Genomic DNA, 55896 nt, shown 5'->3' on the forward strand with positions numbered 1-55896 from the left:
CCGCGCGCAGGGCATCGACCACCAGCGAGGTGCGCATGTGGTCGGCGATGGACCAGCCCACCAGGCGGCGCGAGTACAGGCCGGTCACCGTGGCCAGACACAGCAACCGGCCGTCCTTCCACGGGCAGGTAGGCGATGTCACCGACACAGCGGGTGCTGGTCTCCTCCAACTTGGCCGCTCAAGGACAGATCCCCGTCTTCTGCCGTATTGCATGCGGGATCCCGGTGTCAGGCTACGCACCGGCGCATCGAGATCACTGGAGAAGAGTTCCGCCCCGGCGACGAGCTGGCAGCCCTGTCGTGTGGCGGCCTTCGGGACATGTTGCGCACAAGGAGAAATCAAGTCCAGAACATGCACGAAGTGCTTCCCGCGCACGAGAGCTCGGACGCTTCGTCTGGCCGACAAGCAAACCGGCAGCAAGACAGTCATGGGCGCAGTTCCCTTTCCAGGAAGATGTTCTTCTGGTAGCTTGCCCGGGCTTGTCTTCCTGTCTTTCCTGGCCAGGCCAGTGACGTCCCCCTGACGGAGAGTCTTCGTGTCCGATCCTGGACCTGTTGATCTGTCGCTGATCACCCGCGGACCGGTCCCGCCGGACGTGGCACCGCGCGAACCGGAAGACCCCCAGCGGGTGGGGCCCTACCGGATCCTGGGACGGCTGGGCTCGGGCGGCATGGGCGTGGTCTTCGCCGCCACGAACGGCGACGGCACGTGTGTGGCGGTCAAACTCATCCACGCCGAACACGCCACCGACACCGACTTTCGCGCCCGCTTCACCCGCGAGGTGGAGTTGATGCGCCGCGTGGCAGGAGTGTGCGCGGTCGCGGTACTGGACGCCGACACCGGTGCGCGCCGCCCCTGGCTGGCCACCCCCTACGTGGCCGGACCCACCCTGCGCGACCACATCCGCGCCCACGGCCCCCTCACCGGCGGTATGCTCACCGGTTTCGCCGCCGGCGTGGCCGAGGCCCTGGCCGCCATCCACCGCGCCGGAATCGTGCACCGCGACCTCAAACCCGCCAACGTCCTCCTCTCCCCCCAGGGGCCGCAGGTGCTGGACTTCGGTATCGCGCGGGCCGCCGACGAAAGCGGCCTGACCCGCACCGGCGGACTCGTCGGCTCCCCTGGCTGGATCAGCCCCGAACAGTACCGGGGCCAGGCCGCGGGCCCACCCGCCGACGTCTTCGCCTGGGGCGCCCTGGTCGCCTACGCCGCCACCGGACGCCCCCCGTTCGGCACCGGCGCCGTCGACGTGCTGGCCTTCCGCGTCCTACAAGCTCCACCCGACCTCGCCGGAATCGGCGAACCACTGCACGGCCTGCTCCTGGCCGCCATGAACAAAACCCCCGAACACCGCCCCAGCGCCGAACAGTTACTGGCCGCGCTCACCACACCCTGGCAGAACCAGCACACCCCACCCCACCCCGAGGACGGCACCCAGGTCCTGACCCGCCTACTACACCACGAGTGGACCACCCCCGCACCGGCCCGTTCTCGGCCTGTCCCACACCAGCACCCCGCCTCCCGGCCACGCCGGGAACCCCTCCTGACCCCCGGCGTCATCGCCACCGGACTCGCCCTGCTCCTTTTCGCACTCGCCGCGGGAACCGGCGCCGGACTACTGATGCGAGAACACGACACCGACCAGGCACAGGAACCCGGCACACGTCCCACAGCAGAGACGGTCACGGCCACAGGGGAACCGACGCGGGCGGCCGAGGACACCTCGGTCGAACCGCTCGCGGAGGAGGAGGCTTCCGCGCCGCCCACCACGGACCCGGCGGGATTCACCGTCCTGGTGCCGCGGGACTGGACCCGCGAGGTCGAGCAGAACAGCGTCTTCTACCGGTCACCCGACGGCGACAGCTACCTTCAGGTGGACTTCACCCCGCACACCACCGACGACGAGTACCGGCACGTGATCGAACTGGAGGAGAACGCGCTGCGAGCCGGCAATCTGACCGGTTACGAGCGGGTCCGGGTCGAGGACGTCACGTTCGGGACCGACTATCTGTCCGCGGCCGAGTGGGAGTTCACCTGGGTACGTGGCGGCCAGCAGCGTCGCTTCCTGAGCCGCAACATCGCGGTGACGCACGGCAGGCACGTCACGGTCGCCTGGGCCGCCCCGACCGCCGTCTGGGCCGACCAGACACGGGAGCGCGAGGCCGCGCTGGCCTCCTTCACCCCCCTGGCCTCCTTCGACCCGCCGTGACGCGGAAGCGGCCCGGGCGGCGGGCTCACCGCGGAAGAAACCGAGGTTCACCCCGGCGGCGGTGGCCGCTGTTGGCCCCTCCTCGAACCGTCTGACGAAACCGGCCGCTTCCGGCGCGAGGTTGTGCCGCTCGATGATCGATGGCTTCTCCACCGTTCCGCGGTCGCCGTGCTCTTCGCCGGGGACATCGGGTACACGTGGCCGTTGCCGTCTCAGCGGGGATGCCGAGTCCCGGAGTTTGCCGCTCGGCGGCCGCGTACTACAGGATCGGCGGGAATGCGTTCACCGTCGTCTCCGGGGGTCTCCGGGCGACCGGGAAGACAAGGACCCGTCTTGACCGAAGAACACGCGGAGGGCCTGGTCACGCTGCGGGAGTGGGCCGAGCGGTGCGGCTACAGCTACAACTACGTGCTCAACATCATGCCCCGCCACTATCCCGACTTCCCCGAACCGCGGGTGCGCCGGAAGGGGGATGTCGGCAGGGGCGGAGGTTCGGGCAACAACCTGTACGACCCGGCCGAGTTGGAGAAGTTCCGGCCCCGCCGCCCCGACCCGGTGGAACTGCCCGATGAGGACCTGGTCAAGCGGGTGACCCTGAACGGCTTCGCCGCGCTGCTCGGCGTCCCCAGCAGCAGCCTCACCCAGATCAAGGACGACCGCCCGGACACGCTGCCGCCCACCGTCGACGGCCAGCGCCAGTGGTACCGGGGAGCGCGCTACCACGTGCGCGACCTGCTGCTGATGTGGAACAGCCGCCCGGGTCGCGGGCGTGGCTCGGACAAGCGCCGCTCGCCCCTTCCCTGGCAGCGGGCGGACGCCGACTCCGACCGCTGAGGGTCCGGCCCGACAAGTGCCGTGTCCGGTGACGCCCGCCGTACGGGACCAAAACCGTCGGCATTCACCGGGCGGCGAGCCTCGCCTCCTCGGTCAACCGCGTGAACTCGGCGCGGACCCGAGCGACCTGCTCGGTGTCTGTGGGATCGAGGGCCTCGCGACGGCGGACACACTCCCGACGGTCCCGGCGAGCCTGTTCGACCACCCGAGGATCAGGGGTGTCCTTGGTGTTCTCGTGGGCGATCAGGGCGCTGTAGGCGCCCATCGCGGCGCTGATCGCCTCCAGCGCGGCCTCGTACTTTCCGGCCTCGACGCCGGACCATGATCGCCGTTCTCGAGGCGAAGTGCTGTCCATTCCTACCTGCCTTCCAGAAGTGGTGAAGAGGGACAGAAACCGCGCCGCGGAACAACACTTGGCCGACCCGCTGTCTTTTTGTGGGCTCGATGCGGGCCCCGGTGGGTCTCCCCTTTTCCAGGGTCGCGAACCACCGTTCCAGGGACGTTTCGCACCGAACCAGCAGAATGCGTCGGCTCCCTCTCACCGAGGTGTGAGTGTTCGGTTCTGCGGTGGGCACGGGGGTCTTTACGGAGACCCCGGGGAGGGGTGAGGCATTCCGTACCGGCCGTCCGGGGCGGGCCCCACGCCCTGGCGCCGAGTCCGGACACGGCCCGCCCACCCGCATCCTTGGAGACGGTCCCGCGCCACAGGGCACCATCCCCCTGGGGTGGCCGGTGTTCCTTCGGCTGATCCACTCGCAGGGCGCGGAAGAGGCGACGGCGTCGGAGGCGGTCACCCCGGTGGCGCTCCACCGTTCGCACAGGCTGCCTTGGCCGATTCCGCAGGAATGGCACTCCCGGCAGAACAGCGGCGGGGCGACCGCCACGCGCTCACCCACGGCGGGCTCGGTCACCGCGGCACCGACCGCGGCGTCGGCGCGGGCCAGGCCGACCACCCTGTGGCCCGCCTGGCGCGGTTCGAGGGGCGGCGGAGCCGGGTTCAGCCGGACGCGCCGGGCGCGAGGGCGCGCACGCGATCCCCCGCGGCCGGTGGCGTGCCGCTGCCGCTCACCGGAGTCCGGGTCACCAGGGCAACTCCCCCTCGTCGTCGAAGAAGCCGCCGGTCGGGCCGTCGTCGGGCAGGGTCGCGAGCCGGACCGCGATCGCCGCGCCCTGCTCGGGGGTGCGCATGCCGCGGAAACCGGTGAGGTCGGTGGCGCAGTAGCCGGGGCAGGCGGCGTTGATCAGGATGTTGGTGTCGCGCAACTCCCTGGCGTACTGGACGGTGACGGCGTTGAGGAACGTCTTCGACGGCGAGTAGGCGGCGGCGATCGGGCCTGCCTGGGCGCCGGCGGTGGTCTGCAGGGTGAGTGAGCCGACGCTGCTGGACATGTTCACGATCCGCGGCGACGGCGAGCGGCGCAGCAGCGGCAGCATCGCGTTGGTGACGCGGATGACGCCGATCACGTTGGTCTCCATGACCGCGCGCACCGTGGCGAGGTCGACCGTGGTGGGCATCTGCGGCATGCCGCCGGGGATCCCGGCGTTGTTGACGAGCACGTCGAGGCGTCCGGCGCGCTCCTGGACCAGGTCGGCGGCGGCGGTGACGCTGGCGTCCTCGGCCACGTCGAGCGGAACGCCGAACGCGTCGGCGCCGGCCGCCCGCAGCTTCGCCACGGCGGCCTCGCGGCGCTCCTCGTTTCGGGCGCCGACCCCGACTCTCCAGCCGAGGGCGCCCAACCCGGCCGCGATCTCGTATCCGATCCCCTTGTTCGCGCCGGTCACCAGCGCGGTTGTCTGTTCGCTCATGCAGTCGATCCTGCCCGCGCCCGGCATGAGCGGGCCAACACCGATCGGGTGGGCGGCGATACCCCGCGGGTATCGATTCCGGTTGGGGGGCGGGTAGCCTTGCGCCGTGGAGACACGGGAATTGCGGTACTTCGTCGCCGTCGCCGAGGAACTGCACTTCGGGAGGGCCGCGCAGCGACTCGGGATCGCCCAGCCCCCGCTGTCGCGGGCGATCCGCCAACTCGAACGGCGCCTCGGTACGGCGCTGCTGGACCGCACCAGCCGCACGGTCGCCCTGACCGGGGCCGGGACGGTGCTCCTGGCCGAGGCACGCGCGGCGCTGGAAGCGGTCGAGGCCGCCGAGCGCCGCACCCGCCGCGCCGCCCTCGCCACGACCGGCCGCGCCGGCGTGGTTCTCGCCGCGAAGGCCGGCGCGCCCAGCGAACTGCTGGCGCGACTGCTCGACGCCTACGCCGCCGAACCCGACGCGGTCACCGTCGACCTGCTGCTGTGCGGGATCGGCGAGCAGGAACGGGCGCTGCGCGACGGCCGGGCCGACGTGGCCCTGCTGCACCCGCCGTTCGACACCACGGCCGGTTTCGACACCGAGGAACTCCGCACGGAGGGACAGGTCGTGGTCCTGCCGGCCGGGCATCCCCTCGCCGGTCGGCCCCATGTGCGGACAGCCGAGGTCGCCGGGCTGCCCGACCTGCCGATGCCGCGCTGGCCCGGCCACGACGGCACCTACCCGGACGGCCCCGGCCCTCGGATCCGGGAGCATGCGCAACTGCTCCAACTGGTCGCGCTCGGCCGCGCCTGCTGGATCGCGCCGGAGTCGTGCGCGGCCCGGCTGCGCGGCGACCTCGCCGCCGTGCCGGTGCTGGACGCGCCGACGGTCACGACGGTCATCGCCTGGCCGCCCCACAGCCGGTCCAGGGCCGTCGCCGGGCTCGTCCGGGCCGCGACCAGCCTCTACGCGCCCGCGGAACGACCATAGGCGCCTCTTCGTGAGGCGTCCGCCGGAAAACAGCGGGGCGGGAGCGTCGTACGGGTCGAGGGCGCCCTCCCCGCTGACGGCCGGGCGTGGGGACGTGCGCGGCGGCCGGCGACCGCCCCTCGGACCCGGCGCGGGCACACCCACCGCCCCGGGCGGCGCGCTCGCGGTCACCTTGGTGAGCGCGCCGAATCGGGAAGTCCGCCGGAAAATGTTGTGGTGGGATGTCGAGAACCCGCGCGCGGCCGCGTCCCCGGAGTGAACACGGCCACGAGGGGCCGTACCGCACCGAGGAGGACATGATGGCCAAGTACCTGCTGCTCAAGCACTACCGGGGTGCTCCGAAGCCGGTCAACGACGTTCCGATGGACCAGTGGACGCCGCAGGAGGTCGAGGCCCACATGAAGTACATGCGGGACTTCGCCGCCCGGCTCGAGGCCTCCGGCGAGTTCGTCGACGGCCAGGCGCTGTCCCCGGAGGGCACGTTCGTCCGCTACGACGGCGAGGGGCGACCGCCGGTCACCGACGGCCCGTTCGCGGAGACCAAGGACCTGATCGCCGGCTGGATGGTAATCGACGTCGAGACCCACGAGCGGGCGCTCGAACTGGCCGGTGAGCTGTCCGCGGCCCCGGGCGCGGGCGGCGAGCCGATCCACGAGTGGCTGGAGGTGCGCCCGTTCCTGTCCGCGCCCCCGACCATCGCGGAGTGATCACGGTGGACGAGGCTCTGCTGCGGGCCCTCACCCCCGCCGTGATCGGCGTCCTCGTCCGCCGCGGGGCCGACTTCGCGTCGGCCGAGGACGCCGTGCAGGACGCTCTGGTCGAGGCCGTGCGCGCGTGGCCGGACAGCCCACCGCACGACCCCAAGGGGTGGCTGGTCACCGTGGCCTGGCGCAAGTTCCTCGACGCCACCCGCGCCGACGCCTCACGGCGGCGGCGCGAGGTGCGCGTCGAGAGCGAGCCCGTGCCCGGCCCGGGCGAGACGGCGGACGACACGCTGCGGCTGTACTTCCTGTGCGCGCACCCGTCCCTGACACCGGCCTCGGCCGTCGCGCTCACGCTGCGCGCGGTCGGCGGTCTGACCACGCGGCAGATCGCGCGGGCCTACCTCGTGCCGGAGGCGACCATGGCCCAGCGCATCAGCCGGGCCAAGCGGACCGTCTCGGGCGTCCGGTTCGACCGGCCCGGTGACGTCGCCACCGTGCTGCGCGTGCTCTACCTGGTCTTCAACGAGGGCTACTCCGGTGACGTCGACCTCGCCGGCGAGGCGATCCGGCTCACCCGCCAACTGGCGGCCGGGATCGACCACGAGGAGGTCGCGGGCCTGCTCGCGCTCATGCTGCTCCACCACGCGCGGCGCCCGGCACGCACCGGCCCCGACGGCAGGCTCGTGCCCCTCGCCGAGCAGGACCGCGGCCTGTGGGACACCCGCATGATCGCCGAGGGCGTCGCCGTGCTGCAGGCGGCCCTCGCCCGCGACCGCCTGGGCGAGTTCCAGGCCCAGGCCGCCATCGCCGCGCTGCACGCCGACGCCCCGACGGCCGAGGAGACCGACTGGACGCAGATCGTGGAGTGGTACGACGAACTGGTGCGGCTCACCCACAGCCCGGTGGCCCGCCTCAACCGGGCCGTCGCGGTCGGCGAGGCCGACGGTCCGCGGGCGGGCCTGGCCGCCCTGGCGGAACTCGACCCCTCGCTGCCCCGCCACACCGCCGCGGCGGCCTACCTGCGCGAGCGCGACGGTGACCTGGTCACCGCGGCGCGGCTCTACGCCGAGGCCGCCCGGTCGGCGCCCAGTCTTTCCGAACGCGACCACCTCACGCGGCAGGCCGCGCGGCTCAACGCGCGGCTGCGCGGCTGAGCCGCGCGTTCCTGGGGCGGGCTCACCGGCCCGGTCGCCGCCAGCCCGTGGGGACCCGCCACGGACGCCGGGGTGGAATGCCTCGCCTTTCCCGGATTCTCCGCGAAGACCCCGCGCCCACCGCAGAACCCAACACTCAAGCTTCGCTCGAGGGCGTCTGGAAAGGGTCAGGACGGGGCAGAATGGAGGAGGACCCTCCGTCTGGGGAGGCTGTCATGGCCGATCGACCCGCCTATCCCACTGATCTGTCGGATGCCGAGTGGGAGCTGATCGCCCCGCTCATCCCCGAGCCCAAGCCCGGCGGGCGCCCCGCGCTGCATGAGCGGCGCGAGATCATCAATGCTCTGGCCTACTGGGTGCGGGCCGGGTGCGCCTGGCGGCTGCTGCCCCACGATCTCCCACCCTGGCAGACCGTCTACCACTACTGGCGACAGTGGCGCATCGAGGGCCGCTGGGAGCAGATCCTCCTCCGCCTGCGGCAACGGGAGCGCAAACGAGTAGGCCGCCACCTCCAGCCCACCGCGGGCATCATCGACTCCCAAAGCCTGCGGGCCACCGACGGCGGAGGGCTGCACGGCTACGACGGTGCCAATGAAGGTCCGCGGCATCAAACGCCACCTGCTGGTCGACACCTTGGGCACCGTGTTGACCGCGTGCGTGAGCCCGGCCAGCGTGGGCGACCGCGAGGGCGCCAGAGTGCTCCTGGCCCGAGCAGCGCTGCTGCTACCGCGGTTGGCTCTGGTCTGGGCCGGCCAGGGCTCCACCGGTGAGCGGCTGGCCGCCTGGGCGCGCAGGATCGCCGGGGTGCGGGTGGAGGTCGTGCGCCGGGCCGACGGCGGGTTCGGCCGCACGTGGGCGCCCCAGGGCCTTCCCCCGCCGCCGGTGCCGCGGTTCGCGGTGGTGCCTCGCCGGTGGGTGGTGGAAAGGACGTTCGCCTGGCTGGGCAAGTACCGGCGCACCGCCAAGGATGACGAGTACCGGGAAGCGACCTCGGAGCACGTCATCTACCTCGCGATGAGCCTGACCCTGTCGCACCACCTGGCGAGAGCCCCGTCCCGACCCTTTCCAGACGCCCTCTCAGGTGCCGGCTTCTTGGGGACTCTCGTCGAGCCGTGCCAGCAGATCGGCGACGATCTGGTCAGGGGAGTCCCGGAGGGCCTCCAACGTCACCGACCGGGTCCGCCCTCTCGGAACGTCAGCGAGGATCGCGGAGTTGAACGCGTCGTACGCCTGCTCATGCGTCAACTCGCGGCCATCACGGCGGAACACGAAGCGGTTGCGGGCGAGTGGTTCCGCCACCTCCCTCCGGGGGCGGTCGATGCGGACGTAGCGGATGACCGGTCCGAAGAGCTGTTCGAGCTGACCGATCCTGAAAGCGTTGAAGGGTGACTTGGTGAGGAACCGCGACCTGCCGAAGGTCCGAGTGTGGGCGTTGGCCGCGTGCCTGAGCAGATGCTCGCCGCCTACCGCGGCAGGCAGGATGTCGTAGGTGTGGCCCGAGAGGTGGCGGTAGGTGGGTAGAGCCCTGGTGTAGACGTCCTCAGCCTCGTACGGCATCACCAGACCCGGGATGATCCGGGTGGACTTGTTGTCCACGATCAGGACGCCGTCCGGCATCGACTCGAACAACCGCCTCTGCGGGACACCGAGGTTTCGTACAGGCCACGCCCAGCACGTGACCGTGAGGGATGAACGAAAACCAGCAGGCACCCGGGCAGAAACAACCCCCGCCTCACACAGGACGCAGAACCACTGCTCCTCCCCGATCCGGTTCCGTTGTTCCTCACATCCCAAAGCCGTGAGGGCGAGGGCCAGGCTCAGATTCCTTGGTAGGAAAGTTGAACTGTCCGACTTTCGGAGCCATCCTGGAAGCGTGTCACCGGGACGGGAAACCCGGACCACCACCCCAGGGAGCAATCGTGAACGAGACGAAAGCGAGACGTCGGCGTGCAGTGATGCGTCGCAAGAACCAGGTCACCCTGCCCCGCGAGGTCGCCGAGGCCCTCCACATCCGTGAGGGCGACGAGGTGGAGTTCCACATCAGCGAGGACGGCCAGGTCATCCTCAGGGGCATGACCACGGTCCCCGCCGACCAGGCGTGGTTTTGGGACCGCGACTGGCAGCAGGGCGAGCGCGAGGCCAGCGAGCAGATCGCCGCAGGACAGACCGAGGAGTTCGACGACGCGGAGTCGATGTTCGCGGCTTTGGACGACGAGGAGCACTGAGAGCACTGGCCACCTTCGCCACCACCCCACGGTTCAGAGCCGACTTCAAGAAGCTGACCCGCCACCAGGCGGAGCGCTTCCGCGCAGTCGTCACCACCGAGTTCGCGCCCGATGTGGAGAAAGGACAGTTCCGGCCCGGTCTACGGGTCAAAGGCGTGCAGGGGGCCCCCGGAGTCTATGAGATGACGTGGGCCCCCGACGGGCGCGCCACCTGGCAGTACGGCGAGGAGCGCGTCCCGGGCAAGCCACACGTGATCTGGCGCAGGGTCGGCACACACGCCATCTTCAACCCCGGCCCGCCCTGACCACGAAGTCCATCGCACTCCCGCCGGTTCTCCGGTGCCCCACAGTCGCCGGAGAACCGGTCTCAGAAACATGGCTTCGACCAGGGCGGGAGTCAGTTCGGCGACCCACCGACTCCGGTCCAGCCAGTCGAGGCGAGGGCGGGCGAACGGTGCCAGACACGTACCGTCCGGAGCTGAGAAGGGCTCCTCCAGCCGGGCCTCGTGCAACTGGCGCACGAACGCCACCGCGTGAAGGCTCCCAAGAAGTGCCGCGACAGCGGGAAGATCCGTGGCCTGGCAGTGCTCTCCGTCGACGTGCGCGAACGCCAGTTCACCGGGTGACGCGTCGAGCAGCGCGGGAACCGGCGCTCCCATGGACCGGAGCCAACAGTGATGGAATATCGCTGACCGTGCCCTCTCCGGACTCCGATTACTCCTTGATGAAGGCGTCACGCATCCGGGACCCCCACCAGGTAGGAGACGGTGGACGACGCCACGACGGGGATGGCGCATCCTCGGCGCCGCAGCTCCTCGGCCAAAGAGCGGTGGTCGGAACCGGCGGCGTTGGAGAACGCGTACTTCGGGGTCGTCATCAGGTAACCGGCCAGGTGTTCCAGGCTCTCGAACCGGAACAGGTGCTCTGCGTGCAGAACCTGTTGGATCTGGAGAACGGGAGCCGCCAACGGGAGGATGTTCGCGCTGTGCGCCGCCGCGTACAGACTGGATCGGGTGGAGGTTTCGGCGGTCAGACCGAGACCGGCGAGCAGTTCGTCGAGCTCGCCGTAGCTGTCCGCCGCCTTCGTGACCGCGATGAACACGCCCCTGCCGTGCAGGTAACGGCTAATCTCACGGATCACTGTGGTCGGGTCGGATGCGTGGTAGAGGCAGAACGCCGCGATCGCCGCATCGAAGGTGGTGTCCTTGAACGGAAGCCGATGGAAGTCAGCGGAGACCACAGCTCGCCGCCCACCACGCGGGAGTGAGATGTGACTGTTCACGTACATGCCGTTGAGGTCCAGTTCGGCGAGGTCGGTGTGCAGTCGCCGGGTATGTTCCCAGGAGACCGGCTTCAGAGCGGTTTCCAAGGCGTTGCCCACCCCTCGTAGCCGGTGAAGGATGAGCTCACGAGCACCCAGTTCATGGAGTCTGCGGGCGAGTCCTGGAACAGTCGCGATATTCTCCGCCGTCAGCGTGCACGTCGCTCCGAAGGGGAGCCGGTTCTCGTTTGCCCAGTCGAGTGTGTCGAAGACCGCCGCGAAGGAGCCGGAACGCCGTATTGCGTCATGCGTCTCGGCGGTGCCGCCGTCCAGAGAGACTCTCAGTAGGTCCAGGTAGGAGAGACACGCGGTGAGGACCTGACGGCGTTTGTAGGCGTTGGTGCAGATCTGTGTGGAGAATCCGAGGCCTTTGGCGGCGGCCAGCAGTTCGGGGAGACGCGGGTACAGCAGAGGTTCTCCGCCGAGGAAGCACACCTGCTGGCAGGAGAACCGGGCGGAGAAGTATTCCAGCGCTCGGACCGCCTGGGGAAGCTGGACCATCTCGGAGCGGTCCAGGTCGCTGCCGTGGTAGCAGCGGCCGCAGCGGAAGTTGCAGCGAAACAGCAGTTCCAGATAGAGCTTGTCGACGCGCTGGATTCCAGGCAGGGGGTCCGCCGCTACGCGTGCGGGCATCACAGATCTCCTCCGCTGTCGGTGTTCTCTGGGTCGAGGACGGATTCGATGGCCGGCAACTGGCGGGAGAGCCGGAAGGGCTCCAGACGGTCCAGACAGTCGGCGATCAGTCGGGCGTGGGGCGCCGTGCCGGCGATCCGGGCGATGTGTTCGATCAACTGGGTCGCTTCGGCGCCGTCGGCCACGATGAGTTCCGAGGGAAGCACCTGGTCGACGCCGTGCATGTCCACTGCTCCGATCGGGAGGCATCCGGCCAGCACCGCTTCGAAGAGCCGCTGAGTGAACTGCCCGCAGGTCGTGTACCGGTCGGGTGCGAGCAGCATGGTGGTCAGAGCCCTCTGGTGAAGCGTCTCGACTTCGGCGAACGGTCGTCGCCCGAGAAAGGTGACGTGCGGCCAGGAGTCGGTTCGGGGCCACTTGCCAGCGACCAAGTGGCGGTGGTGTTTCGCCGCCGGGGCGAAGAAACGGCCGAATGCCTCATCTCGGTCGTACTGGTTGCCCGCGTAGACCAGTGGCAGGTCCCGGTGGATCTTCGCGAGGAGTTCGGGGTCGGCGGCGTCCAGGAGCGCATCGTGGACGGGAAAGAGCAGTGTTCGCGCCCCACCACGAGGGAACAGCGCGGCCTCGCACACGGTGATAGCGGGATCCGAGCGGATCGGATCGTCCTCCGCCAGCCGCAGGTCCTTGTCCCACAGCAGTGTCGGTAGGCCAAGTCCACGCACATAGGTGCGGATGAGGTCCGTCTGGCGGTGAAGGTCGCAAGTGTGGCCAGGGCTGGCGCACGGCGTCGTGTTGCGTCCGGCGATCGGCCAGCGCCACTCGAGTACGAGGGCGTCGACCGATGGTAGGCCTCCGTCCCAGGTGTACCTGTCGGTGAAGTCCTCACCGGCCTCGGAGAGGTCCCGGTTGGTCTGGAGGAAGACGATGTGGTGGCCGCGGTTCACCAGGCCGTCGACGAGTACACGGCGGTGACTGCGCCCGCCGTCAGGGGTGTCCGTGACGCCGTGTCCGAGGAAGCCCCAGAAGCTGTAGCCGATCCTCATGACTTCTCCACCCACCACTGTTCCAGCAGCAGTGCGTCCAGGCCGGAGGCCTCCAAGCAGTCCAGGGCCATTTCCGGTGTTCCACAGATGGGCTTGCCCTTGACGTTCAGGCTGGTGTTGATCAGCACGGGCACGCCGGTCAGCTCCGCGAAGGCGGTCAGAACCTCGGCCAACAGCGGGTTGCGCTGGTGGGTCACTGTTTGGACTCGTGCGGTGCCGTTGGTGTGTACGACGGCCGGGATCGTGTCCCGAGCCAACGGGGTGACACCGCTGGCGATGGACATGAAGGGAGAGGGCTGACCGAGGGTGAAGTAGTCCGCGGCCTTGTCTTCCAGAACGGCGGGGGCGAACGGGCGGAACGGCTCCCGGAACTTCACTGTTGAGTTGAGGCGGTCAACCACGTCGGGCCGTAGAGGCGAGGCCAGGATCGATCGGTTTCCCAACGCACGCGGCCCCGACTCCAACTTTCCCTGGAACACGCCCACGATCCGACCAGCCGCCAGTTGTCGTGCGAGGTGACGGGCTGGGTCGGTGACCAAACGGGCGGACAGTCCTTCGCGGAGCTGGCCCGACAGGTCGACTTCGGGCTAGGCCGGGCCGAGATAGCAGCGGCGTGCTGTACCGCTGGCCAGGGTGCCCGTCGTGTCGGCGTAGTGGGCGAGCGCGGCTCCGGCCGCAGTGCCCGCGTCTCCCGGTGCGAGTGGAACGGAGACCTCCTCGAACACAGAGTCCCGGACGATTGCTCCGATCGACAGGCAGTTCATCGCCACGCCACCGCCCACGCACAGGAGCGACTCTCCGGTCAGGTCCCGGGCTCTGCGTGCGAGATGGACCATCACCTGTTCGGTTCGCTCCTGGAGGGCTGCGGCGAGATCGGCGTGAGTGCTCGATGGTGTGCTGCCGTCTGTCCGGGGAGGGCAGGTGGCCGCGATGAACGCCGGAGACAGCCTGGGGTAGCGGCTGGAGACAACCCGCAGCGGGAAGAGCGTCGGATCGAGGGTGAACCCGTTCTCGGTCAGATGGATGGCCCGACGGAAGAGGGTGCGGAAGCGGACGGGGTCTCCCAACGCGGCCAGGGCCATCACCGTGCCCTCTTCGTCTCCGCGGCGCCACCCCAGATGCTCGGTGACCGCACCATAGGCGTAGCCGAGGGAGGCCGGATCGCTGATCCGCGCCACCGGCTCATACCGGATGCCGTCACCTTCCAACTGGGCACGGGCGATCGAGGTGGTCGTGGTCTCGCCGAGTGAGTCGACGACCAGCACTGCGGCGCTCTCGTACCCTGACGCGGCGAACGCGTAGATCCCGTGGGCTCGGTGGTGCTCCACACCCACAACGTGGGCTTCCGGGAAAGCGCCCGCGAGGGTGGCGAGGCGTTCGGTGGCTCGACGGTAGACCTTCCTGAAGCTGTTCGCCCGGGGCAGGGCCCTACGCCGCGTCGCTCCTCGGAAGAGATGGGGGAAGCTGGAAAGCACCCCGTGGCGGTACAGGTCCAGATTGAAGTTGTACGCCACCGACGTGACCTCGCTGGCGGTTACGCCTGCGTGGTCCAAGAGCCAGCCGATGGCGTTCCGGGGGAAGGCACGAGTGTGCTTCTCCCCGTTGAGGCGTTCCTCCTCACGAGGCCGACGAGCTTGCCGCCGCTGAGCAGTGCGGCGGCGGAGTCATGAGTGCCCGAGCAAAGGCCGAGTACCACGGGTGGGCGTGTCGACACCGTTCCTCCTCTCCTCGCTCCGACGCGTGAGATGTCCGTACCAAGCAGTGAGGGCGTTCCCGAGAACTCCCGTGACGGCGTGTGCCTGTTCCCGGGCCTCGCTGCGGTTCCCCGCCTTCCAGAGCCGGTAGCTGTGCATGGTCTGGGCGAACTGCTCCCATGCCTCCGACCGTGTTGGGTCGCCCGCCCTCACCTGAGTCAGGGTCGTGTCGAGCTCCTCCCAATCCGCTGCGAGCGGTGCGCTCTGGGGTGCGGAGCGGGATCGACAGGCAACCGGGCGGCGGCGTCCCAGTGCTTGGCGTACAGGTGGAGGGAGTCGACCTGGTGGTGGTACTCGCCCAGCTCGGCACCGACCCAGTGGGCCATGAGCTCGTGCAGGACCGAGAACGTGAAGATGTCGTAGCAGAACCCCAGCCACAGATCCTGGCTGCGCATGGTGGTGTGCATCCGCAGCCGGCCGTCGCGGAGAAGGAAGCGGAACCCCAGCGTGCAGGGCACGTCCTTGTTCAGCACCGAGTCTCGGCCGGGGTCGTAGAGCTGGATGACGGCGCGCCGGGTGTCGGGATCCTCCAGGAGGAGGCGGCGGACTCGATCCAGTTGGTCGACCGCGCCCCTCCACCTGCGTAGCCGAGGGCCGTAGGCGCCTCGGAGTACACCGTCGTCCGCAAACTCCGTCAGCCGACGGTTGTAGTCGAAGATCCAGGCATCGTCGCTTCCGGAGAGGATCCAGACGGCCTCCGCCACGGCGAAGGCCGGATTCGGGATCCTGACAGGCGGGAGTGACACCAGTCGACGGCGGGGATCACGCAGGTGAAGGTGTGCTCCGAGGACCTCCCTGGTGGCTGATCCTCGAGGGGAGACGAGGCTCCCCTCGGACATGACCGTGCGCACTGCCGATGTGAACAGCTCGGTTGCCGAGTCACCCTCGATCGAGATCACCGAATACCTCCTGGGACGGCCACGCGTGCTGCGGACCGGACAGTTCGAGCAGCAGCCGCTCGGTACCACTCCCAGTGAGCGGTGATCCCTTCAACCGGATCAACCCGTGGCCGGTAGCCCAGCAGCGTGGAGGCTGCACCAAGATCCGCCTCAGAGGCAGAGACATCACCCGGACGGTCGGCCTCGTACCGAACGGGGACCGGATTCCCGACCACGGACTCAGCCACGGTCAGTACGTCGGAGACGCTGATGCTGTGGGGGCCGGCCACATTGACCACACAGGAGTCCGTCAGCGGACGGGTTCCCGCCAGGACCGTCGCCTCGACGGCGTCGTCCACGTAGGTGAAGTGCCGCCGCTGCGAGCCGTCCCCGAACACCATCAACGGGCACCTCGTGTACGCGGCCTCGAGCACGCGGGCCATCAGCATCGTCGGTCGCTGGCGCGGACCGTACACGGTGAAGTAGCGCAGGATGCAGACGTCGAAACCGGCTGCTGGGCGCTCCGCGTACGCCAGAGCCAGGCGCTCGGCGGCGAGTTTGGAGACCCCGTACGGCGACACCGGGTGGGGAAGGTCGTCGGTCAGCGACGGACGGCCCGTCGCTGATCCGTAGACGCTGGAGGACGATGCGATGACGACGCGCTGGACTCCTGCCGTTCGACATGCCTCCAACAGCCGTTGTGTTCCGAGGACGTTCGCGTGGACGTAGTCGGAGAAGCGGTTTCCCCAGGATTCCCGGACCCCGCTCATACCCGCGAGGTGGAACACCGTGTCCATCCCTCGCAGAATGGGGGCCAGGTCGTCGGTGGACAGGTCGCACCGCTCGAACACGAGACCGGTGCCCGGCATCGGAACCTCCTGACCACGCATCGCGGTCGGATCGTGTGCCGGGGGAACCCGGTCGAGCCCTACAACCCGCATGCCCTCGTGCACGAGGCGTTCCGCGAGGTGGAACCCGAGAAAGCCACTGATCCCCGTAACGGCGACACTTCTCGGTTGTTCGATGCCGATCATTGGCACCACCCCGTCAGCGTCATCACCTGGATCACCGTCGTGATCCCTCCTTCGTGGAAGTTCGTCGATGTCCTTGTGGCTGCGGGTCACGGAAACGACCTGGAGGAGCATGGAGAACGCTCTTCACCGAGTACACGCCGCAGCGGTTGTCTTCTCCAATCTGGTGGCGCGCTGGGACATGAGTCGAGATGCTGATGCGGACACCAGTCGCTGTCCGCTTGAGCGCTCACGGGAGGTGCCTCGATGCCGCAACCCCTGAAAACACTGCGACCAGGCCACTCAGTAAGAGACTGGTTCGGTGCGGAACTGCGCCACTGGCGGTTGGAACGTGGGCTGACACAGGCAGACCTCGGCCGACAGGTATGGACCAGTGGAAGCCTGATCGGCAAGATCGAGACCGCTGAGCGCGAATGTCCAGAGGACCTGGCCCGAAAGCTCGACGAGGTCCTCGGCACCGGAGGAGTCCTCGGCCGCGCGCAGGAACTCCTCAAGCATCGGCAGCCGCCGAAGCTGGCTCCGGCCCTGCGCCGCGAGGCCGCACCGTCGGGAACCGGCCTGGACGGTCCCTGTGGGCGTGGGACGGGGACGCGTCACCCGGCGCACGCGCCGCTCTCACAGCCCTTCCAGGTTCCTTCTTCGGTGGCGCCACGATTGAGATGGCAGTCCACGCTGCTTCACGCGACTCGGATCGCATCCTCGTCGAGACGCCGGAAGACCGGTTGGACCCGGTCCACCGGTACCGGCTGGTGATCGGTCTCAGCGAAGGTGGCCATCGGCAGATGGTCGCCTGGACGCGCGAAGGGCCCGGAGAACGCAGAGGGAGGGACGGCAAGGACTGGACGGCGTCCGGTTACGTGTCCCCGACGCCTACCTACTCGACGACCTCACGCTCGGAGTGCTGTGGGCGGTCAGCTCCCTGGACAGGGCACTCCTCTACGACGATGCCCTGATCACAGGGCTGAGGCGAGAACTCGACGCGTTCGCGCCCTTCCACCGGTCCTCTGCTGGCCGGGACATGGTCGCCGAACTGACTCCGGTCTCCCAACTGTGGATGGGTTCGGACTTCTGCGCCCGCTACATCCTCCGGCAGTCCGATCACCTCAACTCGACACCAGCCTTCTGGACCCGAGAACGCAGTGGAGAGGAGGCCAGTACCTGGCTGCTCTTCGCTCACAAGTACGACTACCTCCGAGCCCTCTCGAACCGGTTCCCGGCAGGCGCCACACGATCGTTCTGTGTTCCTGAAGCTGTGGTCGGCGACGCACCCCGAGCAGAGCGAATCCTATTCCTGCTTGCCGCAGCTCTCATGGAGTCCTTCGGTATCCGAGTTCAGGTGTCGGACGACCCTGTCTACGACACAGTGGAAGGGTTCGTTCTCGACCCAGGACAGCGGGCGATCGTCGCTAACTGGCTCGGCGCGGACGGCATCTGGAATGTGGACACTACTGACAGCGCGCCAACCGTACGCGAGTACACGGACGTCATCGAGTACGCGCATTCGCACTCAGTGATCAGTTCGCATACGCCAGGAAACCGATTGCAGGCCCTCGCTGACTACCTGAGTGTGGAATGGTCCTGGCTGGTGAGCCGGTGCGCGCAGGTCGGTGCCTACGGGTTCGGTGGGCTGGCCTCTCCATCCAGTCGCCTGTTGTCCACAGCGGGCGTCGACCGGGCTTGTCGATTCCTCGGTCAGGCCGGTTCCTCCGGACGTTAGGCTGCCCCCACAGAACCTGCGGTGAAGGGAGAACCGTGCCCACCAAGGAGTCTCGCCCCCGTGTGGCGGTGTTCGGACTGGGCGGCACCATCGCCATGACCTCAGACGGCGGGGGCGGTGTCGTCCCGGCTCTGTCTGCGGCGCAGCTCGTCGATGCCGTTCCCGGGCTGGCCGAGACCGGGGTCGACATCGAGGTCGAGGACTTCCGGCGTCTGCCCGGAGCCTCCCTGGGCTTCGCCGACCTGACCGAGCTGGCCGCGGAGATCGACAAGCGCCTGGCCTCGGGAACGGTGGATGGTGTCGTGGTCACCCAGGGCACCGACACCATCGAGGAGACCAGCTACCTGCTCGATGTGTTCCACACCGCGTCGCAGCCGGTGGTGGTGACCGGTGCGATGCGCAACCCGACCCTGGCCGGGGCGGATGGGCCCGCCAACCTGCTTGCCGCCGTTCAGACCGCTGCCCACCCCACCGCCCCGGACCAGGGCGTCCTGGTGGTGCTCGCCGACGAGATCCACGCCGCCAGCCGGGTGCGCAAGACCCACGCCACCAGCGGCTCCACCTTCTGCTCCCCCAACGGCGGCCCGCTCGGCTACATCGTCGAAGGCACCCCGCGCCTACTCAACCAGCTCACCAGCCGCCGCCCCACGCTCGACCTCACCAACCTGAGCACGGAGCCGCGAGTGGCCCTGGTGACCGTGTCCCTGGGCGACGACGGGCTGCTGCTCGACGGGCTGGCCGACCGGGTCGACGGCGCCGTCATCGCCGCGTTCGGCGTCGGACACGTCCCCCAGCGGATCGTGCCCGCACTCGAGGAGCTCGCCAGCCGGGTGCCGGTGGTGCTCGCCTCGCGCACCGGCGCCGGGTCCGGGCTCGCGACCACCTACGGTTTCCCCGGCTCCGAGAAGGACCTGCTTGAGCGCGGGCTGATCCGCGCCGGGTTCCTGGACCCGCTTAAAGCCCGGATCCTGCTCTGGGCACTGTTGGCCACCGGCTACGACCGCGCCGCCACCCTGGAGGCCTTCGCCACGGCGGGCGTCTACGCCGACTCCTAACCCTTCCACCCACCCCTCAGAGAAGAAGCGGAACCCGACGTGCGCAGCCACGAACTGACCCAGGGTCGGACCTTCGGCCTCGTCTTCGACCACGGGGAGGACTTCTTTACTTCCCTCACCGAGTTCTGCCGGTCCAACGACGTCCGCCAGGGCTACATTCCGGTCTTCATCGCCGGGTTCGCCCACGTCGACATCGTCGGCACCTGCGAGAAGCTCGCCGACCCGGCCGCGCCGGTCTGGTCCAAGGTCCAGCTGAGCAATGTCGAGGCCCTGGGCGGGGGCACTATCGCCTACGACGAGGCCACCGGCACCATTTCCCCGCACGTCCACGTCTCTGTCGGGCTGAAGGAGCACAGCGCGACGGGGCACACCAGCCACCTGCTCGGCGCCCAGGTCCAGTTCCTCACCGAGATGCTGCTCGTCGAGGTCGCATCACCGAAGATCCAGCGAGTCCCAAACCCCGACCTCTACGGTGTTCCGCTCCTCCATTTCGGAAGCGACAGCTGAAGCCCTGCGATGTAGGTGCAACGTAGACGGTCCCAAAGGAAATGGGTGTGGCGAGAGTCACATTCGCTATCGCTCTCTATCGAAGCAGGTAAGAGCGCACAGAGCGGTTCGTTGGTGTTCCTTCTGCGTGATTCTCACCCTGAACGTCGTGGGGTTCGGTCACGATGAACCGGTGAGATACGTGGTTTCAGTGGGCATGAAGATCTCGGAGGGCACCTCCGAGTTGGACCCTCTCCAGCGAGAGGGGCAGGCGCGCTGCTGCAGAACGTGCTTGGTTCCGTCGAGGGCGTCGAAGGCTCTGACGGAATGGGCATCCCCCTGGAAGACTTCGTCGTGGCCGTCCACCCTGGAGGCGCGATCCTCAAGGTATTCGTTGACGCTCCAGCGTTGGAGTTTGCGGAGGCAGCGGTCCATGAGCTCTGCCTGGAGCTGCTGGAACGCTCGGAGCTGCTTTCCGAGTGGACGATCGACCAGTGCGAAGTTCAGCTTCACCCGGAGCTCGCCCAAGAGAGCCTCGCCGCTGCGGACGGCCCCGATGTGCCTCCTGCCGATGTCGAGGGCGTGTTCTGGATCCTGGATGGGCTGCCGGGGCGCTTCGCGTATCAGTACGACACCTCGTTCGTTCGCCGTTTCCTCGTGGTATCTATCGCGATGACCGCACGATTCACTAGTAAAGGATCCCCCCTGCTGAGAGGGCGTCTGAAAAGGGTCAGGACGGGGCAGAATGGAGGAGGACCCTCCGCCTGGGGAGGCTGTCATGGCCGATCGACCCGCCTATCCCACTGATCTGTCGGATGCCGAGTGGGAGCTGACCGCCCCGCTCATCCCCGAGCCCAAGCGACGGCGGGTTCCGCCCCACCTGGGCACCCAAGGACCGCCCTGCGCCCCCGGTGCCGCGGTTCGCGGTGGTGCCCCGCCGCCGGGTGGTGGAGCGGACCTTCGCCTGGCCGGGCGAGTACCGGCGCACTGCCGAGGACCACGAGTACCTGGCCGCGCACTCCGAAAGCGTCCTCCACCTCGCGATGAGCCTCACCCTGCCCCACCGGATGGCGCGGGCACCGCCCTGCCCCTTTCCAAACACCCTCTGAGGGAGCGAAATTCACACGTGAACTACGGTGACCCGCTGGTTCTTGGGACGGTCAGGTTCCTCGACAAGTTGGTTCATGTCGCCGGGGTCGCTGGTCAGCAGCACCACGGGACGTGCTTGCTGCAGCGCGGTTACCGCGACCACGGCGTCGATCGCGTATCGGTGACCAGACAGTCCGGTTCTCCCGAGCAGTTCCCCCGAAGTCCGCGCGATCTCCGGCGTGACGGGAAGGACCGAGGTCCGTGACAGCACACGGTGGACGGCGGCATCGCGGCGAGGGTCGCCACGAAGCACCTCGGTCAAGGTGATCGCGCTGATCACCACCCGGGCGCCGCGCTTACGGGCGGTCTCCAGATGAGCCCGCACGTTCATCGCCAGTTGCGAGCTTGGACAGTCCTTCGCCGTCAAGAACGAGAGTCCCCCTCTCGACTAGTCGGCGTCCGGCCACGCCGCCTCCGCCTCCGCCAGGGCCTCCTCAGAAACCGGACCGTACTCGTCTTCGAGTAGGTCTGAGAGGTCGGCCAGCAGGTCCAACTCCAACTGGCGGGCGACAGCCTCAGTCACGTAGCTGCTGAGTCCGCCGGGTCTGACGCGTTCCCGGATCGCGGCGCTCAGGTCCTCGGGCATCGAGATGCTGACTTTACGGGTCCGACTGGTGGATCTGGGTGCGTTTGCCCGTTTCTGTCGAGTCATCAGAACCTCCTTGACCTGCCTCTCAAAGGCCCCAGAAGTCTTACCTGCGTCATGCAGGGCAAGAAGGACCGCAGCAAGGCCCGAAACTTGCGAGGACTCAGGGAGGTCATGACCGCCGTGTTCCTCTGATTCCGCAAGGACCTTGGATGTGTCACGGGATCTGACGGCTTTTGGTTTCATACGTCCGATATTTCACAACGGTGATGCCACCAATGGCAGTACCGTTGTGCCCGGTGTAGGAGGAGGGAAAACGGAGGAGTGCTCCGTCCCGGGGCGAAGCAGCTTGTTTTCGAGCCCCCGAAGCCACGGTCCCCGGAACGACCGGCAGCCACCTCCACAGGTCCCGCTCCACCGCATCGGGCCAGCAGACTCAGCCTGGCCTTGGGAGCGTGCTCCGGGTCTCTGAAAACCCGGCGCGGACGTCCGCCCACTGCCGCAGGACACCCCAGGACAACGGCGGGATCCTCTCCGAGGACCTCATGGCGCATACACGGCCTCGACGGTCAGACTGGCCGCATGAAAACTCTCTACCTCGCGCTCTCCGGCGCGTCCACCACCCCAGAGGAGACCGCCCCCGATCTGGTCCGCCTACTCCGGGACAAGGGGTGGCGGATCACCGTCCTCTGCACGCCGACAGGCACCCGCTTCCACGACCTCAACGCGCTGGAGGCCCTGACGGGGGAACCGGTACGTGTGGATTTCCGCCGCCCCGGCACCGGTAGGAGTCTGCCGGTGCCGGGGGCGGTCCTCGCGTGTCCCTGGTCGTTCAACAGTACGAACAAGACGGCTCTCGGTATCACGGACACGTTCGCCGTCGCGCTCGTCTGCGAGATGATCGGGCGCGGCGTGCCCACGTTCCTCGTTCCCAAGGCCGGTGACGGCCTTGCAGGCCACCCCGCATGGGACCGAGGCCTCCATCTTCTGAGAGAGGTCCCCCATGTCACCCTCATCCGCGACCCCGTCCGCAGTCTTCCGCAGTGGCGTCAGATCGCCGACACCCTTGCGGAGGCTGCCGTGCCGTAGGGTCTGCCCACGGGAGCGGCCACACAGATCCTCCGCGCTCTGGGGGGAGTCCTCACGGGGCCCTGAATTGCCTGACTGGAACGGTACTGCACCGCGTTGTCTTCGCTGCTGGCACCCGGCCGGTGCGCCGTTCTCCAGGAAGCGGACGGTGCTTCCGGTCCGTGCTCGGTCGGTGTGGGGGATGCCCGCGGGGTCGACAGCGGGCAGCAGGGGCTGTCTCTTTGCGGTCAGCCGTGAAGCGGAAACCGGGCCTGTGGCGGCCGATCCGCAAAGATCACGCGCGTCTCAGAGGGTGTTTGGAAAGGGGCAGGGCGGTGCCCGCGCCATCCGGTGGGGCAGGGTGAGGCTCATCGCGAGGTGGAGGACGCTTTCGGAGTGCGCGGTCAGGTACTCGTGGTCCTTGGCAGTGCGCCGGTACTTGCCCGGCCAGGCGAAGGTCTGCTCCACCACCCGGCGGCGGGGCACCACCGCGAACCGCGGTACCGGGGGCGCAGGGCGGTCCTTGGGTGCCCAGGTGGGGCGGAACCCGCCGTCGGCTCGGCGCACGATCTGGACTTGCACCCCGGGCGGTCGGGGGGCGCCCAGGCTGCCGGCCGCTCACCGGTGCAGCCCTGGCCGGCCCAGGCCAGGGCCAGTCCGGGCAGCTGTCGCGCTGCCCGGGCGAGCAGCACTTCGGTGCCGTCGCGGATCACCCAGACTCGCGGGGCTCACGCACGCGGCCAGGACGGTACCGCGGGTGTCGGCCAGCAGGTGGCGCTTGATCCCGCGGATCTTCTTGGCGCCGTCACAGCCGTGCGGGCCGCCGCGGTCGGTGGCCCGCGGGCTCCGGGAGTCGATGATGCCCGCGCTGGGCCGGGGGTGGCGTTTGACCCTTTTGACGTTCGCGTTGACGCAGCGGGAGGAGGATCCGTTCCCACCGGCCCTCGATGCGCCGCTGCCGCCAGTAGTGGTAGACCGTCTGCCAGGGCGGGAGGTGGTGGGGCGGCAGCCGCCACGCGCACTCGGACCGCGCCCCGTAGGCCAGCGCGTTGACGATCTCGTGCCGCTCGTGCAGCGCGGGGCGCCCACCGGGCTTGGGCGCGGGGATGAGCGGGGCGGTCAGCTCCCACTCGGCATCCGGCAGGTCCGTGGAGCAGGTGGGTCGACCGGCCATGACCGCCTCCCCGGCGTGGAGGACTCTCCTCCCAGCCTGCACCTGTTCGACCCTTTCCACACACCCTCTCAGGTGGCAGGGTCTGCGCGGGAAGGTTGACGGTCCCCTGCCCTTGACTTCCTCCCCGGCGGGGGCTGCGGTGCGCGCTGGCGCGCGATCCGCGTGGACGTCTTGTGCGGGAAGTCCTGCCGGGTGTGGCGGCCCCCGCGGCACACTCCCGCGCCCTCTTCCGGGCCGTGCGCCGCTGGTAGCGGGCCAGGCGGCAGGCCCTGCGGTCCAGGTGCCGGGTGAAGACCACGTACCAGCGCCCGTCCGGTTCCCGGGACACGACGACGGTGATCGGGTTGAGGCCAGCGAGACCGGCGTCGGGCCGCGACCACGACCCGAAGCGGACTCGTCCACTCGGTCGGCCACAGGTGCCCGTCCACGGGGCGTCAACCTCGGGTGGCGGGCCCGCTGGGCGGAGAAGTCGGCGAACGCGGCGTGTCGGCAGCTCAGCGTCTGCCGCAGCGGCGCCTGGGGTGGAAACGCCTGCTCTCCGCTGTGCTTCCACGCGGTCAGCGCGGCATCGGTCCGCCTGTGCGAGGTCTTCTCGCCGCACCGGTGGCAGGCGGTCTGCGGCCAGGGCCGTGCTCCCCACCGGGCGCACGCATCCGAGCAGGCAACCCACCGGGCCTGCTGTCGGGGTTCCGGGCAGGAGCGGCACTCCTACGCCACCCTCACACCCGGGAGAGGCATGTGTGAGACCGAGCGGGAGAAGTGCGGGTCGCCTCTCCGCCCGGAGACCGGGGCTCCCTCCGGAAGGCAGATGAAGGGGAGGCGCGCAGCCGTTCAGCGGCGGTGGTGAGGGCCTGTCTCCCGGGCCTGAGGGGGCGGGCTGCCGCACGACGGGGTGTGCGGTGGAGGGCGTCAGGACCTGACGGCGGCGACCGCCTCGTCCCAGAGGTCTTCGAGCGGCACGGTCCCGTTGCGGCGTACCCAGGTTTCGGTGGCCACGTCGAGGCAGGCCAGGGCGGTCGCGATGATCGCGGCGGCGCGGTGGATGGCGTCCGTCTCCTCAAGGCCCTCCAGGGTGCGCAGCCGCCGGGCCAGTTCAGGGGTGAGCATCTCCTGCCAGGCCAGGTGCTTTTCCAGGTGACGTGCGCGCAGGGACGGCGTCTGGAAAAGCATGCGGGCGATGCGCAGTTCGGTCCCGACGCTATCCCGGGCCTCGTCGCGCAGCGCCAGGAACGCGGCGCGGACGGCGGTCCAGGGTTCCTCTTCGGCTGGTCGTGCGGTCAGCGCGGAATGGACGCGGTGCCCCCGATCGATCAGGTCGCCCAGGACGACGTCCTCCTTGGTGGCGAAGTAGCGGAAGAACGAGCGTCGGGAGATCCCGGCGGCCTCGGCGATCTGGTCGACGGTGGTCGCCTCGAAACCGCGCTCGAGGAAGAGGGCCATACCGACTTCGGCGATCTCTCGGTGCACCGCGCGACGTGCGCGTTCCCGCAGACCGGGTTTGGCTTCTCCACTGCTCACACGGCCACCCTACAAGGCAATGCACCACACGCCGAACATGGCATCGAGTGCCATGTTTGGCGTACAGTGTCGGCATGGCTGTCGACCACTCCTCCCAGACCACGCTCATCACCGGTGCCAGCTCCGGAATCGGTGCGGCCCTGGCCCGCAGGCTCGCCGAACGCGGCACCGACCTGGTCCTCGTCGCCCGACGCACCGAACGACTGGACGCCTTGGCCACCGAACTGCGCGAGACGCACGGTGTCCGGGTCGAAACCGTGCCCGCCGACCTCGGCCGTCCGGGGGCGGGCCGGGACCTGGCCGCTGAGGTGGACCGCCGTGGCGTCCGCGTGACCAGCCTGGTCAACAACGCGGGGGTCGGTTCGGACGGCGCTTTCGCCGACCAGGACCCCGCCGAACTCGAGGCGCTGCTCACGCTCAACGTCGTCGCCCTCGTCGACATCACCCGGGCGTTCATCGACCGGCTGAGCCGGGGCCAGGGCGGATACCTGGTCAACATCGCGAGCGCGGCCGCCTACCAACCGATCCCCGGCATGGCCGTCTACGCGGCGAGCAAGGCGTTCGTGCTGAACTTCACCGAGGCGCTGTGGTGGGAGACCCGTGGGAGCGGGCTGCGCACCCTGGCGTTCTCCCCAGGACTGACCCGCTCGGAGTTCTTCGACGCGATCGGCACCGAGGGATACGGGAACGGCTTCCAGACCCCCGACGAGGTCGCCCAGGCCCTGGTTCGCGCCCTCGACCGGCGCAGGTCCGTGCCGAGCGCGGTGTCCCGGGCGAGTACCGCCGTCTCCGCGGGGCTGAGCCGGCTCCTCGGCCGCAGGACCGCTGTTTCGGCCACGGCGCGGATGGCGGGTTCGGCCGCCCTGATGGGTAAGCGGCGCCCTGTCACGACGTGAACAGGCGCCATTCCCACCGGCCACCACAGACGGGGAGCGGCGGTTGTCCACGGATCGGCTCTCGTCGGCCGGTGGCCTGGATCTGTGCTCCTGACCAGGTTGACCGTGGTGCTGGGCGGCCTCTTGCGGCCCGCTGCGGCTTGGTCCGGTTTGCCTGGGGTCACGAGGCCGTGGGTTCACACGTCCCCGACAGTAGGCGGGCGCTCACCCGGGAGAGCGCCCGTTCGTCGTTGCACGAGGAAGGCCGGTCGCGGCAGCGGCGCACATCAGCGCCGTGACCGGTCCTCATCACTTCCTGGACAGCCCTTCGGGGCCGCCGTCCTGCACGCGTGCATCGCGTCAGCGATTCCGTCCGAGCCGCCAGGACCATGAATGCCGGTGGGCCGGCCCGACCACCGGGCCTCTCGGCGGTCGGGCCGGGCTCCCGGGGGTCGCTCGGGTAGGTGGGTGTGCCCGTCGCGCGGTGTCGGGTGCCGGAGGCGGCCGTGTCGCCGACCGGGCCGCCCGGATCTCACTGCTCGGGCGCTCCTCCGCCGCCTGGCCGCGGCTGCGGGAGAACCGGGCCCCGGGCCCGCGGTGGACTCCCTCAGCAGAAGGCGCGCAGGGAGGCGTCCAAGCCGGCCATGAGTTGCGTGACACGGCTCCTGCCGGTCGGCGCGGGTGGGTACCGGCGAAGGACGTCGACCAGGACCGGTGTGGCCCGCTTCCGAGCCTGCTCGACCAGTCGGGTTCCAACGGCCGGATCGCCGCCCGCGTGCAACTCGGCTGCGCGCGCCGCGCACGCGGCGGCGCGCAGAATGTGGCCCACCTGGGTGGCTTTCGCGATCGGGTGCAGGTACGCGGCGGACGCGGCATCGCCGGCGGCGCGTGCGGCCAGACGTGCGGCCTCGGTGGCCGCCTCCTTCGCCGCCCGGTGCGCGTCCAGCGAGGCGACGCGCTGCCACCTGGTCCTTCTCGCGCCGTTGGCGAACTCCCAGGCGGCGTCGACGGCCGCTCGGGGCCGGGGATCACCGGGCACGGCGTCCTCGAATACGGGGAGGACTTCCTGCGCGCTCTCAGCCGCGTAGCGCGCCACAACCCGCAGCTCGTCCATCGTCAACTCGAAGTCCCCGGACACGACCGCCATGGCCCCGATTCTGCCAGGGGCGCAAACCCCCGGCCACCGACAGCGCGACGTGGACCGCCTACCAGCGGAGCAGTTCCACCGCGATCGGCGCCGACGCCTCCTGCGGCACGACGGCCGGGGTCGCCACGGCCACGGCGTTGGGCACGGTCACCGCCAGCAGTCCCGCGAGCTTCGCGGTGTACAGCCGCAGCCAGCCGGGCACCGCGGCGAGTGCCACCCGCGATTGGCCGTGGTGGTACCCGCTGGCGGCCGCGAAGACCGCGACGCAGGCCCCTGGACCGCAGTACCTCACGCCCTCCGGTTTCGAAAGCCTGCCGCCACCGCCACGCCGACATCCACGCCCCCGGTAGCGGGCGGCCACCTGTGCGGTGAGGTCCTCGACCGTCATCATCGGTATAAACCGCCACCGGCGGCCGCACCAGGCAGCACACAACCCCGTGGAAGCCCGGCCAGGGAACTGTTCCTGCGACCAGGCCGACCCCGTGGACTTCAGGTGATTTTTGTGGTTTCGCCCTCAGAGCGCCGCGGGTTGGCGCACATTTCCGCGCCGGGGCAGGGCGCTGTCTCGGGCAGAATTTCCAGAGCGCCCAAGGGAGCACGGCACGGCCAGCTCCTAGAACGACGACGGCTGGCTGCCGTGGAGGCGCTTTTCTCGGCCGGGGCCGCTAGACGTGCATGGTGTTACATACTGCGCTCTGGTGCGGTGAGGACACGGTCAGGGCCAAAGGTCGGGCGACAGCAGTCTGGTCGCCTCGATCGGTGGAAGCCCGTCATCCAGTTCGCGCAACCGCCGGTAGAGCTGACGCATATCTGCTTTGCCTGCAATGCGCTTCTTCTGTGCCGCGCGTTCCAAGACGGTCAGCGTGCTGGCCAGGGTGATCGATCCCACTGGGCGTCCGCTGCGCCGGAGCCGCTTGAGGCGGTCGATCTCCGAGGTGGCGGTCCGTGCCCCTTGCCCGTCGTCGATGAGCACGGTCACCTTCTGGCCTGTTTCGGCGGTAACGACCGCGTGGGCGATGACCATGATCTCGCCCAGGTCCTTGGGGCGCTTCAGCCGTTCGGCCATGGGCTGGTGGGTGATGCGCTGGACGACGGCCGCGAGTTCGGGAGTCTGGTCGTCGGACAGGATCTGCATCCAGTCAGGGGTCAGCTTCCTCCAGACCTTCTCGGCACTACGGAAGCGCTTGTCCCGCCGGGACTTGTCCAGCACCTCGTCCTGCACGGTCTCCGGGGCGCTGAGCCTGCCCAGAACGCTGATGAGGAGACGCTCTTGGTTGATGGAGAGGAAGTTCAGGCCGGGGCCGGCGTCGATGATCGGCCGGTGGCTCATTCGCGTTCTCTCGTTGTCGTGTCGGGGGGTTCGGGGGTGTGGTCGGGCGTGTTGAGAGCTTCGTCCAAAGCCGCGAGGTCCACTTCAACGTCCGGTAGTTCGGTGGGGTCGGCCCACACGACCGGCCGTTCGCACGGAACCACTCCCGCCTCCCGCAGCTCCGTTTCGGCTTCCTGCCGGGTGATGCCGCGAAGCGTGGCGATGGCCTGTATGGACAGCGCGCCTTCGGCGTAGGCTCTGACGGCTCGGGCGAGCAGCCGCTGCGGGGCCCTGCGCCGAGCGGATTCGTCCTGGAGGGCGCGGTACTGGTCGCTCCATCCGAACCGCGTGGCCAACTGCGGCGTGGTGAGTGACAACCACTCCTGTTTGGTGGCATCATCGATGTATTCCGCCTGGTACAGCGCGATCGCGGCAATCTTGGGTGAAACCAGGAAGCGCTGAACGGTCTCGGAGAGCACGGACTGGGTCAGCGATCCTCGCTCCCCGAGGAATTGACGCAGACCCTCGATCGGGATGAGCAGGTGCCGGGCGAAGGCGTCGGCTCGGATCTCTTCAGGAGACCGGTGACTCCAGCCGCCCGCCGTACTGTCCGTCACGTCTGCGAACAGGACGTGGCCGAGTTCGTGGGCAAGCGTGCTGCGCTGCCGCATCGGATTGCGGGTGCACGCGACGCCGATGAACACGGCGTCGCGTTGCGGGTCCCGCATCATCAGGCCGTGTTGATCCTGGTCGGCGTCGAGTATGGCCACGTCGATCCCCGTGGCCTGCTCGATGATCGCCACGAGGTCACCCAACGGCTGCACGCCCAGGTTCTGCTGACTGCGGAACCGTTCGGCAGCGGCGCGGCCTTCGGCTTCAGCACTCACAGTTCTTCGGCCCCGTTTCAGATCGTGGCGGGAATGGCCTGGTCGTCCAGGTAGGCGTCCAGTTCCAGGAAGTCCAGCAGTGCCTGGCGCATGTCGCTCATGTCGGAGCCGTTGGTGGCGCGGGCCGCGCACTGTACACGCTCGGACACCGCCCCGGTTCCGGTGAGTTGGGCGACCGTTTGCCCGGTCTCCCACGCGATCGCCACGAGTTCCGGCATCTTCGCCGCCCGGTCCCCGGAAATGATCCGGGACAGGGTGGACTGCGAGATACCCGTGGCGTCAGCGAGGGCGCGCTGGCTCAGACCCGCTGTCGCACGGGCGCGTTCGATTCGCGCGCCGATGTCCGCCGTTGCCATCGTCACCACCCCACCAGTCTGAATCACTTTGCTCGAACCTGATTCAAGTATAGGCGTACGCCCTGTACCGCGCCACGGTCCGAACGGCCGGACACGCCCCCTCACCGACACCACATGTGTTGAGCCCCGTCCCCGGTCGAGCGGGGCCGTCCGAGCAACCGCCTCACCCGGCGGCCGACCACCCGCGCAGCCCACGCGCGCCGTCCGGGGCAGGAGTCCGGGTGTAGAAGAGAGTAGCCGCCCGCCACCCCCGCGAGGACCGCCGCGGCGAGGACTGGGACGAGTCCGGTGGCGCTGTAGGCCCGGGGTGCCCACCAGGCTCAGACTGGCCTCGTGCGGCAGCAGCCGGATCACCTCCGGCACCTGGAACACGCCGGTGGCGACCAGGGCGGGCGCCAGTACCGGGACCGCCAGCGGCGCCACCACGTTGCGCGTGATGATCGCGAGGCCGAAGCCGGCCACCGACAGCGCGACGTGGAACGCCTACCAGCGGAGCAGTTCCACCGCGATCGGCGCCGACGCCTCCTGCGGCACGACGGCCGGGGTCGCCACGGCCACGGCGTTGGGCACGGTCATCGCCAGCAGTCCCGCGAGCTTCGCGGTGTACAGCCGCAGCCGGCCGGGCACCGCGGCGAGTGTCACCCGCGGTTGGCCGTGGTGGTACCCGCTGCCGGCCGCGACGCAGACGAACACGTGGACCGGCGCCATCATCACGCCGTCGAGATCGGACAGCGCCACCGGTGCCGACGCGGACGGCGTCGGTGGCGGCAGCGACGCCCAGTCCGGTGTTGAGCACCAGTGCGGCGACGATGGCCCGCCACGTCGCCGGATGCGTGACGATCTTGGTGACCTCGCCCGCCAGCACGTCCCGCCAGCGCACCGCCGCGGTGGCTGCTTCGGCCGTCACCGGGCGTCCCACCGGTGGAGCGCGACCGCCGCCGCGACGGTGAGCACCGCCCAGCCGACCAGTACCGCCGCACCGTGCGCCGGGCTCGCGGTGAGCACGTTGGTGGTGGGTTCCAGCAGGAGGTTGCGTGCTGCGCTCAGCGGCAGCAGGGCGTCGGCGGCCGGTACGGCGGCGAACAGTTGGGCCATCGTCAGCGCGATGAGCACGGTGACGGCGATGATTCCGGTCAGGTTGCGGCGGGCCAGCAGCGGGGCGGCGAACCCGGTCAGGGTCATCAGGACCGCGTACAGCAGGAACCGTCCCTGCCCCGTCAGCGCCTCGGTGCTCCACAGCAGGGCGGGGTTCCAGTCGCCTACGCCCAGGTACATGAAGAGGATCGGCAGTACCGCTCGGACGAGTTCGCCGGGTGCGGTGCTGCCCGCACCGCACCCGGCGAACTCGTCCGAGCGGTACTGGTCCTCCAACTCCGCGAAGCAGGATGAGAAAGGTTCAGTTCGCCCATTCCCAGACCATCGCGTCCACCTCAGCGATCTCGCGTTCGGTGACCGCGTTCCGGGTGGATCGGAATCCCGGCTCTGCTGCCTCTCGTCCGCCGTGCAGCGGAATCCACCGAAGGTTGGACAACGGTGTTTCGGATCAAGACGTGCGACGGTGGCCGATATCGGCCATATCGCCACGGGTCGGCATCTCAGCCGGATCAACAGGGGAGAGCGGGATGACTTGGTGGCGGGAGAAGTCCGACATCGGTCAGTGAAATGGAGGGCCACCCCGACCCGCCAACAGCAAGGAGAATCATGGCCGGTTCAGCGCGCTTCAGCCCGGACACACCGACCACCGTGATCCACGAAATCCTCATGGAGGTCTCCAACCAGGTCGCCGGTGAATACGCCGGACGCTACGGCGACGCCCAGGACCGCCCTGAAGACCAGCGGCAGGCCAACCGGCAGATGCAGCGGATCCGGGACCTCAAGCGAAACGTCGCCCCGGAGGATCGCGAGGGTATGACCGCGCAAGTACTGGAACTGGAGCGGGAGCTGCGCGTTCTGCGTGCGATTTGATGACGGACTACACGGAGTTCCACCTCGACGAGGACACCCTCACCACACGCTTCAACGACCTCATCCGGGACAAGGTCTTCGGTGCCGCCAAGCCCCCCACCGGCCGGTCGTCGTGCTCTTGGGAGGACAGCTGGCGACGGGCAAGTCCAGCTCTCTCAAGCGGATCACTCAGGACCATCCCGGTATCGTCCAGATCAGCCCTGATGAGTTCCGGCCCGTCCACCCGAAGTATCTCCGGAGCTGATGCGAGAACGCCCACACGAGATGCCGCCGGCCACGGAACAGGCGATGCAGGCGTGGTCGCTGACCTGGGACCAGGGCAACGAGACGGCCCGCCACCACGAGTTCACGCTGGCCACCGACATCCCGGTCTACTTCTGCGATCCGGCCAGCCCCTGGCAGCGCGGCTCGAACGAGAACATGAACGGGCTGCTCCGCCAGTACTTCCCCAAGGGCACCGGCCTTTCACAGCACTCCCTGGAGCACCTGGAGGCCGTGGCCGTCGAGCTGAACGGTCGTCCACGCAAAACGCTCGGCTGGGACATCCCAGCCGAGCGTCTCGCTAAGCTCCTCACGGCCGCCAACTGACTTCGCGTGTTGCGGCGACCGTTGGATTTCACCCTACTGCGTCGAGGGCCTCACACTCGTGCGGGGTCACATATTCACGAGCAGGCCCGCACACAGGGAAAGGCTGGTTCCAGGGTGTCCATCCCCATCACCGGAGAAGTGGTTCGCCCTACGAGCGGATTGTTGTCCTCGATCACCTCACGGAAGGAATGGGTCTTCTTCGCCACCCTGTGGCGGTCGCACCCGTGGCTCACCGCGACATGGTGGGCCCTGATCCTGCTCCAAGGCGTCCTGCCCGCCGTCTTCGTCGTGGCGGTCGGCGTGCTCGTCGGCGCCCTCGCCGACGGCGCCCCGATCCGCACACCGCTGATCCTGATCGGCGCGGTCTTCGTCCTCATGCAGCTCCTGACGCCTCTGCACTCCCAGGTCGGTTCCCTCCTGGGCGAGCACGCCTCCGACCGGCTGCACGATCGCCTGCTCGTGGCCGCCGGCGCCCCCGAGGGTGTCGCGCACCTGGAGAACCGCGAGCACATGGACGAACTGACCGCCGCCCGGGACTTCGACCTCGGGATGAGCGGCCCGCCCCTGCACCTGTCCATGGGCATCATCGCGGGCGGCCTGGTCGAGGCGGTCGCGGGCCTGGCCCAGGCGGCCGTCCTGGCCGCCTACGCGTGGTGGGCGCCCCTCCTGGTGGGAGGAGCCTGGCTCTCCACCCACTGGCTGCTGCGCGAAAGCACCCAGTGGGACCGCAACACCGGCGAGGTCCTCGACGCCCAACGCCGCGCCGAGTACTCCTACAGGCTGGCGGTGGACTCCCCCGCCGCCAAGGAGATCCGGCTCTTCGGCCTCGCGAACTGGCTGACCGACCGCTTCGCCTCGGACCGGCGCACCCTCGTCGAACTGCGCTGGCAGGCCACCCGGCTGCGGCAGAAGCCGATGCGCTGGATGGTCCTGGTCCTCGTGGTCTCCGGAGGACTGTTCTTCTGGTCCCTGGGACGCGACGCCGCCACGGGCGCCATCGACCTGGGCCAGGTGAGCACCTTCGCCTACGCGGCCGTCGGCGCGAGCGCCCTGGCCTTCGGCGGCCTGAACTGGGCCCTGTCCCTGGCCGCCGAAGGCGTGATGTCGGTGCTGCGCGTGGAGAGGACGATGTCCTCGACCGCCGCGGCCCGCGCCGTGGTCTCCGGCCGGACCCCGGCGGAGGGCATGCCCGCAGCCGAGATCCGGTTCCGCGACGTGACCTTCGTCTACCCGGGCATGTCCTCGCCGGTCCTCGACGGCCTCGACCTGACCATTCCGGCCGGCGGTTCGCTGGCCGTGGTCGGCGTCAACGGGGCGGGCAAGTCGACCCTGGTCAAGCTCCTGTGCCGTCTCTACGACCCGGTCTCGGGGACGATCGAGGTCGACGGCACGGACCTGAGGGACCTGGACCTGGAGTCCTGGCGTCGCCGCATCAGCGCGATCTTCCAGGACTTCATCCGCTACGAACTCCCGCTCAAGGACAACGTCGCGCCCCTGGGCGCCACCCCCGAGGAGGTCCTCGAAGCCCTGGCGACCGCGGGCGCCGCGGGTCTGCGCGATCTGCAGACCGTGCTCTCCCCGGGGTATGAGAACGGCACCGACCTGTCCGGAGGGCAGTGGCAGCGCATCGCCCTCGCCCGGGTCATGTGCGCTGTGCGCCAGGGCGCGGGCGTGGTCGTCCTGGACGAACCCACGGCCCAACTGGACGTGCGCGGTGAGGCCGAGGTCTTCGACCGGGTGCTGGAGGCCACAGAGGGCTGCACCACCATCCTCATCTCCCACCGCTTCTCCACGGTCCGCCGCGCCGACCGGATCTGCGTCGTGGACCAGGGCCGGGTCGTGGAACTCGGGAGCCACGACGAACTCATGGCCCTCAAGGGCACCTATGCACGGCTCTTCGAACTCCAGGCCGCGCGGTTCAACGAGGAACAGGACGGATCCGACGATGCCGCGTGAGGACCACCCCCTGCCCTCCTCCTGGCGGGCACTGGGCCGCATACTCCGACTGGGGTGGACGGCCTCCCCCGGACTCATCGCCGTCGCGTTCGCCACCACGGTCGGTGCCGCCCTACCCGACGTCCTGGTCGCCGCCGCACTGGCGTGGCTCGCCGAGGCGGTGCTCTTCGGCGGCCAGGTCGACATGATCACCGCCGCCGTACTCCTGGGAGCGCTGGCCGCCCTGAGCTGGCTGCTGCGCGTGGTGGGCGAGAGGGCCAACCGTCGCTTCGCCGACCGTGCCGCGGTGTTCATGGAAGCGCACGTGGTGCGGCTGCAGAGCGGCATCCCCTCCCTGGAGCACCACGAACGCCCCGCCTACGTCAACCGCGTCCAGCTGCTGCGGGACCACGCCGATACCCTCAGCGAGGTCTACCAGTACCTGTTCCAGGCGATCGGCGCCCTTTTGCGCCTGGGCCTGACCATGGCGCTGTTGATGACCATCCACCCCCTGCTCGGACTGCTGTGCCTGTTCGCCGTGCCCACCGCCCTGGTCTCCCACTGGCGGGGCGGGGTGGAGCACGCTCTGCAGGAGAGGGTCGGACACCACGAGCGCCTGGCACGGCACCTCTTCCTGCTCGGCACGAAGGCGTCCCCCGGGCGCGAGCTCCGCGTCACCCGGGCCCGGGAGCGCGTACGCCAGGGGCGTCACCAGGCTTGGGCCGCGCGCCACCGGATCATGTCCCGGGCCCGGTGGACCACCGCGGCGTGGCAGTCGGCGGCGCTGGCGGTCTTCAGCTGCGCGTTCGTCGCCTCCGTCGTGTGGGTGGCGACGGGCACCGGCTCGGCGGCCGACGTCGTCCTGCTGCTCACCGCCGGAAGCCGTCTGGCCCAGTACATCGGCCAGACGCTGCGCCAGGTCCACTTCCTGCGCACGATCTGGCTGGAGGGGGGCCGCCGCCTGCTGTGGCTGGAGGAACTGTCCGCAGCCTCCACCGGGCGGAGCGTCGCGGCCGCGCCGGAGCGGATGCGCTCCGGCATCACCGTGGAGAACGTCTCGTTCGGCTACCCGGGGACGGACCGGCGGATCCTGGACGGTGTCTCACTCCACCTTCCGGCGGGAGCGGTGGTGGCCGTCGTCGGAGAGAACGGGGCCGGCAAGTCCACCCTGGTCAAGCTCCTGGCCAAGATGTACGAACCCGACGCGGGACGGATCCTCGTCGACGGCCGCGACCTGGCCGACGTGCCGGCCGACGCCTGGCGTACCCGGCTCTCGGGCGCCTTCCAGGATTTCGCGCGCTTCGAGTACCCGCTGCGCCTGTCCATCGGCCTCGGTGATCTGCCCAGGGCCGATGACGGGGAGGCCGTCGGTCGGGCGGTCGAGCGGGCGGACGCGCGCGCCCTGGTCGAACGGCTCGACAGGGGGCTGGACACACAGCTCGGCAATACGTGGGCCGATGGGGCCGAGCTGTCCGAGGGACAGTGGCAGAAGGTCGCGCTCGCCCGCGGCTACATGCGCGACCATCCCCTGCTCCTGCTCCTGGACGAGCCCGCCTCCGCCCTGGACGCCGAGACCGAGTACCTGCTGTTCGAACGGTACGCGGAGCGAGCCCGGGCCCTGAAGCACCGGGACCACATCACGCTCCTGGTCTCGCACCGCTTCTCCACCGTGCGTATGGCCGACCTCATCGTCGTCATGGACGGGGCGCGGGTGATCGAGCAGGGCACCCACGCAGAACTCATGGAGTTCGGCGGACGCTACGCCGATCTGTACGGGATCCAGGCCCGCGCCTACCGAATCGAGAGGTGACCACCGTGAACCCCCGGTACCCCCTGTGGGAACTCCTGGGACGGCCGAGCAGCTTCGGAGTTCCCGAGTACACGGCCACGCACGCCCGGGGAGTCCGCGTCCGCTTCGCCGGCGACCGGTGGCGCCTGTGCGCGACCAGCGGCCTGTGGAGCTCCAACCTGGGCTACGGGAATCAGCGCGTCGCCGAGGCGGTAGGGACAGCCCTGATCGACCACTCCTCCCTGAGCCTGTTCCGGGGTGGCCACAGTCCCGCCGTCGAGGCGGCCCACGCGCTCCTTGGGGTCTGCGGCCAGGACCACTACGGCCGGGTCCTGTTCGCCACCTGTCGCCACAGGGTTCGGCCGGACCGGTCCCTACTTCGCCGGCCAGGAGTGGCCCGAGCCGCCCGACATCCTGCTGGCTTCCAAGGGACTGACCAACGGCACGTGCGCGGCGGCCGCGGTCGTGGCCTCGACGGAGGTCCTGTCGGTGTTCACCCGGGCCGATGCCTCCCTCGTCCACGCGGAGACGCAGGCCGGTTCCCCCTCCACCTGCGCGGCGATCACCGCGGTGACGGGTGAGATGGAGCGGCTCGACGCGCTCCAGAACGGGAAGCGGGGTCCGCAGGACTGGACAAGCTCCTCGAATCCATCAGCGACCACCCCCTTGTGAGTTCCACCGGCGGCGCAGGATGCTTCCGGGCGATACGGCTGCGCACGCCGGGCAAGATCGCAGCCGCGGCGGCCGTCGACAGGATCCACGCGGCCGGCGCCGTCGTGAGTCCCGGCCCCGGCTGCGTCCAGCTGGCTCCCGCTCTCGTCTACGAACCCGATGACCTGGAGGAGCTGGAGCACGCCCTGCGTACAGGGCTGGACGGAACCGCGGAAAGATCCTCCTGACGGAAGGCGTGGCCTCGCCTTGACAGGGAACGTGCACAGCCCGAGTTTTCCCGCAGCCCGGGAGAACCCCTACGATCCGCCGAGCTCCTGTCGAGGGCGGTACGGCCCCTACCGGGTGGCGCTTGCCCGCGGCGGCCACGCCTGGATGGTCACGGACTTCGAGACGGTTAGGACGGTCCTGGCGGACGTGCGTTTCAGCTCCGACTCGACCACCCCCGCCTATCCTGGCCTTCCCTCTCTCCTCCGAACGCCACGTGCCGGGCCACTTCCTGTCCATGGATCCACCCGAGCACACCGCAATGCGCAAACTGGTCACCTCCGACTTCAGCGCGGCCCGCGTCCGGCGCCTGCGTCCCAAGGCGGACGCGGTCGTGGCCAGCCTGATCGACGCCCTGATCGCAGGAGGGGCGTCGTCCGGCGACCTGGTGGCGACGGTGGCGGTTCCGCTTCCCGGTGCGGGTACAGCGGAAATGTTCGGTGTGCCGGACGAGTCAGAGGCCGGTCTTCATGGACTGCGCTCGCAAGCTCCAGGTCCAGGACGTGGCGACGGCACAGCGTGTCGCGGTCAGTGGGCGAACAAACCGTCTGCTCACGAAGATGATCGACGCGAAAGCGGGCCCTCCTGGCGGCGACATCCTCTCCCGGCTCGCCACGCTCCGAGCCGACGGCGAACTGATCACGGCACAAGCCGTCGGCATCGCCAGCCTCATTCTCGTGGCTGGCCTGGAGACGGACGGTGGCCGGGCTGTTCTCCCTGACGATGCTCTCTCTGCCCAGGGACGAGAACCAACGCTGCCGGATGAGTGAGTGCCCCCGGCGATGGGCCGCCCCGGCCGTTGACGAGTCGCTGCGCTACTGGACCGTCATCCAACACGGCGTGGCCCGGGTATCCACTCACGGCGTGGAGATCGGAGGGCAATTGATCCGCGAAGGTGATGCCGTCATCGTCCACCTGCCCACGATCAACCGCGACCCGTCCGTCTTCCCGAATTCTGACGATTTCGGCATGACGAGAAACACACGAGGGCACTTGGCTTTCGGCTACGGAGTACATCGCTGCCTTGGAAGTTCAGTAGCGCAGATACAAGCGGAACTGGCGATCGCCGCGCTCTTCGAGCGGCTCCCCAAGCTCCGCCTCACCACGCCAGAGGGCCTCTTCGGTTTCTTGGACCACGTGCTGGTCTACGGCCTGCGAGAGTTGAACGTCACATGGTCTTGACGCTCCTTCAAGAGAGGGGAGGCACGTAGGCCATTCCTCACAGCAGTCATGAGACCGTGTGTGAACAACACACAGGAAGCGGATCCGACCGGTGGCGGGAGAGATGTGATCGCGAGCACCGCGCAGATGTACGAGGAATTGGCAGACGAGTTCGACCAGGCAGTTCCTTTCTACATCTGGCGGCTCGCCGAGCGGATCAAGACCGCGGGGCTGTTTGGTCCGGCCGACAAGGGCCTGTGTCGGCCTGCCCTCCGGAGGTGGTGTCTGTCCGTTCAGGGGCCGGGGCAAGCCACGGTGGAAGAAGGACGTCAACTCCGCCCACGCCAGGCTCCGCAGCCCCGGCGAGCGGGCCGTCGCCCGGTTGGAGAACCGGCACGTCCTCCGCCGGGTGCGGTGCTGCCCGCACCGGGTCGGCGAACTCGTTCGAGTGGTGCTGGTCCTGCAACTCCGCGAAGCAGGACGGAAAAGGTTCACGGTGTCCCGGTACCGGTTCAGGGGGTATGCCCTTCCGGCCCCGTGGACCTCGCGACTTACAACCTGTTGAGGAACCGCGGAGAGCTCGTTGCGTTGAGAGACGCACGGCGGGTTCGAAGGACGAACCGTGGAAACCTGCCGTGGGCAATCGCAGCAAGGCGCCACGGTCCGACCCTACTGGTGCGGTGTCCTTCAACAGGGCGCTGCCTCCGTTGCACACATGTGGCCGGTTTCGGCCATTTCTGGTTGGCTTTCCGCGTTTTCCGGTGTGACCTGGGTTGACGTGTTTCCCGGATTCTTCGGATGATCTCCGCCGTTCTCCGGTTTTCTCTACAGTGGTGCCGCTTGGCGGACTAATAGAGGCGCGGAGGCTGTCGGGTGAGCGGCGACGGAGTGATCAACCCCGACAGGATCCTGATTCCGGACGCGGATCCCGATGCGATCGAGGCCGCGGGCAAGGCCCTCAAGGGCGACGCGGGCGACATCGCCCAGGCCGGCCACGACATCAAAACCTCCTGGTCCGGCCTGGAGGGCCACTACCTCGCCCCTGAGTCCGAGGAACTGCTGGCCGCGGTCGATCCGGTCGCCGACGACGGCGACACCATGGACGACAGGATCACCACGGTCGGCCAGGCCCTCATCGACTTCGCCGAGGAGATCCGCCCCCTGCTGGCCCGGTGGAAGAGCCTCAAAGCCGACGCCGAGACCATGGCCGACCAGATCACCGAGGCGGGCGAGGACTGGACCAAGGACGAGGACCGGGTCGAGGCCCACAACCAGCTCAACGACGACCTGGCCGCGGTGCAGACCGACTACCAGGCGGCCGAACGCGAGTGCGCCAACACCATCACCGCCCTGGTCGAGGGCGGCACCCGCTTCATCGCCGCGCACCTGGACGGCTCCACCGTCGCCGATGACGGCGAGATGGTCTACGGCCTGGCCGAGGCCCCCCAGGGCAGGGAAACCGCGTGGGCCACCCCCCAGGACCACGACGCGCCCTGGTGGGCCGATGTCGGCGCGGCGCTGTGGGACATCGGTGCGGGCACCGTCACCGACGTCGCGAGCATGGTGGGCCTCTACCACGACCAACGCGGCTGGGGCGTCAGTTCCCTGAGCGAGTGGGGCGCCAACTTCCGCGACTACCAGCTCGACTCCCTGGAAGGCGCCGCCTACCTGACCGGCCTCTACGACGGCACCACGTGGGGTGTGGACTCTCCCGGCCAGTGGTGGGGCAACTTCTCCGGCGCGTGGAAGGAGGTCGGCCACTCCATCGTGCCCTGGCGGGAATGGGACACCCGACCCGGCTACGTGATCACCACCGGGGTGGTCAACATCGGCAGCATGGTCGCCGGTACGGCACTGACCGCCACCGGGGTGGGCGCGGTGGTCGGTGCGCCGCTGCTGGCCTGGCGCGGCACCCGCGTCATGCGCACCATCAGCAACCTCGGCGACATCCTGCCCAACTCCCCACTGGACCGCTTCGACCCCGCCTCCCACCTCGGCAACCTCCTGGGCGGCCGCTCCCCCGGCGAGGTCACCACCGACCTGGGCGACACCACCGACGCCCTGAACACTCCCCCCACACGCATCGACGCCCTCAACGACGCCCTGACCAACGCCAACAACTTCGGCCACCCGCCGAGCGGAGACAGCGGCACCCCACCCGGCAATACCCCCGATACCGGTGATGTCTCACCCACACGCCCCGGCGGCGACGAACCGGCCGCCACCGCCGACTCCGAGGACCACCGACCGCCACAGCAGCCCGGCGACAGTGAACAGCCCGCCCAAGACACCCACGACGGCACCGACAGCGGCGAGGACGGTGGCACCGGAGGCAGCGCCTCGCTCGCCCGCACCCCCGACACCACTCCCTCGGACACCGGCCAGGCGGCCGAGCTTCCCACCACCGAGCAGATCCTTCGGTTGCATGAGGAGATCGAGCACTTCCTCAGGCAGAATGCGGAGGTTCCGGTCGGCGCGGGCGTGGGCGGCCACAGCCCGGGCGGCGGCCTGCCGGACTCCTTCGACCCCACCGCCCACCACGACACGCCCGGTTCCACCCCGGGCAGCAGGTCGGAAGGCCCCGCCGACCTGCCCGGCGCGGAAGGCGGGGACGGAGGCCCGGGCTCCGGAGAGTACAGCCGTAGCGGCACGCTGGACCTCGGCGGCGGAGGCTCCGGCCACGGCCCCGCCGACGGCTCCCCCACCTCTCCCGGCCCGGGAGACGGCGGTGGTCCGGGCTCCGGTTCCGGTGGCGGCGAACTGCCCCCGCCCGTCCGCATCGGCGCGGACCACCCACTGGCTCCCGAACCGGGCAAGCCGTTCGGCAGGGACGGCGGTCTGGCTCCCAACGCCCGGTACGAGGTTGTCGACTCCTCCGGCAGACCGCGCGGCACCTACATCACCGACGCCGACGGCAACATCGACCGCATCCGCATCGACCAGAACAGCCCCCTGGCTCCTGGGCGTGACGACCGATTCGGGGAGAACGAGGATCTGGACCCCGACGCGCGGTACGAGGTTGTCGACGCGGCTGGCAGGCCGCGCGGCACCTACACCACTGACGCCAACGGAGAAATCACTAAGCTTGAGACCCGGTCTGGAAAGCCTAGAAGTTGGAACCCTGAACTGCGCAATCCGCGCCCTGACATGACCTATGTGGTGGATGGCCGGTACACCTACCGCACTGACCATCTGGCTCGCACGGTTTCCATGGAGGGGGAACTCGAACTCAGAAAGGGGTTCCGTGGACCGGACCAAACTCCGATCGGCCATGAGGGAAGGGACGAGTACAGAGATCTCAACCAGGAGACCCTCAGGCAGTTCGAAGAAAAATACGGTCGCACCCCGCAGTCCGGTGAGGTCCCCTTGTATGAGAATGCAAGGTGGAACGGTGGGCACCTTGTCGGTACACAATTCAACGGCCCTGGCGAGCGTATCAATATGGTCCCCATGCTGGAGGCCATCAACCAAGCAAAAATTCCCAACGCCAACCATGTCAACAACTTCTATAGACTAGAGGAGCATTGGGCTGACCTGTTGAGGCGGCAGCCGCCACCCAAAATCCATGTGAAGATCAACTGTATTTACAGTTCTGATATGAAATCTCCTCGGACGATTCGAGTGGATTACTCGGTTGACGGGATTCCTGCAGATCCAGTCCGTCTCCCCATGAATGCCCCTCCGCTGAGGGCAGAATAGGTCAGAGGAAAAGTCATGACTGAGGATCGAATGCGACCAGAAGAACAGGAAGAGTACCTGAGAAGGATGGCGCTGTCCCTCCTGGGAGCTACCGTTGGGGAGTGGAGGGAGTTGAATTTTTACTATCGGGGGATCGTGGATATTTCAACTGCGCGATTCGAAGTTGTGAGAAAGGACGGATCGAGGGAGAGGATCTCTCCTCCAGAGGAGGCGTGCGAGGTGATGGACGACCTTCGGGTAAATATGTTGATTCCTGGGAAGGGGACTTGGTATTCATCTTCCTTTGTTTTGGAGTATCCTAATTACTACCACATTTCTTACGATTATGACAATGAGCCGGAATTTGCTTTCTCTCCGAGTAGTGCGAGCTACGCTCTCGACCTCCAGTATTTCCCGCGCGATGAGGAGCACATTCCTGACTGGCTGCGTCAGAAGCTCCGGGAGGCGGAGAGCGGCCAGGGGTAGTCTCCGCTGTCCCGATACCGTCTCGCTGGCAGGTGCTTTTCCATCGGGCTTCCACCGCACGGGCGAGGAACGGAAGGAAGGCGACTGGTGATCCACCCTTGTTGGAGCGAAGGGTGGGAGCGGGTCATCCACACCATGAAGATGGTCGCCGGCCACAGTCCGGACCAGGTTGCTGTTGAACTCTCGGACGGAACAGACCGGGTGACGGCAGCCCGCTACCGTCACGATCGGCGGGGGCGGTGGAAGCCATGAATAGAAGTATTGATCCCCTGGGGTCCGAAGAGCAAGAAGCGCTGCTCAAGGAAGTGGGCGCACTTCTTGTCGGTGCTGCGCCTGACGATTGGCAAGAGATCTCACTCACCTATGTCTCCACTGTCGACAGGTCAACGATGCGGACGGAAGCGAAGAGGGGCGGCGGAGCAGAGGAGAGGTTTCCCGCAAGCTCAAGCATTTTCAAAAAAATGAATGAGCTCCGATGGGGTATGTACATCCCGGGCAGAGGAACCTGGTTCTCTGCCTTCTACGCGGTTGAACGACCGAACCGCTTCAGAGTCGAATACGACTACGACGGCGAACCGGCGTTCAATCTTCCTCCTGTGAGTGCGAGCTACGCTCTCGACCTCCAGTATTTCCCGCGCGATGAGGAGCACATTCCTGACTGGCTGCGCCAGAAGCTCCGGGAGGCGGAGAGCGGCCAGGGGTAGTCTCCGCTGTCCCGATACCGCCTCGCTGGCAGGTGCTTTTCCACCGGGCTTCCACCGCACGGGCGCTTTCCGGAAGACGGCGAAGTACGGCAGTATGCAGACGTCAAGTGGAATGGCGGGCATCTGATCGGTTCCAGAGAGTTCTTTGGAACCGGCGAACGCCTGAACATGGTTCCGATGCGGTACGATATTAATCAGGATCGGACACTGAGAACAGCATTCCAGGACAGGCGAGGGGGAATTAGGGAAAGCATTGACTAGAGCTTTCGGAGTATTGAGAAGGTTTGGCAGAGTCTCCTTAAGTATAAGCTGAACAGTGAGTACCTCGGCAGGGAAAATTACGATGATGGCACATGGGAAGACGCCCTTAGACTCAACCTGAATGATCCGAAAATCGATGTAGAGATCAAACCGATATATGATACCAGCCTGCCATCCATCCCTGACCCCAATAAGCCTGGCAAGGTGGTCCATCCTCCGCCGTCAAGAATTCAGGTAGACTGGAGAATTAATGGCGTAGAAATGGGTGTCAAAATTTACCCCAACCTACCGCCTTTTGCTTGAGGAGGCGAAAGAGAGAGTGAGCTTTGTATTCTCCTTACCTTAGAAGAGGGGAACTTGATCCCATTGAGAAGCGGGAACTCCTCAATCAGATTGGCGTGATAATAGCCGAGAAAGCTCCTAACGGGTGGGAACGGCTTGTCTACGCGATAGGGACTGTTGTTGAGCACGGAACAGTCAATCTCATCGTGGAGTTTCCGGATGGAACAAGCCGGAGATCATCTCCGCCCGCAGAAGTTCTTCCCATGATCGACAAGCTCCGGGTGGGGATGTACCTGGAGGGCAAGGGGACCTGGTTCTCGATGGAGTACGTGATCACCCGCCCCGGGAACTACAACGTCCACTTCAACTACGACCAGGATCCCGAGATCACCTTCCCCACCCCCCAGGGGTACACCCAGGACCTGAAGTACTTTCCCCGCGACGAGGAGCACATTCCCGACTGGCTGCGCCAGAGGCTCCGCGACGAGGCTGAGGGACGGGTGGGAATGCCGTTCTCGGAGGACGACGGCTGACTGTGAGGATGTGACGTGCAGTGGCTCCTCCGACGGGCCCGGCTGACCGACGCCGACCGACTGCCCCGTACGGGTAGCCACCGAGAGCCAACCACCGGCAGTGACACCGGGGCCGAGGACCACGAGTCCCCGACCCCGGCCCCACAGAACGTTCTCCACCGCGCGGCGAGCCTCACTCCGCTGCGCCGTCTGAACCAGCCACCAACGCAATACCCTCTGATACTGCGATCGGGCCACGGTTCATCTCCGTCGGGGCTGGGTGCGGTCGTTGCCGGAGCGGCCTGGGTGTCGGGCACTGCTCTCAGCAGTGCGCCCGGGGCCCATAACAGCTCCCCGTCCGTGCAGGTGGTGGCCGCTCCGGACAGGGAGTTGCTGTGGGTCTCAGGGGCACTGCCAGGGGCGGTGCACGACACCCGGGCCGCCCGCATCTGGCGACTCGCCGAGCGGATCCAGACCGCGAGACTGTTTGGCCTGGCCGACAAGGGCCTGTGTCGGTCTGGCCCCAGGAGCGGTGTCGTGTCCGTTCAAGGGCCGGGGCAAACCTTGGTGGAAGAAGGACGCCAACTCCGCCCACGCCACACTCCGCGCTCCTGGCGAGCGGGCCATCGCCCAGTCGAAGAACTGGCACGTCATCCGCCGGGTGCGGTGCTGCCCGCACCGCACCCGGTGACCTCGTCCGAGCGGTACTGGTCCTCCAACTCCGCAAAGCAGGATGAAAAAGGTTCACCGCACCCCCCGGGTCCTTCTTCATCAGCGTGTTGACCGCCGAGATGATCTCGCCACCCAACTTCTTGACCCTGGAAACCAGGCTGGCGAACTTGCCCCACCGCAACGCGTACTTGACCGCCAGCTTGGCCAGCACCCCGCCCGGCGCGAACAACGCCATCGCCACGTGCAACGCCGTCTCACCACACGCCCCGATATCGCCCGTGGTCAGACACTCGATGCCCGCACTGATGCCCAACTCGTCCGCGATGATCTCGACCAGTCCGATCGCGGCCGCCGCCAACTGCTGGCTGGCCCCATCGGGTCGGCGAACTCGTCCGAGCGGTACTGGTCCTTCAACACCGCGAAGCAGGATGAAAAGGGCTCAGTCTCTCAAACAACTAAAGCCCCGCTCCGCTACCTGCCCCAAGGTTTTCAGATCTCTCCTCAAAAAAGGAGCAGGGACAAGGCGAGGAAGACTGTTGACAGCACAGCAAGGAAAACAAGGTTGACATGTGGGAGAGTCCTGACACTCTCCTCATATTCCTCATCCAGACACCTCCCCTTTTTCTCCCGAAGGTACCCGTTCAACGTCTCCGCACAGCGCCGGTTGGTCGGGAAACCGGCGAGCGCCCCGGCCAGCGAAGGAATAAAATTGATGCAGCCGTACCGTTCTCCCGACGCCAGAACTACCTCCAGGTACTCCCCCGCACGCGCCTCCTCCACCAACCGGATCGGAATCTCCTTCTTGGTGAAGAAATTCTTAATGAAAATTTTCCCTTCACGGATTTCGATACGAGAGAAGAAGGTTGGTTTGAGAACCAGCCAGGAGAGAACCGCAAAGATGAGTGGCAAAGCCAACCGCTCCCTGAGGCCAAGAAATCCCCCATGGTATATCACCCCCAAAAAAGCGAATAGAAAGAAAGGAAAGACCAGGCTCGCTACAGCCGCCCCAAATGCAGCCGTCCATCGATTGCGAAGAATAATTCTTTCAACCAAGGGGGCACCTCAATCAAATTTTAGATCCTCATCCATCAGCCAAAATGAAACAGGAACCCTATTCGGCCCAAAATGGTTCTCACCACAAGACCGCGTCCACTGAAATAGAGGCTTCACGCTGGTTCCCTATTCTGCCATGTTCGGCGTTTTCCGCCTCGTGGTCACATACCTGGCCCGCCTGCTGGCCGCCCAAGCTCCCCGGTCGCGCCAGGTACTGGACGAACTCCGCGACCAGGAAAAGTTCCTGGTCGTATTGGACGGCAGGGTCTTCGCCACCACCCACTGCGCGGAATCGAACGACCGCGGCACAGACGGGGGGTACCTCCCGCGTGTGAGGGGCGGGTACTCGGCACACCAACACCGCCACGGCGCGGGCGCGCGGTTCCCTACCGATGCCGCCGGCCATCCGCTGTGAGTGTCCGAGGCCAAACCGGGGGCCATGGCTCAACCTCACCCGCGCGTCGGCACACTCTGCCGCTGCTGCGGTATGCGGCCGCACACGAAGGCCTGGTCGTGTTGACCGACGCCTGGCTACGGCGGTGCCGAAGCCAGGCGTCCACACACCGATCCGGGCTTCCCGGGAGGTCTCCCATGCGCGTATGCACGCCGACGACCGGGCCGACAACCGACTGCTCCGAGCCTTGCGCGCGGTGAGCGAACACGTCATGGCCTTGTTGGCCGGGCGCCACACCGCCCCGCGCTGCCCCAACCTCAGCTCATCCTCTTTAGACCCGGTAAAGGAATTCAGCGACGTCCAAAAGATGCGAATCTGATACCTGTAGAGGATTAGGACCGACCACCAATAGAGTTCCGCTTGAGAACTCTTCCACAGACAGTTCGGGCTTCCTCTAGGGCGTATGCACGATTACTCCCATGTGGCCACGAGATCGGCAGCGACAACGAGAATCGAACCACACGTGAAGGAAATCTCATGCGACGTTCCCGACGGATGCGGAAGCACCTCATCCAACTGAAGGGCGCCTAGGCGGGGCAGCGTACCGTCCGATTCTTCAGCGTCCGTACGGAAGGATTGGACATCCGAGTAGCGAATACATAAACCACTCTCATGCTTCCACTCGTTCGGAGTCAAAATGAACTCAAGAGTTATCTGCCCTTGGTCATCAACAAGAGTCGCCTTGCCCAATTCTAGATCCTTAACGCACCGATAACCTCGGAAGTTGTAGTGATCGGGATCCGCGGCAAACGCCGCCGCACCAGGGGGAAGATCTCCGGAAAGTTGCGGGAGAACCTGCAAGTAATTTTGCGGGTCCAGGTGGTACCCGTACTGATCCTGCAACGGCTCCACATGCACGTACTTCATTAACATCCACCACCAGTGACACGCGGGCGCTTCCAATTGTCGCCCTTGATGTTCTCCATTACCTTGGGGCCGATGCGACCATCTCGTCTCAATTCGCCCACTGCCAGCCCTTTCAGGTTGTTGTAAACGTTCCGAGGAACATCGACGTCAGCACTCTTTCCGTGCTTTGATAACCATCCGTCACTATCAAAGATCCCAACTTCCTTACCCTTGCGGTAGACGTGAACTTCAAAATCTGTCGTACCGCCGATATCGAACCTGTCGACGCGTCCGGTGTAGTTGCTCCCGAAATTCAGAGGGTCTTTCGGACCACGTACATGCAGAATTCCTGTGTTATGTACGAATACCGGCGTTTCGCCCACCAGCACATAGTACGTGTGCTGGTCTTGGATGGTGAGGTTGTGGACGGTGGCGGCCTGGGTCCAGGCCTGGATGGCGGTGATTTGGATCCAGGTGCCGGCCGAGGTCTGCAGCCACATTCCGGGGACCAGGTCGATGGCAGCAACCCACTGGCCGAGTTCGGGTGCCCAGAAGGGGTGTTCGTCGGTGGCGATGACGGTGTCGCCAGCCGCGGTCGGTCCGGGTGTTCCTTCTCTGTCGCCGTCCTCGTCTGCGGGTTTCTCGGTAGTGGCATCAACGGTGATCTCGACCAGGGGCTTGGCCCCCGTGCCGACAATGGTGGCCAGCATCTGGTCACCGATCTTGACGTCCTCGAGTAGTGACAGACCATCTGCCAGAGCGGAAAGTCATACGAAAGCAGTCGCCAGGCTTATCCCACGCATACCCAGTATCTCGCGGCGCTCGTGCAGTACCGCGCGCCCTCCGGTCTTGACCTGGGGAATCAACGAAGCGATCACCCCCTCCAGGTCCAACAGATCGGTGGGGAAGACACGTCGCCAGGGCATCACGGTCTCCTCAAACCACCAAACATCCCTACCCAACCGCCCATCCCAGGGCATTCCAGATACCTTCTCAGACCATGCTCAATAGCCAGGTGACCACCGAGACGGCCAACTCCGACGGCAACACCGCCACCCTACGCCGCCCCCATCTGCTGGCGTTGCCATCAACCACTGCCGTCACCCCACACAGAAGCCCCGTCAGGACGCACCTGACGGGGCTTCAAATCTGCTCCTGCCTACTTTGCTTCGATCATCTCCCGGGCAACCTCCATCAGCACAGCCATCAACGCTGCTGGGACGTCACCAAATTGCGGGTCGATACTGAGCACGGCAGAAGACCAGCCACCCCCTTCAGGAACAACAACTGCAGCGAAAGAAGACGACTTCCGATCACCGCTGAAGCGAAACTCGATCACTCGCTCCGCCGCAGTCACGTCCTCAAAGTCCACCACCTCAATCTCGTACTCACCGAGCCTCAGAGTGCGCATCTCAACTCCTCAAACTCAGTCCAGGAATCCGGAGAATCTGCTGTCGGGTCCGAATCTAGCTCCGGACCCGTTGGGAGGGCGGCCGAAGCGGTGACGCCCTCGGTGCTTCGAGGTCACGTTTCGCCAGGGGACGGCTCTTGCTCCGGGCGTGGCAAACAAATCCTCCGAAGAGTACGCTGCTCCCCCACCGAACGGCGTCGCCGCGCTGCTGGGATCTTCCCGACTGAGGCAGCGCCGCTACGGCACCATCCCACTGCGTGGGCCGGGGAGCGTGGCCACCGGGGTGCACGGGCGCGGGCCCGGGGAGTCGACGGCCCCGACCGAACTGGCGGACCTGATCAGCTCGATCGCCTCAGTCGGGGTGCTCCAGCCGGTTCTGGCCGAGGAGACCACGTCCCCGGACGATGCGCCCGCGTTGCGGTTGGTGGCGGGTGAGCGGCGGTTGCGGGCGTGCCGGTGGAGTGCGGTCAACCTGCCCGATAACTCGCACGTCTCCTCCTTCCGGAACTGCCCTGCAGTGGGCCGTCCCTGCTTGGGGCATCTATTCGACAGATCAGTCAACTGCTGTGCGAAGCAACTCTTGGATCAAAGAGATTTCAGCCAGGAATTTGCCCAAGGTACCCATCGGATATAAAGCTCTCCTTGAATTCGATACCACCGGACTCCTCGAAATAAAGGAGGACCTTCCTCAACTCTCCGCACCCAGCCTTCGGAGGAGCACCAAAGGCAAGATAGGACTCGAATACGTCTATTTTCTCACAGGAGCAGCCGAACTGCGAGAGAACTGCTTCCAGGGAACCCTCCACACCTTCGTCCCTTAAGATGACGTGGACAGTGGACCACCCCGACCGCTGGACGGACCTCTTCGAGGACAAATTCTCTCCAATCATCGTCGGGAAAAACGCGAACCAGGCCCATGAACGCGACACCGGAGACAAAGAACGGAACATTCAGGACTTTGGAAACAACCCTGACTTCCGTCTTCTCAAGCCACATCCTCTCCACTGAAAAAAAGGGGGCAAGTTCTCATGCTCACCGGGGAAGCCAAAGACGGCAAGCATTTTCTTTCCATTCCCCAAGGCCACTCCTCCGACAAGCTTCGAGAACACCTCACCAAAGACTCTCGAAGCGATTCGTCCATTGCTCTAGAGTTTTGCCAGACTAATCTATGGCACCTACGGCATGCACCATCACCATTGCCAGGAATCTCTTCACCCACTTGCTGAGGTTGAATTCATGGGGTTACTGTTCTTGACAGGCCGACCCAGTAGGCCATGCCGGAGGTATGGGGTGCCCTACCGGCGGCGGGCTGGCCGCCGCAGAATGCCAACGACGCGAGGCCATACGCCTGGCCGCTGCCGAGGACTTCGAGGCCGGAACCACCAACACCCACGTCGCCCGTACCTACCGCGTCACCCGCATGTCGGCCTGGCGATGGCATCACGCGCTGGAGACCGGCGGCCGTGATGCCCTGCGCTCCAAGGGTCCGGCCTCGCCCTGCCGCCTCACCGATGAGGAGCTGGCCCTGCCGGAACAGCTGCTCGACTTCGGCCCGGCCGCGCACGGATACCACGACCAGCGCTGGCCCCTGGCACGGATCCGGGCGGTGGTGGCCGAGCACTTCAACGTGGCCTACTCCATCAAGGGCATGGCCCTGGTCCCACACCGGATGGGGTGGAGCGTGCAGGTCCCGGCGCGCCGCGCCGCCGAACGTGACGACGCGGCCGTCCAGCACTGGCAGCAGGGTGTGGCCGCGGGTAGAAGCACCGCGGGCGACCTGGACGCCTGGATCTGCTTCGAGGACGAGGCGGGTCAGGGCGGCAGGCCGCCCACCACACGGCACCTGGGGCAGGCGCGGGCGCACCCCGGTGATCACCGTCACCGGCGCGGGCCGGGGCCGGGTCAGCGTGGCCGCGCTGTGCTGCTACAAGCCCGGAAACAGGCCCCGACTGCTGTACCGGCTGTACCTGTAGCACCGGCGGGCCCAGGAGCGGGCGTCGTTCGGCGAGGTCGACTACATCGTGCTGGTGGACGCCGCCCACCGTCTGCTGGGGGCGTTCCTCGTGCGGGTGTGGGACAACCTCAACCGGCACACCAGCGCGAACATGCGGCGCCGCGTCGCGGAACGGGGTTGGTTGGGTGTCGAGCGGCTGCCCGGTTACGCTCCCGACCTGAACCCGGTCGAGGGGGTGTGGTCGGCGATGCGCAGCGGCCCGGCCACCTTGGTCCCCGGTGGCATCGACGAGCTCGCCGCGCTGGTCCGCGCCCGGCTCAGACCCATGCAGTACTGCCCTGAGCTGCTCGAGGGGTGTCTCGCCGGAACTGGACTGTCCCTGGAGCCGTAACCCCACGAATCCAACCTCAGTGAGATTGTGGTCGAGGAGGCGGTGATGACCCGACGACGTGCCTGTTCCACTGATCTGTCGGACGCAGAGTGGAAGGGGAATCGTTGCACCGACCTCTTACGGCCAGGCCCGGGGGAGGCCGGCACAGCATGACCGTCACGGGATCATCAACGCGCTGGCCTACTTTGAGGTTTGATTATTGGGTTCGGAGTTGGAGCCCGGTGTGAGTGAGGAAAGCAGCTACCAGGTCCGGGCGGCGCTGGATATGCCGAAGCCCGCTTCGCACCGCGGCGGTCAACTCGCCGAGGGACAACGCCGCCAGGTTGGCCGAAGCGGTGGCGCGCAGGTACGCCCACGCTCCCTCAGTCGGGTTCAACTCGGGCGCGTAGGCGCACCAGGTACTCCACCTCCAACCAGGCCCGGGCGGCGATGGCGGCGCATCCGGTGGCTGCGGTGGGCGGAGAGGTTGTCCCAGACCAGCAGGATCGGGGCCGCCAGTTCCTGGTGGGCCGCATCCAGCAGGGTGATCAGGTCGCGGTCGTGGTACCAGCCCGGCCGACTCCGATACAACATCCGGGGCTGTTGTCCGGGCCGGTAGCAGCACAGCGCGGCCACCGACAGCTTGGTCTGGGATCCTTTGACCACATGCAGGGCGGGGGTCTGCCCGGCCGGGGCCCAGGTGCACTGCACCGCGCCGGTCAGCGAGGTTCCCGACTCGTCGGCGAAGCAGATCCACGCCCCGCTTTCGGCCCCCTTTTTTCGATGTCGGGCCAGGTGCGCTCGACCCACTCGGCGATGGCGTCCTCATCGCGTTCCAGAGCGCGGCGGGCGGGCCGCTGGTTGGTCCAGCCCATCCGGTGCAGCAGCCGCCACACCCCCGACGCATCGGTGTAGGTCACCTCGAAGGTGTCGTTGATCACCCGCCGGATCCGGGCCAGGGTCCAGCCATCAGTGGCGAATCCGTAGTCCGTGGCGCCCCGGCGCGGGATCTGGCGCAGCGCGTGCTGCTGGTCCTGGGTCAAAAAGCCGGCCGGGCCGGTGGGGCCCTTGCTGACCAGCGCGGCCGTGCCACCCATTTCCCAGGTGCGGTGCCAGTGGTTGACCGCGGGTACTCACGCCGGGCATCCGGGCGATCTGGCTGTCGCGAAGTTGGTCCTGCTCGAACAGGGCGGCGGCGGTCATCCGGCGGTGCTGCTGGTCGGTGGCGTCCATGACGGCCTCCCGAAACCACCGGTCACGAGAGTCCTACCCACCCTGAAGAGGACAATCAAACCTCAGTGAGAGACTCCTGTCATGGAGATGCCGCCGGTGTTGGTGATGTCGACGAGCAGCATCTCGGTGATGGCGGTACCGAACTCGACATCGGTCGACTCCAGGATGATCCACTGGGCGAAGCCGTCCGCGGCGGCCACCGCTGCGCCGATCCCGGCGACCCCAGCCCCGGCCACGACCACCAACGTCATCAGCGACTTGAGCAGTTCCCTGCCGGGATCGGCGCGCTGCTCCCACACCATGCGCACCGCCCCGACGATGACCGACATCACCGCAGCCGCGCCCATGTACCACCACAGGTAGCTCTGGAGGAAGGTCACGGGGCGGGAGGCGTCTTCAGGCCCTGTCGAGGGCAGCACGCCCGTGACGATGCCTGAGGCCGCTGAGATCAGCACCGTGGCGAACAGGACGATGCCGATCTTGCTGATGTGCCCGGCGCCTTCGCCGCGGCGCTGGTTGAGCGTCATCGTCGCGCCCAGGAAGATCAGGGCCAGGACGCAGACGCCCAAGCTGATCCAGGCGGCATACCCCAGGAGTGTTTCCACGTTGGAGGCGGAGGCGGGGTGGTGGCCGAAGTCCACGGGTTGGCCGTTTGCGATCCCCCCTTCGATACCGTCATCGCTGGTCAGGTCGATGGTGCCGACAAAGACCCATTGCGAGGCCATCACCCCGACGACCGTGCCCACGCCTTCCAGGACAGCGGCGGCGAGGTTCTCGACGGCGTCGCCGACGATGGTGCTGCCGAACTCTCCCATCCGGCAGTCAACCTGCCACCATTGGCAGGAGCTTGCGTCCTCCGCTTCCATCGGAAGCATGTCAGCCTCCCGCGGACCAGGGGTGGTATCCGACGGTGTCCGCCAGTTGGGCCACGGGGATGACGGGCTGGCCGTCCGGGCGCAGTTCGACCTTCCAGTCGCCCTCTTCCCATTTCAGGTCGGTCGTCACGGAGGCGATCGAGCCGTTGCTGCCTTCCACGGCCAAGTCGATGCGGGCGTGGTTGGGCCCGTATCCCAGGAGGCGGTATCCGGCGATGGACAAGCGGATCCCGGTGTCGCTGGTGGGTGGGTTGGCTTCCATGTCGGCCAGTACGGCGTCGCGGCCCGGCCCCTCGGCGACGAGTTCTTCGTTGAGTTCCCGGACGAGGTTAGGGTCGGTGCCCATCGCCAGCACGTTGGCCGCGGCCACCAGTGCGCCTTCGGGGGAGTGGGCGTAGCACTGGCGGAAGCCGTTGTCGGCGACCATGCCCGGACCGGCGTCGGGTACCGAGGGTGCCTGCATAGTGCCGACGAACTCCCACTCGGTGTCGGCGGGAGGTTCGTCGATCTGGGTCTGATCGCTTGCGGGGAGGCCGCAGACACTCTCTCCTTCAGCCGGTGCAGTCGTGCTCTCGGGGGAGGGGTCGGCGGTGGGGGAGGCCGCCACCGGCGGCGCGGTTTCGTCGCCGTCCGGCCACAGGGTGGTGCCCACTACGGCGATCCCCAAGATGGCGATCAAACCCACGATCCCGGCCGAGGCGAGATAGGTCTTCGACACAAAGGGCTGGTTGCGTTTGCGCTCGTCATGAGCCATGATCTTGCCTTTCTCGGCTTAATTCGCGGGGAGAGGGCCAGTGGCCCTCTCCAATTGAGCAAGTGTAATTGACCCCCGGCGTGGCCTTTCCCGCCGGATTCGGCACCACCGCAACGATTCCTCCGCCTTCGTGATCCCTGAACCCCCTGGTCGGACTCAACGCCCGTTTCCAAGGCCGCTCAGGTAGCGTCAGGCCGCCTGTTGTTTGGCGCGGTGGGTGGTGTGTCCCGCGTTCTTCGGAGTCGGATTTCTGGATCCTGGGACCACGTGACCCTTGAAGGAGGACATCGTGGGACGTCGTGGATACCCGGTACTCCAGTTGGACTTCCGGTTTGTCATGATTCCTGGACCGTCTGTCTCCGGTAGTGGCAGCGCCGAGCGTGTGCTTGATGGACGCGTCTGAACACCGACCAGGCCAGCACGTGCTCCAGATCGGACTCGGGCGGGAACAGGGCCTCCAGCAGACGGGCGATCTCGTTGCAGGCCAGCTCTACCACCCCGATCGGCACCGGATGGTGGCGCAGTTCCCGGGCCCGGCACAGGGCGAGAAAGGCGTAGGCGGTCATGGCCAGCAAGCTCCACCGATGCCACGACGTCCACGTCCGCACCTGGTGTTCGTCCAGTCCGGCCAGGCCCTTTCCCTGCTGGAAGGACTCCTCCACCCGCCACCGGCGTCCGGCCACCGCCACCAACCTCGCCAACGGCACTGCCTCGGGTGCATAGCAGTGGAAGAACGCCAGATCACCACTGGTGCGGCTACGCCGGATCAGCACCCACCGCACCCCGCGGGTGTCGGCGTGGTCGTCGATGAGCGCCCAGTCGTAGAACCGCTCACCCTTGGCACCGGCCCCAGCCGAGCGCTTCCGCCAGGCCTGCCCGGGAACCAGGACGGCCAGCTCCTTGACCGCCAAAGGCCCGCGCGGGGTCGTGACCGTGTCGGTGGCGGCCATCTCCATCACATACCCCACCCCTCGTTTCTCCAGGTAGGCGCGCAGACCGGGGTTACGGCCGTACACCTCGTCGCCGGCCACCCACGCGTGGGGTGTGTGCTCCAAGGCGGTGGCGATCATCCGGCGGGCCGGCTCCGGCTTGGTGGCGAACTCCACTTGCTCGGGCACCCCCGCCGTGCGGAGTCGGTCGGGATCCTCACACCAGGAAGAGGGGAGGTAGAGGCGGTGGTCGATCAACGCGTGAGCGTCGCCTGTGGTGTAGGCGAGGTAGACCGCGACCTGGCAGTTCTCGATCTGGCCGGTGGTGCCCGTATATTGGCGGGCCACCCCGGCGGTGTGGGTGCCCTTCTTCAGATCGCCGGTCTCGTCCACGACCAGGACCACGTCCTCGGTGCCCAGGTGGCTGATGACGTAGCCGCGCAGGCAGGCGGCCAGGGCCGCTTCGTCCAGTACAGCCCGGTTGAGCAGGTGCTGGATCCGGTAAGGGGCGGGATGTCCGGCGTGCTCGGCCAGGGTCCAGCAGTTCTTGCGGGCCAGCGGAGCGAGCAGGGCTCGGATCACCTCGCGGGCACTGGTGCGGGTCTCGGGCCGGGCCAGGTGGGGGTCGATGATCGTGTTGGTGGTCTCGTTCAGCAGGTGGGGCCAGCGGTTGGCCGCTAGGGTGGTGGCTGCGGCCACCGCCTCGGGATTTGTTGTCTTCACAACCATCGATGATCGGGCGGTGGCCATTGCTGTGTCCGGGAAACGACCAGATCAGCGCGGTTGAACACCACTAGATCCCTACGAACACGATCATTGTGTTTCAAACCGGAAGTCCAACTGGAGTACCGGGCAGCCTCGTACCTGGCCTTGTTCTTCGAGTTTTTCAGGGCGTTAGCCGCTGCATCCCGTCGCCGCTTGTACTGGCGCCTGTAGTCGGCCGCGTAGTCGTAGTACAGTCCGTCGGGATCAGAGAAGGTGACCGGGCTGTTGTTGGCGTAGGCGTAGCCGTGCATCTGCTGGGAGTCGGTGAAGTCGATGACCGGGTCCACGGAAACGAATCGACCGATCGACGCGTCATAGGCGCGTGCTCCCAAGTGGATCAGACCAGTGGAGACATCAATGGTGCCGCCCACGAACCCCTTGTCGGAG

Annotated in this window: 62 protein-coding genes and 5 pseudogenes (2 of these 67 cut by a window edge); 33 read left to right on the forward strand and 34 right to left on the reverse strand. The window is 67.5% G+C overall.

What is annotated here, in order from left to right; translation table 11 throughout:
* A pseudogene (locus NI17_RS09160) lies at window positions 1-146 on the reverse strand (transposase) (its annotated part extends 153 nt beyond the left edge of the window); the annotation flags it as partial.
* Between the two features lie 390 nt (window positions 147-536).
* Here NI17_RS09160 and NI17_RS09165 point away from each other — a divergent pair.
* A complete protein-coding gene (locus tag NI17_RS09165) occupies window positions 537-2210 on the forward strand; it encodes a serine/threonine-protein kinase (protein WP_324609963.1) in 1674 nt (557 codons plus the stop codon).
* Window positions 2211-2543: 333 nt separating this feature from the next.
* Complete coding sequence (locus NI17_RS09170; RefSeq protein WP_068691654.1) at window positions 2544-3044, forward strand: hypothetical protein; 501 nt, start codon at window positions 2544-2546, stop codon at window positions 3042-3044.
* Between the two features lie 64 nt (window positions 3045-3108).
* On the opposite strand, the gene NI17_RS09175 is transcribed toward NI17_RS09170, so the two are convergent.
* The 3 genes and pseudogenes from NI17_RS09175 to NI17_RS09185 all read right to left on the reverse strand — a co-directional run bounded on the left by NI17_RS09175 (window position 3109) and on the right by NI17_RS09185 (window position 4850).
* Window positions 3109-3399 carry a hypothetical protein gene (locus tag NI17_RS09175; RefSeq protein ID WP_068691652.1) on the reverse strand — a complete coding sequence of 97 codons (291 nt, stop codon included), beginning with the start codon at window positions 3397-3399 and terminating at the stop codon, window positions 3109-3111.
* A 427-nt stretch (window positions 3400-3826) separates the two neighbouring features.
* A pseudogene (locus NI17_RS24425) lies at window positions 3827-4045 on the reverse strand (alcohol dehydrogenase catalytic domain-containing protein); the annotation flags it as partial.
* 79 nt (window positions 4046-4124) lie between these two features.
* Window positions 4125-4850 (reverse strand): SDR family oxidoreductase, encoded by a 726-nt coding sequence (locus tag NI17_RS09185; protein WP_068691854.1) that lies wholly within the window; start codon window positions 4848-4850, stop codon window positions 4125-4127.
* Between the two features lie 121 nt (window positions 4851-4971).
* Between NI17_RS09185 and NI17_RS09190 the strand changes: the two genes are divergently transcribed.
* The 5 genes and pseudogenes from NI17_RS09190 to NI17_RS24660 form a co-directional block, all read left to right on the forward strand.
* Window positions 4972-5826, forward strand: a complete 855-nt coding sequence (locus tag NI17_RS09190; protein ID WP_279395518.1) for a LysR family transcriptional regulator — start codon at window positions 4972-4974, stop codon at window positions 5824-5826.
* 299 nt (window positions 5827-6125) lie between these two features.
* Entirely contained in the window at window positions 6126-6533 is a 408-nt protein-coding gene (locus NI17_RS09195; protein ID WP_211329496.1) for a YciI family protein, read from the forward strand.
* A gap of 5 nt (window positions 6534-6538) precedes the next feature.
* Window positions 6539-7684 (forward strand): RNA polymerase sigma factor, encoded by a 1146-nt coding sequence (locus NI17_RS09200; RefSeq protein WP_068691648.1) that lies wholly within the window; start codon window positions 6539-6541, stop codon window positions 7682-7684.
* A gap of 215 nt (window positions 7685-7899) precedes the next feature.
* Window positions 7900-8454 (forward strand): transposase, encoded by a 555-nt coding sequence (locus NI17_RS09205; protein ID WP_199860052.1) that lies wholly within the window; start codon window positions 7900-7902, stop codon window positions 8452-8454.
* Window positions 8339-8653, forward strand: a pseudogene (locus NI17_RS24660) (transposase); the annotation flags it as partial. The gene NI17_RS09205 and the pseudogene NI17_RS24660, both read left to right, overlap by 116 nt.
* A 108-nt stretch (window positions 8654-8761) precedes the next feature.
* Here NI17_RS24660 and NI17_RS09210 read toward each other — a convergent pair.
* The gene (locus tag NI17_RS09210; RefSeq protein ID WP_170163083.1) at window positions 8762-9301 is read right to left on the reverse strand and encodes a hypothetical protein; all 540 of its coding nucleotides are present in this window, start codon (window positions 9299-9301) and stop codon (window positions 8762-8764) included.
* 338 nt (window positions 9302-9639) lie between these two features.
* Between NI17_RS09210 and NI17_RS09215 the strand changes: the two genes are divergently transcribed.
* On the forward strand, window positions 9640-9909 hold the full coding sequence (locus tag NI17_RS09215) for an AbrB/MazE/SpoVT family DNA-binding domain-containing protein (RefSeq protein ID WP_068691852.1): 270 nt from the start codon (window positions 9640-9642) through the stop codon (window positions 9907-9909).
* Window positions 9910-10091: 182 nt separating this feature from the next.
* Complete coding sequence (locus NI17_RS24430; protein WP_267887199.1) at window positions 10092-10214, forward strand: hypothetical protein; 123 nt, start codon at window positions 10092-10094, stop codon at window positions 10212-10214.
* A gap of 428 nt (window positions 10215-10642) precedes the next feature.
* Here NI17_RS24430 and NI17_RS09220 read toward each other — a convergent pair whose 3' ends face one another.
* From NI17_RS09220 to NI17_RS09245, 6 genes are all read right to left on the reverse strand, one after another.
* A complete protein-coding gene (locus tag NI17_RS09220) occupies window positions 10643-11863 on the reverse strand; it encodes a radical SAM protein (RefSeq protein ID WP_068691642.1) in 1221 nt (406 codons plus the stop codon).
* Window positions 11863-12906, reverse strand: a complete 1044-nt coding sequence (locus NI17_RS09225; protein WP_068691640.1) for a hypothetical protein — start codon at window positions 12904-12906, stop codon at window positions 11863-11865. The genes NI17_RS09220 and NI17_RS09225 overlap by 1 nt, the downstream gene beginning before the upstream one ends.
* Window positions 12903-13445 (reverse strand): carbamoyltransferase C-terminal domain-containing protein, encoded by a 543-nt coding sequence (locus tag NI17_RS09230; RefSeq protein WP_243597669.1) that lies wholly within the window; start codon window positions 13443-13445, stop codon window positions 12903-12905. Before NI17_RS09230 ends, NI17_RS09225 begins: the two co-directional genes overlap by 4 nt.
* 48 nt (window positions 13446-13493) lie before the next feature.
* Entirely contained in the window at window positions 13494-14471 is a 978-nt protein-coding gene (locus tag NI17_RS09235; protein WP_234401955.1) for a carbamoyltransferase N-terminal domain-containing protein, read from the reverse strand.
* Window positions 14472-14818: 347 nt separating this feature from the next.
* Window positions 14819-15499 carry a thymidylate synthase gene (locus NI17_RS09240; protein ID WP_234401954.1) on the reverse strand — a complete coding sequence of 227 codons (681 nt, stop codon included), beginning with the start codon at window positions 15497-15499 and terminating at the stop codon, window positions 14819-14821.
* Between the two features lie 56 nt (window positions 15500-15555).
* A complete protein-coding gene (locus NI17_RS09245; RefSeq protein WP_199860049.1) occupies window positions 15556-16683 on the reverse strand; it encodes an NAD-dependent epimerase/dehydratase family protein in 1128 nt (375 codons plus the stop codon).
* 132 nt (window positions 16684-16815) lie between these two features.
* On the opposite strand from NI17_RS09245, the gene NI17_RS09250 reads away from it, so the two are divergent.
* From NI17_RS09250 to NI17_RS09275, 6 genes are all read left to right on the forward strand, one after another.
* Complete coding sequence (locus NI17_RS09250; protein ID WP_084012622.1) at window positions 16816-17322, forward strand: helix-turn-helix transcriptional regulator; 507 nt, start codon at window positions 16816-16818, stop codon at window positions 17320-17322.
* Window positions 17323-17467: 145 nt separating this feature from the next.
* On the forward strand, window positions 17468-18286 hold the full coding sequence (locus NI17_RS09255) for a hypothetical protein (protein ID WP_068691637.1): 819 nt from the start codon (window positions 17468-17470) through the stop codon (window positions 18284-18286).
* 62 nt (window positions 18287-18348) lie between these two features.
* The gene (locus NI17_RS09260) at window positions 18349-19341 is read left to right on the forward strand and encodes an asparaginase (RefSeq protein WP_068691634.1); all 993 of its coding nucleotides are present in this window, start codon (window positions 18349-18351) and stop codon (window positions 19339-19341) included.
* Window positions 19342-19380: 39 nt separating this feature from the next.
* Window positions 19381-19848 (forward strand): PPC domain-containing DNA-binding protein, encoded by a 468-nt coding sequence (locus tag NI17_RS09265; RefSeq protein WP_068691632.1) that lies wholly within the window; start codon window positions 19381-19383, stop codon window positions 19846-19848.
* Window positions 19849-20154: 306 nt separating this feature from the next.
* On the forward strand, window positions 20155-20634 hold the full coding sequence (locus NI17_RS09270; protein WP_199860048.1) for a hypothetical protein: 480 nt from the start codon (window positions 20155-20157) through the stop codon (window positions 20632-20634).
* Between the two features lie 122 nt (window positions 20635-20756).
* Entirely contained in the window at window positions 20757-20936 is a 180-nt protein-coding gene (locus NI17_RS09275; RefSeq protein ID WP_199860047.1) for a transposase, read from the forward strand.
* 11 nt (window positions 20937-20947) lie between these two features.
* Here NI17_RS09275 and NI17_RS09280 read toward each other — a convergent pair whose 3' ends face one another.
* Window positions 20948-21343 (reverse strand): type II toxin-antitoxin system VapC family toxin, encoded by a 396-nt coding sequence (locus NI17_RS09280; RefSeq protein WP_234401949.1) that lies wholly within the window; start codon window positions 21341-21343, stop codon window positions 20948-20950.
* Between the two features lie 21 nt (window positions 21344-21364).
* Window positions 21365-21808: an HD domain-containing protein gene (locus tag NI17_RS24435; RefSeq protein WP_084012621.1), complete on the reverse strand. Its 444-nt coding sequence runs from the start codon at window positions 21806-21808 to the stop codon at window positions 21365-21367.
* A 336-nt stretch (window positions 21809-22144) separates the two neighbouring features.
* Between NI17_RS24435 and NI17_RS09290 the strand changes: the two genes are divergently transcribed.
* Window positions 22145-22651: a flavoprotein gene (locus NI17_RS09290; protein ID WP_068691626.1), complete on the forward strand. Its 507-nt coding sequence runs from the start codon at window positions 22145-22147 to the stop codon at window positions 22649-22651.
* Between the two features lie 285 nt (window positions 22652-22936).
* Here the strand turns inward: NI17_RS09290 and NI17_RS09295 are convergent, their stop codons facing one another.
* The 3 genes from NI17_RS09295 to NI17_RS09305 form a co-directional block, all read right to left on the reverse strand.
* Window positions 22937-23197, reverse strand: a complete 261-nt coding sequence (locus tag NI17_RS09295; RefSeq protein WP_199860046.1) for a transposase — start codon at window positions 23195-23197, stop codon at window positions 22937-22939.
* A gap of 238 nt (window positions 23198-23435) precedes the next feature.
* Window positions 23436-23804 carry a transposase gene (locus NI17_RS09300; RefSeq protein WP_199860045.1) on the reverse strand — a complete coding sequence of 123 codons (369 nt, stop codon included), beginning with the start codon at window positions 23802-23804 and terminating at the stop codon, window positions 23436-23438.
* 909 nt (window positions 23805-24713) lie between these two features.
* Window positions 24714-25322, reverse strand: coding sequence for a TetR family transcriptional regulator (locus NI17_RS09305; RefSeq protein ID WP_084012620.1), 609 nt, complete (start codon window positions 25320-25322; stop codon window positions 24714-24716).
* 74 nt (window positions 25323-25396) lie between these two features.
* On the opposite strand from NI17_RS09305, the gene NI17_RS09310 reads away from it, so the two are divergent.
* Window positions 25397-26218 carry an SDR family NAD(P)-dependent oxidoreductase gene (locus tag NI17_RS09310; protein WP_068691622.1) on the forward strand — a complete coding sequence of 274 codons (822 nt, stop codon included), beginning with the start codon at window positions 25397-25399 and terminating at the stop codon, window positions 26216-26218.
* A gap of 586 nt (window positions 26219-26804) precedes the next feature.
* Here NI17_RS09310 and NI17_RS09315 read toward each other — a convergent pair.
* From NI17_RS09315 to NI17_RS09345, 7 genes are all read right to left on the reverse strand, one after another.
* Window positions 26805-27344 carry a putative immunity protein gene (locus NI17_RS09315; protein ID WP_068691620.1) on the reverse strand — a complete coding sequence of 180 codons (540 nt, stop codon included), beginning with the start codon at window positions 27342-27344 and terminating at the stop codon, window positions 26805-26807.
* 58 nt (window positions 27345-27402) lie between these two features.
* On the reverse strand, window positions 27403-27636 hold the full coding sequence (locus NI17_RS09320; RefSeq protein WP_119268094.1) for a hypothetical protein: 234 nt from the start codon (window positions 27634-27636) through the stop codon (window positions 27403-27405).
* 423 nt (window positions 27637-28059) lie between these two features.
* Window positions 28060-28674 (reverse strand): PIN domain-containing protein, encoded by a 615-nt coding sequence (locus NI17_RS09325; RefSeq protein ID WP_068694310.1) that lies wholly within the window; start codon window positions 28672-28674, stop codon window positions 28060-28062.
* Window positions 28671-29540: an ImmA/IrrE family metallo-endopeptidase gene (locus tag NI17_RS09330; protein ID WP_068694308.1), complete on the reverse strand. Its 870-nt coding sequence runs from the start codon at window positions 29538-29540 to the stop codon at window positions 28671-28673. Before NI17_RS09330 ends, NI17_RS09325 begins: the two co-directional genes overlap by 4 nt.
* A 17-nt stretch (window positions 29541-29557) precedes the next feature.
* On the reverse strand, window positions 29558-29896 hold the full coding sequence (locus tag NI17_RS09335) for a helix-turn-helix domain-containing protein (protein ID WP_068694312.1): 339 nt from the start codon (window positions 29894-29896) through the stop codon (window positions 29558-29560).
* Between the two features lie 483 nt (window positions 29897-30379).
* The gene (locus NI17_RS09340) at window positions 30380-30634 is read right to left on the reverse strand and encodes a hypothetical protein (protein WP_119268095.1); all 255 of its coding nucleotides are present in this window, start codon (window positions 30632-30634) and stop codon (window positions 30380-30382) included.
* Window positions 30635-30799: 165 nt separating this feature from the next.
* Window positions 30800-31267, reverse strand: coding sequence for a hypothetical protein (locus NI17_RS09345; RefSeq protein WP_068694232.1), 468 nt, complete (start codon window positions 31265-31267; stop codon window positions 30800-30802).
* A gap of 330 nt (window positions 31268-31597) precedes the next feature.
* Between NI17_RS09345 and NI17_RS09350 the strand changes: the two genes are divergently transcribed.
* From NI17_RS09350 to NI17_RS09400, 12 genes and pseudogenes are all read left to right on the forward strand, one after another.
* A complete protein-coding gene (locus NI17_RS09350; protein ID WP_068694230.1) occupies window positions 31598-31861 on the forward strand; it encodes a hypothetical protein in 264 nt (87 codons plus the stop codon).
* A 112-nt stretch (window positions 31862-31973) separates the two neighbouring features.
* A complete protein-coding gene (locus NI17_RS24665; protein WP_424565560.1) occupies window positions 31974-32105 on the forward strand; it encodes a zeta toxin family protein in 132 nt (43 codons plus the stop codon).
* 56 nt (window positions 32106-32161) lie between these two features.
* A pseudogene (locus NI17_RS09355) lies at window positions 32162-32449 on the forward strand (IS30 family transposase); the annotation flags it as partial.
* A 162-nt stretch (window positions 32450-32611) separates the two neighbouring features.
* The gene (locus tag NI17_RS09360) at window positions 32612-34405 is read left to right on the forward strand and encodes an ABC transporter ATP-binding protein (protein ID WP_243597670.1); all 1794 of its coding nucleotides are present in this window, start codon (window positions 32612-32614) and stop codon (window positions 34403-34405) included.
* A complete protein-coding gene (locus NI17_RS09365) occupies window positions 34395-36194 on the forward strand; it encodes an ABC transporter ATP-binding protein (RefSeq protein WP_068694224.1) in 1800 nt (599 codons plus the stop codon). Before NI17_RS09360 ends, NI17_RS09365 begins: the two co-directional genes overlap by 11 nt.
* Window positions 36195-36470: 276 nt before the next feature.
* Complete coding sequence (locus NI17_RS09370; RefSeq protein WP_170163085.1) at window positions 36471-36845, forward strand: aminotransferase class III-fold pyridoxal phosphate-dependent enzyme; 375 nt, start codon at window positions 36471-36473, stop codon at window positions 36843-36845.
* Window positions 36842-37072, forward strand: a complete 231-nt coding sequence (locus NI17_RS09375) for a hypothetical protein (RefSeq protein ID WP_068694220.1) — start codon at window positions 36842-36844, stop codon at window positions 37070-37072. The genes NI17_RS09370 and NI17_RS09375 overlap by 4 nt, the downstream gene beginning before the upstream one ends.
* Window positions 37073-37808: 736 nt before the next feature.
* Window positions 37809-38291 carry a cytochrome P450 gene (locus tag NI17_RS09380; RefSeq protein ID WP_084012904.1) on the forward strand — a complete coding sequence of 161 codons (483 nt, stop codon included), beginning with the start codon at window positions 37809-37811 and terminating at the stop codon, window positions 38289-38291.
* 852 nt (window positions 38292-39143) lie between these two features.
* Window positions 39144-41969 (forward strand): DNA/RNA non-specific endonuclease, encoded by a 2826-nt coding sequence (locus NI17_RS09385; RefSeq protein WP_068694215.1) that lies wholly within the window; start codon window positions 39144-39146, stop codon window positions 41967-41969.
* Between the two features lie 15 nt (window positions 41970-41984).
* Complete coding sequence (locus NI17_RS09390) at window positions 41985-42434, forward strand: hypothetical protein (protein WP_119268097.1); 450 nt, start codon at window positions 41985-41987, stop codon at window positions 42432-42434.
* 248 nt (window positions 42435-42682) lie between these two features.
* A complete protein-coding gene (locus NI17_RS09395; protein ID WP_147416982.1) occupies window positions 42683-43138 on the forward strand; it encodes a hypothetical protein in 456 nt (151 codons plus the stop codon).
* An 806-nt stretch (window positions 43139-43944) separates the two neighbouring features.
* Window positions 43945-44214: a hypothetical protein gene (locus NI17_RS09400; protein ID WP_234402175.1), complete on the forward strand. Its 270-nt coding sequence runs from the start codon at window positions 43945-43947 to the stop codon at window positions 44212-44214.
* A 1152-nt stretch (window positions 44215-45366) separates the two neighbouring features.
* Here NI17_RS09400 and NI17_RS09405 read toward each other — a convergent pair.
* The 4 genes from NI17_RS09405 to NI17_RS09420 form a co-directional block, all read right to left on the reverse strand.
* On the reverse strand, window positions 45367-45918 hold the full coding sequence (locus NI17_RS09405) for a hypothetical protein (RefSeq protein ID WP_147416983.1): 552 nt from the start codon (window positions 45916-45918) through the stop codon (window positions 45367-45369).
* A gap of 865 nt (window positions 45919-46783) precedes the next feature.
* The gene (locus NI17_RS09410) at window positions 46784-47239 is read right to left on the reverse strand and encodes a hypothetical protein (RefSeq protein WP_084012902.1); all 456 of its coding nucleotides are present in this window, start codon (window positions 47237-47239) and stop codon (window positions 46784-46786) included.
* The gene (locus tag NI17_RS09415) at window positions 47239-47976 is read right to left on the reverse strand and encodes a polymorphic toxin-type HINT domain-containing protein (protein WP_341721524.1); all 738 of its coding nucleotides are present in this window, start codon (window positions 47974-47976) and stop codon (window positions 47239-47241) included. The genes NI17_RS09410 and NI17_RS09415 overlap by 1 nt, the downstream gene beginning before the upstream one ends.
* A gap of 401 nt (window positions 47977-48377) precedes the next feature.
* Complete coding sequence (locus tag NI17_RS09420; protein WP_068694202.1) at window positions 48378-48629, reverse strand: immunoglobulin domain-containing protein; 252 nt, start codon at window positions 48627-48629, stop codon at window positions 48378-48380.
* Window positions 48630-48912: 283 nt separating this feature from the next.
* Here NI17_RS09420 and NI17_RS09425 point away from each other — a divergent pair, with 283 nt between their 5' ends.
* The gene (locus tag NI17_RS09425) at window positions 48913-49263 is read left to right on the forward strand and encodes a ParB/RepB/Spo0J family partition protein (protein WP_267887225.1); all 351 of its coding nucleotides are present in this window, start codon (window positions 48913-48915) and stop codon (window positions 49261-49263) included.
* Here NI17_RS09425 and NI17_RS09430 read toward each other — a convergent pair.
* Entirely contained in the window at window positions 49226-49519 is a 294-nt protein-coding gene (locus NI17_RS09430; protein WP_234402177.1) for a DUF4265 domain-containing protein, read from the reverse strand. The genes NI17_RS09425 and NI17_RS09430 overlap by 38 nt on opposite strands.
* Here NI17_RS09430 and NI17_RS09435 point away from each other — a divergent pair.
* The 3 genes and pseudogenes from NI17_RS09435 (at window position 49464) to NI17_RS09440 (ending at window position 50974) form a co-directional block, all read left to right on the forward strand.
* Window positions 49464-49637 carry a hypothetical protein gene (locus NI17_RS09435; RefSeq protein ID WP_199860218.1) on the forward strand — a complete coding sequence of 58 codons (174 nt, stop codon included), beginning with the start codon at window positions 49464-49466 and terminating at the stop codon, window positions 49635-49637. The genes NI17_RS09430 and NI17_RS09435 overlap by 56 nt on opposite strands.
* Window positions 49638-49914: 277 nt before the next feature.
* Window positions 49915-50313, forward strand: a pseudogene (locus NI17_RS24670) (helix-turn-helix domain-containing protein); the annotation flags it as partial.
* Between the two features lie 337 nt (window positions 50314-50650).
* Window positions 50651-50974 carry a transposase gene (locus NI17_RS09440; protein WP_199860215.1) on the forward strand — a complete coding sequence of 108 codons (324 nt, stop codon included), beginning with the start codon at window positions 50651-50653 and terminating at the stop codon, window positions 50972-50974.
* A gap of 372 nt (window positions 50975-51346) precedes the next feature.
* On the opposite strand, the gene NI17_RS09445 is transcribed toward NI17_RS09440, so the two are convergent.
* From NI17_RS09445 to NI17_RS09470, 6 genes are all read right to left on the reverse strand, one after another.
* Entirely contained in the window at window positions 51347-51664 is a 318-nt protein-coding gene (locus tag NI17_RS09445; protein WP_234402174.1) for a hypothetical protein, read from the reverse strand.
* Window positions 51665-51672: 8 nt separating this feature from the next.
* A complete protein-coding gene (locus NI17_RS09450) occupies window positions 51673-52050 on the reverse strand; it encodes a helix-turn-helix domain-containing protein (protein ID WP_084012899.1) in 378 nt (125 codons plus the stop codon).
* Between the two features lie 198 nt (window positions 52051-52248).
* The gene (locus tag NI17_RS09455) at window positions 52249-53001 is read right to left on the reverse strand and encodes a hypothetical protein (protein ID WP_147416984.1); all 753 of its coding nucleotides are present in this window, start codon (window positions 52999-53001) and stop codon (window positions 52249-52251) included.
* A 61-nt stretch (window positions 53002-53062) separates the two neighbouring features.
* Window positions 53063-53815, reverse strand: a complete 753-nt coding sequence (locus NI17_RS09460) for a DUF8175 domain-containg protein (RefSeq protein WP_068694194.1) — start codon at window positions 53813-53815, stop codon at window positions 53063-53065.
* 335 nt (window positions 53816-54150) lie between these two features.
* Window positions 54151-55398, reverse strand: a complete 1248-nt coding sequence (locus NI17_RS09465; protein WP_424565562.1) for an IS701 family transposase — start codon at window positions 55396-55398, stop codon at window positions 54151-54153.
* Window positions 55399-55463: 65 nt separating this feature from the next.
* Window positions 55464-55896 carry the 3' portion of an RHS repeat-associated core domain-containing protein gene (locus NI17_RS09470; protein WP_170163086.1) on the reverse strand. 212 nt of this gene lie beyond the right edge of the window, so 433 of the gene's 645 nt are visible here — the last part of the coding sequence; its start codon lies off the right edge, out of view; it ends in the stop codon at window positions 55464-55466.

This window comes from Thermobifida halotolerans (assembly GCF_003574835.2).
Classification (GTDB): domain Bacteria; phylum Actinomycetota; class Actinomycetes; order Streptosporangiales; family Streptosporangiaceae; genus Thermobifida; species Thermobifida halotolerans.

Bases quoted from the DNA above. Each gene is read 5' to 3' on its own strand.
- NI17_RS09175 (WP_068691652.1), bottom strand. From the start codon at position 3,399: ATGGACAGCACTTCGCCTCGAGAACGGCGATCATGGTCCGGCGTCGAG.
- NI17_RS09185 (WP_068691854.1), bottom strand. From the start codon at position 4,850: ATGAGCGAACAGACAACCGCGCTGGTGACCGGCGCGAACAAGGGGATC.
- NI17_RS09195 (WP_211329496.1), top strand. From the start codon at position 6,126: ATGGCCAAGTACCTGCTGCTCAAGCACTACCGGGGTGCTCCGAAGCCG.
- NI17_RS09205 (WP_199860052.1), top strand. From the start codon at position 7,900: ATGGCCGATCGACCCGCCTATCCCACTGATCTGTCGGATGCCGAGTGG.
- NI17_RS09210 (WP_170163083.1), bottom strand. From the start codon at position 9,301: ATGCCGGACGGCGTCCTGATCGTGGACAACAAGTCCACCCGGATCATC.
- NI17_RS09215 (WP_068691852.1), top strand. From the start codon at position 9,640: ATGCGTCGCAAGAACCAGGTCACCCTGCCCCGCGAGGTCGCCGAGGCC.
- NI17_RS24430 (WP_267887199.1), top strand. From the start codon at position 10,092: ATGACGTGGGCCCCCGACGGGCGCGCCACCTGGCAGTACGGCGAGGAG.
- NI17_RS09220 (WP_068691642.1), bottom strand. From the start codon at position 11,863: ATGCCCGCACGCGTAGCGGCGGACCCCCTGCCTGGAATCCAGCGCGTC.
- NI17_RS09225 (WP_068691640.1), bottom strand. From the start codon at position 12,906: ATGAGGATCGGCTACAGCTTCTGGGGCTTCCTCGGACACGGCGTCACG.
- NI17_RS09240 (WP_234401954.1), bottom strand. From the start codon at position 15,499: ATGTCCGAGGGGAGCCTCGTCTCCCCTCGAGGATCAGCCACCAGGGAG.
- NI17_RS09245 (WP_199860049.1), bottom strand. From the start codon at position 16,683: ATGCTCCTCCAGGTCGTTTCCGTGACCCGCAGCCACAAGGACATCGAC.
- NI17_RS09250 (WP_084012622.1), top strand. From the start codon at position 16,816: ATGCCGCAACCCCTGAAAACACTGCGACCAGGCCACTCAGTAAGAGAC.
- NI17_RS09270 (WP_199860048.1), top strand. From the start codon at position 20,155: ATGGGCATCCCCCTGGAAGACTTCGTCGTGGCCGTCCACCCTGGAGGC.
- NI17_RS24435 (WP_084012621.1), bottom strand. From the start codon at position 21,808: ATGAAACCAAAAGCCGTCAGATCCCGTGACACATCCAAGGTCCTTGCG.
- NI17_RS09290 (WP_068691626.1), top strand. From the start codon at position 22,145: ATGAAAACTCTCTACCTCGCGCTCTCCGGCGCGTCCACCACCCCAGAG.
- NI17_RS09300 (WP_199860045.1), bottom strand. From the start codon at position 23,804: ATGGCCGGTCGACCCACCTGCTCCACGGACCTGCCGGATGCCGAGTGG.
- NI17_RS09310 (WP_068691622.1), top strand. From the start codon at position 25,397: ATGGCTGTCGACCACTCCTCCCAGACCACGCTCATCACCGGTGCCAGC.
- NI17_RS09315 (WP_068691620.1), bottom strand. From the start codon at position 27,344: ATGGCGGTCGTGTCCGGGGACTTCGAGTTGACGATGGACGAGCTGCGG.
- NI17_RS09325 (WP_068694310.1), bottom strand. From the start codon at position 28,674: ATGAGCCACCGGCCGATCATCGACGCCGGCCCCGGCCTGAACTTCCTC.
- NI17_RS09335 (WP_068694312.1), bottom strand. From the start codon at position 29,896: ATGGCAACGGCGGACATCGGCGCGCGAATCGAACGCGCCCGTGCGACA.
- NI17_RS09350 (WP_068694230.1), top strand. From the start codon at position 31,598: ATGGCCGGTTCAGCGCGCTTCAGCCCGGACACACCGACCACCGTGATC.
- NI17_RS09365 (WP_068694224.1), top strand. From the start codon at position 34,395: ATGCCGCGTGAGGACCACCCCCTGCCCTCCTCCTGGCGGGCACTGGGC.
- NI17_RS09390 (WP_119268097.1), top strand. From the start codon at position 41,985: ATGACTGAGGATCGAATGCGACCAGAAGAACAGGAAGAGTACCTGAGA.
- NI17_RS09395 (WP_147416982.1), top strand. From the start codon at position 42,683: ATGAATAGAAGTATTGATCCCCTGGGGTCCGAAGAGCAAGAAGCGCTG.
- NI17_RS09400 (WP_234402175.1), top strand. From the start codon at position 43,945: ATGATCGACAAGCTCCGGGTGGGGATGTACCTGGAGGGCAAGGGGACC.
- NI17_RS09410 (WP_084012902.1), bottom strand. From the start codon at position 47,239: ATGAAGTACGTGCATGTGGAGCCGTTGCAGGATCAGTACGGGTACCAC.
- NI17_RS09420 (WP_068694202.1), bottom strand. From the start codon at position 48,629: ATGCGCACTCTGAGGCTCGGTGAGTACGAGATTGAGGTGGTGGACTTT.
- NI17_RS09430 (WP_234402177.1), bottom strand. From the start codon at position 49,519: ATGATTGGAGAGAATTTGTCCTCGAAGAGGTCCGTCCAGCGGTCGGGG.
- NI17_RS09450 (WP_084012899.1), bottom strand. From the start codon at position 52,050: ATGGGTGGCACGGCCGCGCTGGTCAGCAAGGGCCCCACCGGCCCGGCC.
- NI17_RS09455 (WP_147416984.1), bottom strand. From the start codon at position 53,001: ATGGGAGAGTTCGGCAGCACCATCGTCGGCGACGCCGTCGAGAACCTC.
- NI17_RS09460 (WP_068694194.1), bottom strand. From the start codon at position 53,815: ATGGCTCATGACGAGCGCAAACGCAACCAGCCCTTTGTGTCGAAGACC.